At 66.6% G+C, this 55,395-nt stretch carries 50 protein-coding genes (1 of these 50 only partly in view); 13 read left to right on the top strand and 37 right to left on the bottom strand.

Annotated features, from left to right (window positions below; all coding sequences use genetic code 11):
• Window positions 1–1,356, bottom strand: the 5' portion of a protein-coding gene (locus AC1Q7Q_RS35300) for a DHA2 family efflux MFS transporter permease subunit (RefSeq protein WP_492373410.1). The gene continues 183 nt to the left of window position 1, outside the view; 1,356 of the gene's 1,539 nt are visible here — the first part of the coding sequence; it begins with the start codon at window positions 1,354–1,356; its stop codon lies off the left edge, out of view.
• 129 nt (window positions 1,357–1,485) lie between these two features.
• Here AC1Q7Q_RS35300 and AC1Q7Q_RS35295 point away from each other — a divergent pair, with 129 nt between their 5' ends.
• A complete protein-coding gene (locus AC1Q7Q_RS35295) occupies window positions 1,486–1,929 on the top strand; it encodes a MarR family winged helix-turn-helix transcriptional regulator (RefSeq protein WP_174425270.1) in 444 nt (147 codons plus the stop codon).
• Window positions 1,930–2,021: 92 nt separating this feature from the next.
• Here the strand turns inward: AC1Q7Q_RS35295 and AC1Q7Q_RS35290 are convergent, their stop codons facing one another.
• The 8 genes from AC1Q7Q_RS35290 to AC1Q7Q_RS35255 all read right to left on the bottom strand — a co-directional run bounded on the left by AC1Q7Q_RS35290 (window position 2,022) and on the right by AC1Q7Q_RS35255 (window position 10,044).
• The gene (locus AC1Q7Q_RS35290; protein WP_492373409.1) at window positions 2,022–3,545 is read right to left on the bottom strand and encodes a hypothetical protein; all 1,524 of its coding nucleotides are present in this window, start codon (window positions 3,543–3,545) and stop codon (window positions 2,022–2,024) included.
• A complete protein-coding gene (locus tag AC1Q7Q_RS35285) occupies window positions 3,542–4,612 on the bottom strand; it encodes a hypothetical protein (RefSeq protein WP_492373408.1) in 1,071 nt (356 codons plus the stop codon). Before AC1Q7Q_RS35285 ends, AC1Q7Q_RS35290 begins: the two co-directional genes overlap by 4 nt.
• Before the next feature lie 392 nt (window positions 4,613–5,004).
• A complete protein-coding gene (locus AC1Q7Q_RS35280) occupies window positions 5,005–5,379 on the bottom strand; it encodes a DUF1484 family protein (RefSeq protein WP_492373407.1) in 375 nt (124 codons plus the stop codon).
• Between the two features lie 149 nt (window positions 5,380–5,528).
• Entirely contained in the window at window positions 5,529–6,719 is a 1,191-nt protein-coding gene (locus tag AC1Q7Q_RS35275) for a glycerate kinase (protein WP_492373406.1), read from the bottom strand.
• Window positions 6,720–6,851: 132 nt separating this feature from the next.
• Entirely contained in the window at window positions 6,852–7,742 is an 891-nt protein-coding gene (gene glxR, locus AC1Q7Q_RS35270) for a 2-hydroxy-3-oxopropionate reductase (protein ID WP_492373405.1), read from the bottom strand.
• 144 nt (window positions 7,743–7,886) lie between these two features.
• A complete protein-coding gene (locus AC1Q7Q_RS35265) occupies window positions 7,887–8,678 on the bottom strand; it encodes an HpcH/HpaI aldolase family protein (RefSeq protein WP_492373404.1) in 792 nt (263 codons plus the stop codon).
• Window positions 8,679–8,891: 213 nt separating this feature from the next.
• On the bottom strand, window positions 8,892–9,587 hold the full coding sequence (locus tag AC1Q7Q_RS35260) for a fumarylacetoacetate hydrolase family protein (RefSeq protein WP_492373403.1): 696 nt from the start codon (window positions 9,585–9,587) through the stop codon (window positions 8,892–8,894).
• A gap of 34 nt (window positions 9,588–9,621) precedes the next feature.
• Entirely contained in the window at window positions 9,622–10,044 is a 423-nt protein-coding gene (locus tag AC1Q7Q_RS35255) for a VOC family protein (protein ID WP_150990449.1), read from the bottom strand.
• 174 nt (window positions 10,045–10,218) lie between these two features.
• Here AC1Q7Q_RS35255 and AC1Q7Q_RS35250 point away from each other — a divergent pair, with 174 nt between their 5' ends.
• On the top strand, window positions 10,219–11,094 hold the full coding sequence (locus AC1Q7Q_RS35250) for a LysR family transcriptional regulator (protein WP_492373402.1): 876 nt from the start codon (window positions 10,219–10,221) through the stop codon (window positions 11,092–11,094).
• Window positions 11,095–11,587: 493 nt separating this feature from the next.
• Here the strand turns inward: AC1Q7Q_RS35250 and AC1Q7Q_RS35245 are convergent, their stop codons facing one another.
• The 3 genes from AC1Q7Q_RS35245 to AC1Q7Q_RS35235 form a co-directional block, all read right to left on the bottom strand.
• The gene (locus tag AC1Q7Q_RS35245) at window positions 11,588–12,283 is read right to left on the bottom strand and encodes a glutathione S-transferase family protein (protein WP_492373401.1); all 696 of its coding nucleotides are present in this window, start codon (window positions 12,281–12,283) and stop codon (window positions 11,588–11,590) included.
• Window positions 12,284–12,311: 28 nt separating this feature from the next.
• Complete coding sequence (locus AC1Q7Q_RS35240; RefSeq protein WP_492373438.1) at window positions 12,312–13,481, bottom strand: MFS transporter; 1,170 nt, start codon at window positions 13,479–13,481, stop codon at window positions 12,312–12,314.
• Window positions 13,482–13,760: 279 nt separating this feature from the next.
• Window positions 13,761–13,913: a hypothetical protein gene (locus AC1Q7Q_RS35235; protein ID WP_492373400.1), complete on the bottom strand. Its 153-nt coding sequence runs from the start codon at window positions 13,911–13,913 to the stop codon at window positions 13,761–13,763.
• A 141-nt stretch (window positions 13,914–14,054) separates the two neighbouring features.
• On the opposite strand from AC1Q7Q_RS35235, the gene AC1Q7Q_RS35230 reads away from it, so the two are divergent.
• On the top strand, window positions 14,055–14,630 hold the full coding sequence (locus AC1Q7Q_RS35230) for a hypothetical protein (RefSeq protein WP_492373399.1): 576 nt from the start codon (window positions 14,055–14,057) through the stop codon (window positions 14,628–14,630).
• Here AC1Q7Q_RS35230 and AC1Q7Q_RS35225 read toward each other — a convergent pair.
• From AC1Q7Q_RS35225 to AC1Q7Q_RS35215, 3 genes are all read right to left on the bottom strand, one after another.
• Window positions 14,627–15,859, bottom strand: a complete 1,233-nt coding sequence (locus tag AC1Q7Q_RS35225) for a cytochrome-c peroxidase (RefSeq protein WP_492373437.1) — start codon at window positions 15,857–15,859, stop codon at window positions 14,627–14,629. The genes AC1Q7Q_RS35230 and AC1Q7Q_RS35225 overlap by 4 nt on opposite strands.
• A gap of 116 nt (window positions 15,860–15,975) precedes the next feature.
• Entirely contained in the window at window positions 15,976–17,529 is a 1,554-nt protein-coding gene (locus AC1Q7Q_RS35220) for a metallophosphoesterase family protein (RefSeq protein ID WP_492373398.1), read from the bottom strand.
• A 78-nt stretch (window positions 17,530–17,607) separates the two neighbouring features.
• Window positions 17,608–19,287, bottom strand: a complete 1,680-nt coding sequence (locus tag AC1Q7Q_RS35215) for a hypothetical protein (protein WP_492373397.1) — start codon at window positions 19,285–19,287, stop codon at window positions 17,608–17,610.
• Window positions 19,288–19,546: 259 nt separating this feature from the next.
• Between AC1Q7Q_RS35215 and blaOXA the strand changes: the two genes are divergently transcribed.
• Together blaOXA and bla are read left to right on the top strand one after the other, a co-directional pair.
• The gene (blaOXA, locus tag AC1Q7Q_RS35210) at window positions 19,547–20,347 is read left to right on the top strand and encodes a class D beta-lactamase (RefSeq protein WP_492373436.1); all 801 of its coding nucleotides are present in this window, start codon (window positions 19,547–19,549) and stop codon (window positions 20,345–20,347) included.
• Between the two features lie 29 nt (window positions 20,348–20,376).
• Window positions 20,377–21,264, top strand: a complete 888-nt coding sequence (bla, locus tag AC1Q7Q_RS35205; protein WP_492373396.1) for a class A beta-lactamase — start codon at window positions 20,377–20,379, stop codon at window positions 21,262–21,264.
• Here bla and rtcR read toward each other — a convergent pair.
• Window positions 21,261–22,865, bottom strand: coding sequence for an RNA repair transcriptional activator RtcR (gene rtcR / locus AC1Q7Q_RS35200; protein WP_492373395.1), 1,605 nt, complete (start codon window positions 22,863–22,865; stop codon window positions 21,261–21,263). The genes bla and rtcR overlap by 4 nt on opposite strands.
• A 206-nt stretch (window positions 22,866–23,071) precedes the next feature.
• On the opposite strand from rtcR, the gene AC1Q7Q_RS35195 reads away from it, so the two are divergent.
• From AC1Q7Q_RS35195 to rtcA, 3 genes are all read left to right on the top strand, one after another.
• Window positions 23,072–24,634, top strand: coding sequence for a vWA domain-containing protein (locus AC1Q7Q_RS35195; protein ID WP_492373394.1), 1,563 nt, complete (start codon window positions 23,072–23,074; stop codon window positions 24,632–24,634).
• A 373-nt stretch (window positions 24,635–25,007) separates the two neighbouring features.
• A complete protein-coding gene (locus AC1Q7Q_RS35190; RefSeq protein ID WP_492373393.1) occupies window positions 25,008–26,234 on the top strand; it encodes an RtcB family protein in 1,227 nt (408 codons plus the stop codon).
• Between the two features lie 77 nt (window positions 26,235–26,311).
• Window positions 26,312–27,331, top strand: coding sequence for an RNA 3'-terminal phosphate cyclase (rtcA, locus tag AC1Q7Q_RS35185; RefSeq protein WP_492373392.1), 1,020 nt, complete (start codon window positions 26,312–26,314; stop codon window positions 27,329–27,331).
• A 78-nt stretch (window positions 27,332–27,409) separates the two neighbouring features.
• On the opposite strand, the gene AC1Q7Q_RS35180 is transcribed toward rtcA, so the two are convergent.
• The 13 genes from AC1Q7Q_RS35180 to catA form a co-directional block, all read right to left on the bottom strand.
• A complete protein-coding gene (locus AC1Q7Q_RS35180; RefSeq protein ID WP_492373391.1) occupies window positions 27,410–28,357 on the bottom strand; it encodes a methionyl-tRNA formyltransferase in 948 nt (315 codons plus the stop codon).
• Window positions 28,358–28,546: 189 nt separating this feature from the next.
• Window positions 28,547–29,332 carry a flagellar biosynthetic protein FliR gene (gene fliR / locus AC1Q7Q_RS35175; protein ID WP_492373390.1) on the bottom strand — a complete coding sequence of 262 codons (786 nt, stop codon included), beginning with the start codon at window positions 29,330–29,332 and terminating at the stop codon, window positions 28,547–28,549.
• 117 nt (window positions 29,333–29,449) lie between these two features.
• Entirely contained in the window at window positions 29,450–29,719 is a 270-nt protein-coding gene (gene fliQ, locus AC1Q7Q_RS35170; protein WP_043353410.1) for a flagellar biosynthesis protein FliQ, read from the bottom strand.
• 34 nt (window positions 29,720–29,753) lie between these two features.
• Window positions 29,754–30,596: a flagellar type III secretion system pore protein FliP gene (fliP, locus tag AC1Q7Q_RS35165; protein ID WP_492373389.1), complete on the bottom strand. Its 843-nt coding sequence runs from the start codon at window positions 30,594–30,596 to the stop codon at window positions 29,754–29,756.
• Window positions 30,593–31,111, bottom strand: a complete 519-nt coding sequence (gene fliO / locus AC1Q7Q_RS35160; RefSeq protein ID WP_492373388.1) for a flagellar biosynthetic protein FliO — start codon at window positions 31,109–31,111, stop codon at window positions 30,593–30,595. Before fliO ends, fliP begins: the two co-directional genes overlap by 4 nt.
• Entirely contained in the window at window positions 31,108–31,566 is a 459-nt protein-coding gene (gene fliN / locus AC1Q7Q_RS35155) for a flagellar motor switch protein FliN (protein ID WP_492373387.1), read from the bottom strand. Before fliN ends, fliO begins: the two co-directional genes overlap by 4 nt.
• Window positions 31,559–32,566, bottom strand: a complete 1,008-nt coding sequence (gene fliM / locus AC1Q7Q_RS35150) for a flagellar motor switch protein FliM (RefSeq protein WP_150990478.1) — start codon at window positions 32,564–32,566, stop codon at window positions 31,559–31,561. Before fliM ends, fliN begins: the two co-directional genes overlap by 8 nt.
• Before the next feature lie 150 nt (window positions 32,567–32,716).
• Window positions 32,717–33,202 carry a flagellar basal body-associated protein FliL gene (gene fliL / locus AC1Q7Q_RS35145; RefSeq protein WP_150990480.1) on the bottom strand — a complete coding sequence of 162 codons (486 nt, stop codon included), beginning with the start codon at window positions 33,200–33,202 and terminating at the stop codon, window positions 32,717–32,719.
• A 684-nt stretch (window positions 33,203–33,886) separates the two neighbouring features.
• Complete coding sequence (locus AC1Q7Q_RS35140) at window positions 33,887–34,672, bottom strand: 1,6-dihydroxycyclohexa-2,4-diene-1-carboxylate dehydrogenase (RefSeq protein WP_492373386.1); 786 nt, start codon at window positions 34,670–34,672, stop codon at window positions 33,887–33,889.
• 28 nt (window positions 34,673–34,700) lie between these two features.
• A complete protein-coding gene (benC, locus tag AC1Q7Q_RS35135) occupies window positions 34,701–35,720 on the bottom strand; it encodes a benzoate 1,2-dioxygenase electron transfer component BenC (protein ID WP_492373385.1) in 1,020 nt (339 codons plus the stop codon).
• 25 nt (window positions 35,721–35,745) lie between these two features.
• A complete protein-coding gene (gene benB / locus AC1Q7Q_RS35130) occupies window positions 35,746–36,255 on the bottom strand; it encodes a benzoate 1,2-dioxygenase small subunit (RefSeq protein ID WP_492373384.1) in 510 nt (169 codons plus the stop codon).
• A complete protein-coding gene (gene benA, locus AC1Q7Q_RS35125) occupies window positions 36,252–37,640 on the bottom strand; it encodes a benzoate 1,2-dioxygenase large subunit (RefSeq protein ID WP_492373383.1) in 1,389 nt (462 codons plus the stop codon). Before benA ends, benB begins: the two co-directional genes overlap by 4 nt.
• 121 nt (window positions 37,641–37,761) lie before the next feature.
• Window positions 37,762–38,676 carry a catechol 1,2-dioxygenase gene (gene catA, locus AC1Q7Q_RS35120; protein WP_492373382.1) on the bottom strand — a complete coding sequence of 305 codons (915 nt, stop codon included), beginning with the start codon at window positions 38,674–38,676 and terminating at the stop codon, window positions 37,762–37,764.
• Between the two features lie 197 nt (window positions 38,677–38,873).
• Here catA and AC1Q7Q_RS35115 point away from each other — a divergent pair, with 197 nt between their 5' ends.
• From AC1Q7Q_RS35115 to AC1Q7Q_RS35105, 3 genes are all read left to right on the top strand, one after another.
• Complete coding sequence (locus AC1Q7Q_RS35115) at window positions 38,874–39,791, top strand: LysR family transcriptional regulator (protein WP_492373381.1); 918 nt, start codon at window positions 38,874–38,876, stop codon at window positions 39,789–39,791.
• A 174-nt stretch (window positions 39,792–39,965) separates the two neighbouring features.
• The gene (gene acnB / locus AC1Q7Q_RS35110; RefSeq protein ID WP_150990488.1) at window positions 39,966–42,551 is read left to right on the top strand and encodes a bifunctional aconitate hydratase 2/2-methylisocitrate dehydratase; all 2,586 of its coding nucleotides are present in this window, start codon (window positions 39,966–39,968) and stop codon (window positions 42,549–42,551) included.
• Between the two features lie 957 nt (window positions 42,552–43,508).
• Window positions 43,509–43,982, top strand: coding sequence for a thioesterase family protein (locus tag AC1Q7Q_RS35105; protein WP_174425241.1), 474 nt, complete (start codon window positions 43,509–43,511; stop codon window positions 43,980–43,982).
• Window positions 43,983–44,002: 20 nt separating this feature from the next.
• Here the strand turns inward: AC1Q7Q_RS35105 and AC1Q7Q_RS35100 are convergent, their stop codons facing one another.
• The gene (locus AC1Q7Q_RS35100) at window positions 44,003–45,124 is read right to left on the bottom strand and encodes a tetratricopeptide repeat-containing glycosyltransferase (RefSeq protein ID WP_492387270.1); all 1,122 of its coding nucleotides are present in this window, start codon (window positions 45,122–45,124) and stop codon (window positions 44,003–44,005) included.
• A gap of 223 nt (window positions 45,125–45,347) precedes the next feature.
• On the opposite strand from AC1Q7Q_RS35100, the gene AC1Q7Q_RS35095 reads away from it, so the two are divergent.
• Complete coding sequence (locus tag AC1Q7Q_RS35095) at window positions 45,348–46,499, top strand: DUF1444 domain-containing protein (protein WP_492376678.1); 1,152 nt, start codon at window positions 45,348–45,350, stop codon at window positions 46,497–46,499.
• Between the two features lie 119 nt (window positions 46,500–46,618).
• Here AC1Q7Q_RS35095 and alkB read toward each other — a convergent pair whose 3' ends face one another.
• From alkB to fliF, 7 genes are all read right to left on the bottom strand, one after another.
• Entirely contained in the window at window positions 46,619–47,272 is a 654-nt protein-coding gene (alkB, locus tag AC1Q7Q_RS35090) for a DNA oxidative demethylase AlkB (RefSeq protein ID WP_253928368.1), read from the bottom strand.
• Between the two features lie 134 nt (window positions 47,273–47,406).
• On the bottom strand, window positions 47,407–48,900 hold the full coding sequence (locus AC1Q7Q_RS35085; RefSeq protein ID WP_492376679.1) for a flagellar hook-length control protein FliK: 1,494 nt from the start codon (window positions 48,898–48,900) through the stop codon (window positions 47,407–47,409).
• Window positions 48,901–48,928: 28 nt separating this feature from the next.
• Window positions 48,929–49,384, bottom strand: a complete 456-nt coding sequence (fliJ, locus tag AC1Q7Q_RS35080) for a flagellar export protein FliJ (RefSeq protein WP_174425237.1) — start codon at window positions 49,382–49,384, stop codon at window positions 48,929–48,931.
• Window positions 49,377–50,876: a flagellar protein export ATPase FliI gene (gene fliI, locus AC1Q7Q_RS35075; protein WP_492376680.1), complete on the bottom strand. Its 1,500-nt coding sequence runs from the start codon at window positions 50,874–50,876 to the stop codon at window positions 49,377–49,379. The genes fliJ and fliI overlap by 8 nt, the downstream gene beginning before the upstream one ends.
• A complete protein-coding gene (gene fliH, locus AC1Q7Q_RS35070) occupies window positions 50,869–51,726 on the bottom strand; it encodes a flagellar assembly protein FliH (RefSeq protein ID WP_253928365.1) in 858 nt (285 codons plus the stop codon). The genes fliI and fliH overlap by 8 nt, the downstream gene beginning before the upstream one ends.
• Window positions 51,713–52,705 carry a flagellar motor switch protein FliG gene (gene fliG / locus AC1Q7Q_RS35065; protein WP_492376681.1) on the bottom strand — a complete coding sequence of 331 codons (993 nt, stop codon included), beginning with the start codon at window positions 52,703–52,705 and terminating at the stop codon, window positions 51,713–51,715. Before fliG ends, fliH begins: the two co-directional genes overlap by 14 nt.
• A complete protein-coding gene (gene fliF / locus AC1Q7Q_RS35060; protein ID WP_492376682.1) occupies window positions 52,695–54,404 on the bottom strand; it encodes a flagellar basal-body MS-ring/collar protein FliF in 1,710 nt (569 codons plus the stop codon). The genes fliG and fliF overlap by 11 nt, the downstream gene beginning before the upstream one ends.
• Window positions 54,405–54,915: 511 nt before the next feature.
• Between fliF and fliE the strand changes: the two genes are divergently transcribed.
• A complete protein-coding gene (fliE, locus tag AC1Q7Q_RS35055; RefSeq protein WP_043353483.1) occupies window positions 54,916–55,236 on the top strand; it encodes a flagellar hook-basal body complex protein FliE in 321 nt (106 codons plus the stop codon).
• Window positions 55,237–55,395 lie beyond the last annotated feature (159 nt).

The raw sequence follows: 55,395 nt of genomic DNA, 5'->3' as shown, positions 1-55,395 counted from the left end.
GCTTGCCAGCAAGGATTGCAGGGCCGGGTTGTACACGCTCACATTGGCCGCCAGGTCGGCGTGGGCCACCTGCGTGTTGCGCGTCATCAAGGTCTGGATCACGGAGATGCCGATGCTGCTGCCGATATTGCGCATCAGGCTGTAGGTGGCCGTGCCGTCCGCGCGCAGTTCCGGCGCGAGCGTGGAGAACGTCAGCGCGCTCAGCGGCACGAACACCAGTCCCAGGCCAAAGCCCTGGACGATGCCGGGCCACACGATATCGGATACCGACAGCACCACGGTGTACTGCATCATCTGCCACAGCGCGAAAGCGGAAATCAGGAAGCCCGCAAACAGCAGCACCCGCGCGTCGATGCGCTTGAGCAGGCGCCCGGCCAGCAGCATGGAGAGCATGGTGCCGGCGCCGCTTGGCGCGGTGACCAGCCCGGTGGTGGCCACCGGATAGCCCATCAGGTTTTGCAGCATCGGCGGCAGTAAGGCGCGGGTGGCGTACATGACCGCGCCGATCACGAAGATGAAGCAGGCACCGGTGGCAAAGTTGCGGTCCTTGAGCAACTGGTACCGGAAGAATGACCTGGGCCCGGCCGTGGCGGTGTGCGCCAGGAAATACAGAAAGCTGACCCCCGCCAGGATGGCCTCGATGCGGATCTCCAGCGAGCCGAACCAGTCGAGCTGTTCGCCGCGGTCGAGCATGGCCTGGAGCGCGCCGATGGCCAGGCCAAGCGTGATGAAGCCGAACGCATCGAACTTCAAGGCCCGTGCCGGCGCCCGGTTGGGCAGGAAGGACAGCACGCCGAACAACGCGAATGCGCCAATCGGCACATTGATGAAAAACACCCATCGCCAGTTGTAGCTATCGGTCAGCCAGCCGCCCAGCGTCGGGCCCAGGATGGGCCCCACCATCACGCCCATGCCCCACACCGCCATCGCCTGTCCCTGCTTCTCGCGGGGGTTGATATCCAGCAGGATGGATTGCGACAGCGGCACCAGCGACGCCCCGAATATGCCCTGCAGCAGCCGCGACGCCACGATCTGCGCCAGCGTGTCGGACATCCCGCAGAACGCCGAGGCAATGGTGAAGCCGGTGATCGAGATGGCCAGCAGACGCTTGACGCTGAGCCGGTCGGACAGCCAGCCGGTGAGCGGCGTGGCGATCGCGGCAGCGACGATGTACGAGGTCAGCACCCAGGTGATCTCGTCCTGCGATGCCGACAGGCTGCCTTGCATGTGGGGCAGCGCCACGTTGGCGATGGTGCTGTCGAGTGTCTGGATCAAGGTCGCGGCCATGATCGCGATGGTGATCATGGGCCGGTTGAGCGGCATTTCTACGCGCCCGGCTACCGCATCGGAGGACATGGTTTGAACAACCTGGAGGGGTGGGGTTGAATAATAAGCATGCTTATTATACGGTCGCGCCAAAGCATGGCAAGCCGCTTCTTGCTGGCGTGGCGGCGTGCCTGAGGGAGATCTTTGTACAATCGCGCCATGGAAACGAAACTGGAAAAGCGCTTTGGCTTCCTGGTCTCGGACGTTGGCCGCCTCAACGGCAAGCGGTTCGATGAGCTGGCCAAGTCGTCCCTCGATCTCACCCGGGCGCAATGCCGCGCACTCGCCTACCTGTCGCACTATGGTGAAGTCAACCAGGTGCGGCTCGCCGAGCTGCTGGAAGTCGCGCCGATTTCGGCGGGACGCCTGCTTGACCGGATGGAAGAGGGCGGCTGGATCGAGCGCGTGCCCAACCCGGAAGACCGCCGCGAGCGCGTGGTGCGCATGACGCCCAAGGCGGAAAGCGCACTGGACAAGGCCCGGCGGGTCGGCGACGAGGTTGCGGCGGAGGCGCTGGCCGGCCTCAGCGAGCCGGAGCGCGAGCAACTGATCGGCCTGCTCCAGCGCGTGCGGCAAAACCTGGGCACGATCGTCGATCGTTGACGGCGGGCAGCAAGCCCATCCAAATCCCTGAAGTGCTCTACCCCGGCGCCCCTTTGCTTCGCCGCCTTGCTTCGCCGCCTCACTTCGCCGCCTTACTTCGCCGCGCCCCCCGCGCGCCGCGCCATGGCCGGCTTGGGCTTTGGCGCCTCGGTGGCGCCGCCAAAAGCCGTTTGATAGATCTTGCCAGCCTCCTCATACAAGCGCGCGCGATTGTCCGCCTGCAGCCCGATCTGCTTGCCGCCGATCTCGATCTGGACCAGCCTGTCCTGCGCGGCCATCTCCGCGCCGAACTGCTCGTAGAACGCCGTGGTGGCCTGGCCCGATACGCTGTAGTACTGCATGGCGGCCTGCAGCGCCATGGTGTTGCCCATCTGGGCATTGAACGCGCCCGCGCCCGAGAACGCGCCGCTGGCCATGCCCGCCCCGGCCATGGCGAAGGCGCCGGCCATGGACATCATCTGTTGGCGTGCCCCCTGCTTTTCCTTGGCTAGCCGCATCGCGCGAAAGCTCTTGCCATAGGCGCCGTCGAGCAGCTTGGCCACCAGGGCGCGGTCCTGCGCGGCGACCCATTTGCGTTCGGCATCGGCAAGCTGCGAGATCAGCTTCAGCTTGGCCTCATCGCCGGGGGCCGGTGTGCGTGCCGCCAGGCGCTCGGCCAGCGGCTTGTCGTAGCGCGCGACATAGGCGTCGAATGCCACGCGGGTTGCCTGCGCTGCATCGATCCGCGTGAGTCCGTCGGCCACCACGCGCGCCAGGTTGTCCAGCGTTTCGTTGCGCAGCTTGCCGTCGGCATCGAAATCCGGTGCCGCGGAGGCTTCGTAGTACGCCTTGCTGAACGGCTCATAGGTCTGCGGGAACGCCACGGCTGCATCCGGCGCGAGTGGCACGCCCGCCTTGGTCGGGATGGGGGTACTGTAGTCCCAGGAGTCGCCCGCAAAGCCGTAGATCACATCTGGATGGGGCACGTCGCGGGCCTCCAGCGCGGGGCATGCTGCGGCATCGAAGGCCGGCATGATGTTCAGCGCCGGCTTGTAGGCCAGTACCCCGCAGGTCTTGGCCGACGCTAGCCCGGCCGTGGACACGCTGGCGATGACCTGGGCCGAGCCATGCGTGCTGCCCTTGTGGGTCAGCGGGACATCCCACAGGTCCACGACCATGCGCGCCGGGAAGCGATTGCGCACCAGCGGACGATAGACCAGCTTGCCGTTCTCGGCATCGAGTATCAGCGGCTCCAGTGCGATGTCGGCGGACGGGATGTAGCGGCCAAGCAGGCGGGTGAACTCCGCCGCGTAGTAGATCGAGCCGGCGGGGATGCCCCGGTAGGCGTCGTGGATGCCGTCGAAGCCCATGATGGACACCGGGTTGTTCCACACGAGATCGTTATAGCGGCTGACCCAGTTCGGCTTGAGGAGCGCCTGCGCGGACTCCGTGACGGCCTGCGGCCAGCGCACGACCACTAGCGCGCTGCCCGTCAGCGGCTGCACGGCGGCTACGGTGCCTTGCTGCTTGTACGCGGCATCCATGCTGGAGAAGTTTGTCGTGCTGCAAGCGCCCAGGCAAAGCGCGGCGGCTGCGACGGCGACGCCGCGCAGCAGGGTTCGGTTGGTTTGGCTCAAGGCAGTTTCCTCGTCGTGGCTGGGTTCGCCTCTGTGGCGGGCAATTTGGTGATGGGTGGGCAAGACGCCTGTGCCGCGCTGGCGGCTTGCGCGGCGCGCGCCCGGCAACCCGGGATGCCGGCGCCGGCCGCTTCGGCACGCACGCCGGCGGGCAGGTCGACCTGGCCCAGCAAGAAGCTGCGCATCGCCTCGCCGGACACCGGCGCGAGCGCATCGCCCTGGGGGGCCTCCCGCGCCATCTCGGCAACGCGCCCCTGCCCTGCCCCGGCGATCTGCGCGATGTCCGCGCCCATCGTCGCGGCCTGCTGGCTCATGGACCCGCTCATCGCCATGGCGGATTGCCCTAGCGCGGCGCGGCGCTGCTGCAGCTCCGCCGCCTTCTGGCGGGCGAGGCGTTCGCGCTCCTGGGCCTCCTGTTCCGCCCGGCGCTGCTGTTCGGTGCGGCGCTGCAGCTCGACCCGGCGCTGTTCCTCCAGCATCGCTTGGCGCTGCTGCGCGGCGACGCGCTCCTGTTGCTCGCGCTCGCGGGCCGCCTGCTGCGCATTGCCCCGGCTCAGGACCTGCGATGCCGCTTCGGCCTTGCGCTCTGCCTCCCGCTCGCGGGCTTGTTGCGCCTGCTGCTGTTGCAACTGTTGCTGCAACGCTGCCTGCTGCCGCAGCTCGGCTTGCCGTTGCGCCGCCAGGCGGCGTTCCTCTTCGAGCCGGCGTGCCCGCGCCTGGCGTTCCTGCTCTTGCGCCTGCTCCTGCGCGCGCCGCGTTCGCTCGATGTCGGACAGCTGGCAACGGGCGCCGATAGCCGGCGGGTCCGCGTCCTGCACCAACGGGCCAAGTGCCTCGTTCCAGCTATTGCCAGGGACGTTGTTGATGAAGACGGAGCCCTGGCGCGTAAAGCCTGCCGTGGTGCGGACCTGCCAGTCGAGCTGGCAGTCGACCGGATCGTTGGTCTGGGCGAGCACGCGCAGGATGTAGCGATCGCCGGAGATGCGATAGCTGGTGACGACGGCGTGCGCCGGCAGGACCAGTGCCAACGCGCTCACGCCGATGGCGGTGCGAAATAACTTGTGCATTCTTGATTGACTACCGACGCATCACACGTTAGCTTTTCCCGTGATGGCGATTGTATCGACCGGGAAATAAGGTGCCCACCTCCGAACGGGTGAGAGATGCCGTGACGTTGGCTCTTTGAATCCCCAAGGTGGCTTGCCGCTGCTGGCTAAGGGGGCTTGCGGCTCCACGGCGGGGAAGGATTTATCCCATGAATATGGGATGCGGCGCCAAAAGGCCTATGGGAAACTCCCGCCGGGAAAATACCATCTATCAGAATTCTTTAAAGAATTCTATTTGAATCAAATCCAATTCGCATGACACGCCGGCGTAGCGGCACGGTTTGCAATGTCTTCAACGTTGAGGCCGCGCCTTGTGTAACGGCCGTCGCGGCCGCAGCCCGGCCGCCGGCGTCTCAGACCAGCCGAGCCACGTCCTCCACAGCGTCATCCAGTTGCAGCTTCAGCAGCTTGAGCAAGCAGTACAAGCCGTAAGCCGCCTCCGTCTTCTCGCTCTGAAGCTCCGCCAGTTGCAGCAGGCTATCCATCCCGGCGCTAACGCTTTGCAACTCCGCGCAAGCGTTGGCGATGCGTTCGCGCAGGCCGCGATCCAGCGTTTCGATCCGGTCGATCAGTGCGGATACGAGGGGCTGTTCCTCGGCATTGGCGGGACGCGTCATGCCGATCAGCTCGGCGATGAGATCGCCTTGCCTGCTGATGGCGAGGAGCGGGTCGGAGGGACTGCCGCCGCGCGTGATCGAATTGGGGCCGGCTCGGGCGCTAGGATGCATGCAAGCTCCTTAAAGAGGGGGAGGCTATGGGGGCAAGACCAGGCCGCCTGCTTCAACGCGAGCGTGGCGGACTCGTAAAAGCATACTGCTTCCGCGGTCGCTCACCTTTAAGAAATTTCTGGATTTTCAGGCAGGGCGCGCCGTGGCGCTCAGTGCAAGGCCTCGCCCGCCTGGCGGGGGCACCCATGTTCGAGCGGATGAGTGCTGGTGAAACGCAGTCTTGCCATCTGTTCCGCCGCATCCGATAGCAAAGCGCTCGCGTTGGCCATGGCTTGCTCGACAGTGATCGGGCCGGGCGCCAGGGAAAAGCAGCCCGTGAAATGCGTCCCCAGGGCCGGCAGCGCGGCGGGGTCGATGGCGCCGCAAAGCAATGAGGCGGGCACTCCGCAGGCATGGGCGCGCTGGCAGGCGATCAACGGCGCCTTGCCGCTTAGCGTCTGCACATCGCTGCGTCCCTCGCCGGTGATCAGCCAGTCGGCGCCCGCGAGCGCGCCATCGAGGTCTACGCAGTCCGCCACGATGTCGGCGCCCGGGCGCATCTGCGCGCCAAGCATCAGCAAGGCGTAGCCCAGGCCACCGGCCGCGCCCGCACCCGCGGCGTCCACGGCGTGGCGCCCGAGCGCCGGCTCCAGCAAGCTCGCATAGCCGGCGAGCGCGGCATCGATGGCCTGCACATCCTGCGCTTGCACGCCCTTTTGCGGGCCGAACACGGCAGTGGCGCCTTGCGGCCCGGTCAGCGGGTTGGTGACATCGCACATCGCTACCAGCCTGGTGGAAGCCAGCCGCGGGTCGAGCTGGCTGGCATCGATTGCCGCCAGCTGGGGCAGCGCGGCGGGCGTTGGCGGGATGTCGCGGCCCTGCGCATCCAGCAAGCGCAGCCCCAGGCCATGCAGCAGGCCGGCGCCGCCATCGTTCGTGCTGCTGCCGCCAAGGCCGACGAAGATCTCGCGCATGCCCAGGTCGAGCAGGGCCTTGATGGCATCGCCGAGACCGGTCGTCGAGCGCTGCGCCACGGGGCATGCCATGCCTGCCGGATCGGTGATGCCGACGATTTCCGCGGATTCGATCACGGCGCGGTCGCCCGCGAGCAGCGCTACCGTGGCGATGCGCGCGGCGCCGTCCGCGCCGCGTACCTCGATGCCGGCGCGCTGGCCGCCTGCGGCCAGCATTGCGTCGATGGTGCCTTCGCCGCCGTCCGCCATCGGGCGTTGCCGGATCGTCGCCCCGGGCAGCGCGCGCTGGATCCCGGCGGCGATGGCGGCGGCGACCTGGTCGGCCGCAAGGGAGCCCTTGAATGAATCGGGGGCAATGACGATAAGGGGATCGGGAAGGCTAGGCATAGGGCGAGGCGGGGGTGAACGGCGCTCACCGCAGGGCAAACGCCATACCGAGGAAAGGGGAAAAGTGGGGAAAGGCCATCGGGCGGCAGCGGGTGCTGCCCGATGGCAAAGACTGCTGGCTAAGTCGTGCCCTCAATCCTTCTTGGCCGCGACTTCATGGTTGGCCATCAGCTCAAGCGCGCGGACCAGCGCGGAGTGATCCCAGTCCGAGCCGCCATGGCTTGCGCAGGCATTGAACAACTCCTGGCAGGTGGCCGTGTTCGGCAGCGACACGCCCATCTCGCGCGCGTTCGACAGCGCAAGGTTCAGGTCCTTCTGGTGCAGCCCGATGCGAAAGCCCGGGTCGAACGTCCGCTTGATCATGCGTTCGCCGTGCACTTCCAGCACCTTGGACGACGCAAAGCCGCCCATCAGCGCCTGGCGCACGCGCGCCGGATCCGCGCCGGCCTTGGAGGCGAACAGCAGGGCCTCGGCAACCGCCTCGATGTTCAGTGCCACGATGATCTGGTTGGCCACCTTGGCGGTCTGCCCCGCGCCGTTGTCCCCCACCAGCGTGATGTTCTTGCCCATTAGCTCGAACAGCGGGCGCACGGTCTCGAACGTCGCTTGCGAGCCGCCGACCATGATCGACAGCGTGGCGTTGCGCGCGCCGACCTCGCCGCCGGACACCGGCGCATCCAGGTACTGGCAGCCAAGCGCATTCACGCGCTCGGCGAAGCCCTTGGTGGCGATGGGCGAGATCGAGCTCATGTCGACCACGATCTTGCCGGCGCTCAGCCCGGCGGCAATGCCGCCGTCATTGAACAGCGCGGCCTCCACATGGGGCGTGTCCGGCACCATGAGGAAGATCACGTCCGCGCGTTCGGCCACTTCCTTGCCGGAGCTGCAAGCCACGCCACCGCTGTCCAGCAGGGATTGCGGCACGCCGCTGCGGCTGGACAGGCTCACTTCGTGCCCCCCGGCGATCAGGTTGGCGGCCATCGGGGTGCCCATGATGCCAAGGCCAATAAATCCAAGCTTCACTTTCGTTCTCCGTTAGTCGATCTCAATGGCATCGCTTGCCGCCGGACGCCTGCGCAGCGGGCACCGCGATGCCGGTGCCTCAAATCTCTTGTCTCGATCTTGTCTGAAATGCTTGTCCCGAAACGGGGCCGGCTCAGTACCGGCTCAGTATCCCGATGTTTCGCCGCCTGCCGCCTGCCCGTCGCGCATCTGCGTCACCACCTGCCGGGCACCGGCCGCCATCAGGCGCGCATCGGAGCCAACGGTGACGAACTGGAAGCCTTGCTCGATCCTGCGCAATGCCGCTTCCGGCGCACCGTTGTGGATGCCGGCGACCACGCCGCGCGCCTTGGCGCGGGCCACCACGTGCGCGATCGCCTCCGCGACGGGTGGGTCGACATCGTCGAATGTCGGGCGGCAGCCGAGCGCGAGCGACAAGTCGGACGGGCCGATATAAACCGCATCTAGCCCTTTGACCGACAGGATGTCGTCCAGGTTATCCAGCCCCTGCCTCGTCTCGATCATCGCGAAGACGACGATGGTTTCGTTGGCGCGCTCGGGATAGTCGGGGCCGCCATACAGCATGCCGCGGATCGGCCCGAAGCTGCGCGTGCCCATCGGCGGGTAGTGGGTGGCGGCGACTAGGCGCTCCGCGTCTTCGCGCGTGTTGATCATCGGGCAGATCACACCGTACGCGCCGGCGTCGAGCACCTTCATCAGGATGCCTGGCTCATTCCAGGGCACGCGCGCCACCGGCATGGTGTCGGTGGTGGAGATCGCCGTGAACAGGCTAAGGGCGTCGCGGTAGTCCAGCGCGCCGTGCTGCAGGTCCACCGTGAGCGAGTCCCAGCCCTGGTGGGCCATGGTCTCCGCGGCAAAGCTGCTGGGGATGGACAGCCAGCCATTGACGACGGCTTGCCCGTTCGCCCACATGTTCCGTATCCGGTTCTCGCGCATTGTGTCTCCTGTGGCTTGGCTTATAAGTTATCGTACAACATGGGGCAAGTATAACCCGCGCAGGCACGTCGTCAAGCGAAGCAGCAAGGTTAAGGCCGGTTTGAGGAAAGTTAGTGCGCTCGGCGTGGCCCGAGGCAGGCGGGAATCGTGCTGAGGCCATGACATGGCTCGCGGTGAGCCATGTCATCGTATGTCTTGCCAGTGCAATGCGTCTTAACGCTTGCCCACGCGGAAAGCGATCTCGCCGACACCAGCCACACCGGCGGTCACTTCGTCGCCGGGCTGCAGCGCGCCGACGCCGGCCGGCGTGCCCGTGAAGATCAGGTCGCCAGGTGCCAGGGTCACGCTTTGCGACACATAGGCAATGACGTCGGCCACGGGCCAGATCAGCTCGTTCAGGTCGCCTTCCTGGCGCGTCTCGCCATTGACCTTGAGCCACACGTGGCCTGCGCCGGGATGGCCGATGCTGGCCACGGGGTGCAGCGGGCCGCAAGGGCCGGAGGCGTCGAAGCCCTTGGACCAATCCCACGGACGGCTCATCTTTTTGGCGGTGTCCTGCAGGTCGCGGCGGGTCAGGTCCACGCCTACGGCATAGCCCCACACCAGGTCGAGTGCTTGTTCGGGCTTGATGTTCGCACCGCTCTTGCCGATCGCCACCACCAGTTCGACCTCGTGGTGCAGGTTTTCCGTGAGCGGCGGATATGGCACCGTGCCCTCGGCGGCCACCACGGCATCGGCCGGCTTGGTGAAGAAGAACGGCGGATCGCGGTCCGGGTCATTGCCCATCTCGCGGGCGTGCGCGGCGTAGTTGCGGCCCACGCAAAACACGCGGCGGATGGGAAAGCGGGCGCTGCTGCCGGCCACGGCGACGCTTGCCTGTTCGGCGGGCTGGATTACGAATTCGGTCATGTCTGGGTCCTTCTGTGACGAAAGCGTGGAGGGATTACTTTGCGAAGACCTGGCTGATGTCGCCAAAAGCCTTGAACTCCAGCGCGTTGCCCGACGGATCCAGGAAGAACATCGTCGCCTGCTCGCCGACCTGCCCCTTGAAGCGCACATGGGGCTCGATCACAAACTGCGTATTGGCAGCGCGCAGCTTCTCGGCCAGCGCTTCCCAGGCATCCATGGAGAGGATCGCGCCGAAGTGGCGCACCGGCACCTCGTCGCCGTCGACGGCGCTGGTGGCACGGTGGCCGCACTCTTCCGGCGCGAGGTGGGCGACGACCTGGTGGCCATAGAAATTGAAATCGATCCAGGCATTTGAGCTGCGGCCTTCGGGGCAGCCGAGGAGCTCGCCGTAGAAGCGGCGGGCTTCTTCCAGGTCGTTGACGGGGAAGGCCAGGTGGAACAACGGGGTTGCGCTCATCAAAGGGGCTCTTGTCTCTTGTGCGTGGGGGTTGTCGGTGTGTTGCCGTGTTTGATTGTAATCAGCAGAAGTCGTAATATGAAACGAATGATTTCTGTGCTCAGCATCGAAAATTTCAATATGAGTCACGCCATCCCGCCTGTGATTCGCACATGACCCCCACATGACCCCCACATGATCCGTTATTTCCGCACCTTCCTTGTTGCGGCGGAGACCTCGTCCTTTTCCGCCGCCGGCGCACGCCTTGCCCTCACCCAGTCAGCGGTGAGCACCCAGATACGCCGGCTGGAGGAAGACCTTGGCTGCACGTTGTTCGACCGGGCCGGCAAATCGGTCGCGCTGAGCCAGGAGGGCCGCAAGCTGCTGCCTGAAGCCATGCGCTTCGTCGAGCTATACGAGTCCATGAAGGGCCGCGCGCATTCCGCCTCCGACACCACGCCGCTGGATCTTGGCGCCGTCTCCACCGTGCAGGCCGCGCTGCTGCCCGGGGCCATGAAGCGCTTTCGCGCCGGATTTCCCAAGACACACGTCAACATCGTCCCCGGCACATCTACCCAATTGCTGACCCAGGTCGATGCCCGCGAGCTCGACGTGGCGGTGCTGATCAAGCCAAGGCTAGGCATTCCGCAGGAACTCAAATGGGTACCGCTGATGCGCGAGCGCTTTGTCGGCGTTGCGCCGGCGGGCTCGCCGCGCGACTTGAAGGCGGTGCTGGCGGCCATGGCCTTCATCCGCTACAACCGGCATTCCATGGGCGGGCAACTGGTGGACCGCTATCTGCGCCGGCACCGGCTGTGGGTCGAGGAGGGGATGGAGCTGGACGAGCCCGCCGTGATCCTGCGGATGGTCGATGAAGGACTGGGCTGCGCGATCATTCCGGCCGCGCTGGTGCCGCTGCGGGCCGCGCGTCACGTTGTGGAGATACCGTTGCCCGGCGAACCCATATCCCGCGAGATCGGCGTGCTGGTCAGGCAGTCGTCGCTCAAGCGCGCGTCCATGGCGGCGCTGATCGATGCGCTGGTCGCCGAGACCGCGCACGCGGCCGGTTGAAGTTCCTCCCCGGGCCGCGCGCCGCATTGCCGCGGCGCGCAAAAAAAAGCACCCCGCGCGGCGGGAGCACACGCGGGGCGACCAGGACGACTTGGCAACACCCGCATGGGCGCGGCCGGGCCAGCAAATCTTCAATTCCTCGGCGTTTCGGGTTCAGCCGCACCTCGTCGTGTTTCGTAAGGTGCGGCGGAATATTAAGCAGCGGGAAGGGGGATCAATGCGAAGAGGAGCAGGGCCATTGCGGCCTTATCCCGGCTTTAGGAACGAAGCGGGCCCGCCATGGGCGCAAGAACTGCCGCGTGCATCACCCGGCAGCGGGATGAAGTGTCAATTCGTGATACATCGCGCACATCGCCGTCATGCATTTTCAATGTGCAGTCATTCACTCTGCCAGGCCGGCCAGGAAGATCTGTCGCCGGGCAACCACGGGCACAACCCATTGGTCCGGCGTGTCGCCGTTGCCGGCGGCGACGGCCTGCATGATGTGAAGGGGTCAGGCAACCGGCGGCTGGTCCTGGAGAAAGCGCGCCGGGATGGCGTCCTTGATCGGGAACATGGAGAAGTAGGGGCGGGCCTCGGCCAGCACCTGCGCAACCGCGGGACGGGCCACCAGCCGTTCGAAATAGGCGGCCAGGCGCGGATGCGTCGGCGCGAAAGGCACTACCGCTGCCGCGTAAAACAGCGCCGGTTCCGCGGCGCAGTCCGCCAGCGTGAAGTGCTCGCCGACCATCCAGGTGCGGCTGGCCATGCGCTGCTCGATCATGTCGTAGGCGGTGCGCAGGGCGGCTTGCGCGTCCGCCACGCCGCGCGGGTCGCGCTCTGCCTCCGCCCGCAGCCGGTCGCCTACGATCTTCTGCATCGGCAGGTGCACGTAGAGATCGAAGATGCGATCCCACAGCCGCGCCTCGCGGCGCTCGTCATCATCGGTCGGCAGCAGCGCGCGCGCGCCGGGGTAGTGCTGGTTGAGGTAGTCGATGATGATCGTGGTTTCCGGGAGCGTCACGTCGCGGCTGTCGTCGCGCAGCACCGGCATCTTGCCGATGGGCCAGAGCGCCAGGAACGCGGCGCGCGAGTCCTTTTCGCCAAGGTTCACCACAACGCCGGAAAATGGCGTCTGGTTTTCGTAGAGCGCGATCAGCACCTTGTGGCAGAACGAAGACAGCGGATGGTAGTGGAGAGTCAGTGCCATGATGGTTGCTCCTTGCCGTAGCGCCCGCCTACGTGGTCATCAGCTGCGGCGGCCGCGGGCGCGTGGCCACCGCAAAGGCAATCTGCGCCAGCCCGGCGGCCAGCCCAAGTGTCACTCCGGTCTGCCACGCCAGGGTGTAGGAACCCAGCGCATCGTAGACCAGGCCACCCCCAAACGCGCCGACGAAGCTGCCGATCTGGTGGCTGAAGAACGCCACGCCGCCCAGCATGGCCTGCCAGCGCAGGCCGAAGGTCTGCGCGATCCAGCCCGCCACCAGCGGCGCCACGCCCAGCCACAGGAAGCCCATTATGGCGGCAAACACCAGCGTGCTGCCCGGCGTGGGCGCCGATGAGAAGTACCAGGCCAGCGCGAGCGAGCGCACGCTGTAGATGATGCCGAGCAGCACGAGCTTGTTGACCCGCCCGCCGGCCCAGCCGAAGAACAGGCTGCCCAGCACATTGAAGCCGCCGATCACGCCGAGTGCCTTGGCGCTGAGCATCGGGTCCATGCCGCAGATGTCGAGATACGAAGGCAGGTGCGTAGTGAGGAAGACCAGTTGCATGCCGCACACGAAATACGCGGCGCCCATCACCAGGAACGCCTTGTTCCGCAGCGCCGCGCCAAGCGCCTCGCGCGCATTCTGCTGCACGGCGCCGGGCAACGTGGGCAGCGGCAGGCGATCCACCTTGCCCGCGTACCACGCGGCGGGCAGCATGACCAGCGCAAGCAGGATAAAGGCCGCCAGCCCCACGCGCCAGCCGAACGACTGCGCCACCACCTGCCCGATCGGCGCCGCCACCAGAGCCCCGAGCGAGCCGGCGCCGGACACAATGCCAAGCACCGCGCTGCGCAACGCCGCCGGCACCGGCCGCGCGGCCACCGCCATGGCAATGGCGCTGCCCGTGCAAGCCATCGATGCGCCGATCGCCACGCCCGCGCCGAGCGTCACGCCTGCGATGCCGTGCGCCGTGGCCAGCAGCGCCAGCCCCAGCACATAGAGCAGCGAGCCGCTCATCATCAACGGCCGGAACCCCACCCGCGTGGCCCAGGCGCCGGCCATGGGCTGGAGCAGTCCCCAGGCCAGGTTCTGCACCGCAATCGCAATCGTGAAATCCGACACCGAGATGCCGATGTCCCTGGTCAGCGGGGGCATGAAGATGCCAAGGCTCTGGCGCAGGCCCATGGCCAGGCTCAGCATGACGGAAGCGCCAATCAGGATCGGCAGGACGGGGCGGAGGTCGGACAGGCGAGGGGGCACGGTGGAACGGTCTCTGTCTTTGTATTGTTGTTATTGTTTTCTTCTTTGTCGTGACCTGATTGTCACACTACGGGCAGCCGTGAAGTCACGCAGCCGTGAAGTGATATCGATAGGGATATCGGTATGCGGGCCGATCGGATAACCCGGCCGAGGGTAAGTCCGAGCGCAAGCGCTGTCAATCTGGATATGGCAAAGGCTGGGTTTCGCTGGCGGGCGAGGTCAGGGCTTGCGCGCGGTCTCCCACAGCCCCTCCATCATGACCGGGTAGGCCACTGGCCTGAAGGCAGAGAACTGGATATCCCGCACGTGGGTGAAGCTCGACCACAACAGCCGCGTCCCCTTGAGCCAGCGAGACCCCTTAACCCTGGCCATGCCGTCGGCGCCGACGGTGGCAAGGGTCCGCTACGCGCTCGCGGCCGTTGTGCCATGAGCCATACCGTCGGCCGTTTGGGGGAACCCGTCATGAAATCAAAGCGGGTATGCTTTGCCGGTGGCCAACTTTCCTGCATCCCCATGTCGAAAGTCCGCAAGTCCGCCATCCCGCCCGGTGCGCTCTGCGTCCTGGCGCTTGCCCTGTCCGGCTGCATATCCCACTATCGGGTCGAGACCGGCACGCCCGCCGCCCGCATCCGGCTGGTGACCAATACGGACGACAACACGACCTTCAGCGTGGTGGACGCCACCCGGTGCCCGAAGCCACCCAAGCCGCTCCTGCTGGGCGGCACGGGCAAGCAGCTGCCCGCGATGGGCACGGAGCGTGACCTGGCCATGGTGGGGATATCACCGGAGCCGCCCGGCCACACGCGCGAGCGGTGGCTGGCGGCTGGCCAGCGCATCTACCTGACGGCAGCTGCGGTTGCCGCTGGCGAGCAGCCCTATCGGTGCTCGGTGGGGGTTTCCTTTGTGCCGCTGCCGGGCTGGCAGTACGAGTTGCGCTACCAGCGCAACGCGGCGGCGAAGAGCTGCACCGGGCAAGTGCTGCGGCTGGCCGGCAAGGACGGCCGCGAGATTGAGCCGCAGCCGGATCCCACGCAGCTGGTCTTTCGCGGGTTCGAGGCCGATGCCGTCTGTGCGGCGCGGGGTCCTTAGGGCTTGGCGGCCTGCGCAGCCGGCATGATGCCCACATAGGGCGCATCGGTCAGCGTGCGCAGGAACGCCACGAGATCGTCGATTTCCGCTTCGGTCATGGCCGGCTTGGTGCCCGCGCGCCGGTTCATCGGCGTCGAGTTGATATTGATATTGCCCCGATACGCCGCCGGCACGTCATCGAAGGTCTTGCCGCCGCGATACCACTTGCCCGGGTCGGTCGAGCGCGTGTTGTAGAAGGCCACGGCATCGCGCAGCGTGGTGAACACGCCGTTGTGCATGAAGCTCTGGCGCACCGCGACATTGCGCAGGCCGGGCGTGCGGATATACCCGCACCATTGCTCCGGCTCGGGCCAGCGCAGGCGGCGGGCGGTGTCGCACAGGCCATTGTCGAAGCGCTTGGGATCACGGTTGGCGGCCAGCGCCCGGTTGCGGGGCACGGCAATCGCGTCATAGCCGAAATCCGTGAACAGCGAGCGCTCTGGGCGGCTGGCGGTATCCGAGAGCGTGTGGCAGGTCATGCAGTTGCCCTTGTCCGGGTTCTTGAACAAGGCCAGGCCGCGGGCTTGTGCCGGCGCCAGCGGCGTGCGATGGCGCAGGTAGTCGTCAAAGCGGGAGCTGAACGGCGCCATCTCATCGCTCTGCAGGTAGGCCTCCAGCGCCTTGCCGAGCGCCAGCAGCATTTGCTCGGGATCGGTCTGCACGGCGGGGCCGAAGCGCGCCGCCAGCACGGGCGCCAGCTCTGTCGCCTTGACCTTGCGCAGCAGGCTGGCCGGCGTGCCGTTGTTCATCTCGTTGGGGTCGAGCAAGGGGCCGCGCGCCTGTTCGGCAAGCGTATCGGCGCGGCCGTCGGCGAACAGGCCGCCGAAGGGCGAGGCGTAAGGCGCGTCGTCGTCCTGGTAGAAATGCCGGCGCGGGATGTAGCGCACGTACAGCAGCGAGGGCGCGTTGCGCAGGCTGAAGCGGCCGGGCCGGCTGCCTTGGGGCACGTGCGGGCCTGCCAGCGACGCGGGCGATAGTGTCGGCGCGAAGGCGCGCGCGGGGTCGTGGCAGCCGGCGCAGGACGTGCCGCGCGGCTCGGACAGGCGCGCATCGAAGAAGATGCGCTTGCCCAACGCGGCCAGTGCCGGATCGGGACGGAACACGGCGGCGGTGGGGTCGACCTTGGCGGCGACCTTGGGCGTGCCCTTGCCGATGGTGTCCACCACGCTGGCGGGCGGGGCGCCGGGCATCAGCACCACGCCCGGCGCGGGCGCGGCAAGCGCCGCGCCGCCAGCGCCAGCGCCAGCCGCGAGACAGACGGCGGCGCTGGCGGCAATGGTGGCGCTGGCGGCGCGCAGGGCCCCGATCACGGCGCCAGGAAGCCGGTCTTGTCGCAAGCCAGCGTATTGGAGGTTTGCACGCAGGTCGCCATCAGCTTGCCGGCCACGCTATACGCCTTGAAGGTCCAGCCGGTGGCGGGCGACGCATTGCGCTCCATCATCACGAAGCCAAAGCTTGCGCTGTGCGTGATCTTGTCGATCACGGTGCCGGGCGCGGGAATCGTGCCGGGCGGCAGCGGATCGGGCAGCGCTACGTCCAGGTTGTCGCCGCCGTTGCCCGACACGATGGTAGCCGGGTGGCTGGAGGCAAAGTTGATGGCCTGGAAGTCATGCACGTGGCCGTGCAGCGCCACTTGCACGCCGGGCGGGTAGTAGGCCCGGGCGTTGGCATTGCTCATGACCGATTGCAGGGCCAGGTTGCCCGGCGCCGGGTTGCTGCCCGCCACCGGCGCAAAGGCCAGGATGGGATGGTGGTTGGTGAACATGGTGGTGGTCATGCCCGGCTTGGCGGCCAGCCAGCCTACCGTCTGGAACTGCTTCTGGTAGGCGACGAACTGCGGGTCGGTGGTCGGCAGCGCGGCCTTGCCGGCCTTGGCCGAGTCGAACACGATGACCTGCGAGCCGGTGCCCAGCGCAACCGCATAGGGCTCCGAGTAGTTGGCGTTGCTGTCGTTGGCGGGGTCGTTGCAGGAGCGCGCGTCCGAATATGGGCGCGGATCGAGGAAGCGGAACCAGCCCTGGCCGGCACGGGCGCATTCCTCATGGTTGCCGCGCACGACCACCCACGGTGCCTTGGCCATGAGTGCCGCGGCGGGCTTGAAGAGATCGGCCTGCCAGGTATCCCAGCCATAGCCCCACGGCGTGCCCTGGCAGCCGGCGATGTCGGGCGGGCAGAGGTTTTCGCGGTAGTGGTAGTCGCCAATATGCAGCACCAGGTCCGGGTTCATGCCGGCGGCGGTGGTGGCCAGCGCGGCAAACGGCCAGGCGGTGCCATCGCTGCAAGGCTGGTAGGCGTTATCCGCCTTCTTCAGGCGGCAGCCGGTGTCGGCCAGCACCAGCACGCGTTGCGGCTGGGCCTTGGGCAGCGGCAGCGTCTGGCCCGCCACGCTGGCGGCGGCGGCGCCGGCTGGCAGCGTGGCCTCGCATACGGAGACCGGGAAATCCGACGGTTTGGAGTCAGCCGCGGCGCTGGCCGTGGTGCGCTGCGCCATCGTGCCGGCGCCGGCCCGCAGCGCCATGCGTTGCTGCACGCCGTCCACCGTCAGCAGCGGGCAAAGGGCGTTCGAAGGCAACGCGCTGCCTGCGGCGGCGGTTGGCGCCGCATAGTTGGTGATGACGCGGGCGATGGCCTGGTTGCTGTCGCCGATCTCGACCCACGCGGCCTGGATGTTGGCGCTGGCGCTGGGTGCATCGCCGGACGGCGTGACCGGCGTGACCGGCGCGGCGGCGGCTGGCGCCGCGTCCGTGCTGTCGCTGCCGCAGCCGTGCAGCACGGCGGCCGCAGCCAGCATGGCGAGGATGGCACCGGCGCCCAGGCGCATGGCGGGACCGGCTTGCCGGTTGGTGTTGTGGTTACCCATTCTTATATCTCCCTGTTATCCCTGATTGCGAGGCGGAAATATACGGATGGGATGTTTCTGCACGATGAACGTTATGTGTCAGCCTGACCGGCGTGGCGTTGCTTTGGTCTTGCGGGCGGGGCGCGGTGCGGCCCGGATGGCTTCGGCGGCGGCCAGTTGCAGCTCGCGTGGCAGCGCGGTGATGGCTGAGACGAAGAAGCGGCGCTCCGCCGGGCGCAGCTTGCCGAGCAGCTCGGCCAGGCGCTCCACCGTGGCAAACGCGGCAGGCGTGGCGCCGTGCTCGAAGGCGTGGAACCAGCTGGCTTCCAGCAGCAGGTTGGCGAGCGGCAGGGCGCCGTAGTGCACGTGGCCGGTGTCGTGCTCGTCGAGCGCGAAGCTGGCCAGCGACGACCAGCTGATAAAGCCCTTGGCCCGCGCAAAGGGCGCATGGAAGGGGCGCAGCGCGTCCACCGCTTCATCCAGCAGCAGCGGCCGCTGCGCGCGAAACGCCTGGAGCGCCCCGCCGCCGTCCTGCGCGCAGTTGCCGCGCGCAATGCGCAGCAGGAAGATGATGTTCCACGCCGAGCCGCCGCCCACGCCAAAGCGGTCGCAGATCCATTCTGACAAGCCCAGCCAGCGCACGGCCTGGCGCTGCACCTGGCCCGCGGGCCATGCGCGCCGGGGATCGATCAGCGCGTGGTTCCAGAACAGCCACAGGCAAAGGCCAAGGTTGGCCGCCACGTGCTGCGCGGCATCCACCGAGTCTGCCTCATAGGCTGCCTGCAGGGCGCCGGAGAAGCCTGCCACGGCCGCTTCGGCCGCTTGCCGCGCCGCCTCTGGCTGCGTTGCCATGTCGCGGATCGCCACCGTCTTGTAGATCAGCGCACCGAGGTTGAGGGTCTCGAAACGCACGCGCGGGTTGTAGCGCACCACGGGCTGCAGCGCCGGATCGGCGGCAAGGCCTTCCAGTTCCGCCTGCGCCGCCTCCATCTGGTTGCCTGCATAGCGCTCCCAGGCCCGCACCACGCGCGCCATGGCGGCGAAGGTGGGCACCGCCGTGTCCACGGTGCCGGTGCCCACAATGCGGTCAAAGCGCTGGAGCGCCGCGCGGCTGCGCGCAAGATCGTCGCCGCGCCGCCAGGCCAGGCTCTCCTTGAGCAGCGCGAAGGCGTGCTGGAAATCGTCGGTGGCGCAGCGCTGCGCGGCGCGCAGGGCATCCGCTACCCCGTTGCTGGCGCCACCACCCGCAACGCCGGCAACGCCCACACCGTCCTGCATGCCGCGCATGGCTTGCGTGAGATGGCTCCAGTAGCTGATGTCGCGCATCACGTAGTCGACCGCGGGGTGGGCCTCGTCTGCCTGGCGGGCGGCATGCTTCGCGGCGGCAGTGCCCAGCCCCACGAAGCGCGCCAATGCCGCGTCGCCAGCGCTGCGGCCATCCACGGTGAAGCGCACGCGCTTGCCGTGCTCCGGCTCGATCCAGAACGGCCCGCGGCTGCGGCGCGCCGGGTTGAGGCCCGCGATGCCCTGGCCCCGGTCCGGTCCCCAGCCCACCGGCACGCCCCAGCGTGCGAAGTCGGCAAAGGCGCGCGAGACCATCATGCGGATATTGGCGGCATCGGGGAAGCGGGTTTGCAAATGCACCGCCGGCAGGCTGGCCCCGCGGTTGCGCGCGGCCGCGCAGACGGCGGCGAGCAGCCACAGGCTCTGGTAGCGCGCGGGCTCGCCGTTGACGAGATAGGGGGCGGATAGCTCGATGGCAAGGGCGGGCTGGCGCATGCGGGACGGTTGTGTGTGGGGCGTTGATGCAGGACGTTGATGCAGGACGTTGAAACGGGCCTTTGCGGCGGCACTTTCTAGCGGTAATTTGCAGCGGGACGTGTGGGAATTGTGCCATCAGCGCGTGTGCCGAGGGTGCTATGTTACGCAGGTTACAGCCAGCGGGCTTGGCGTCATGCCGCCGCGCTCCTATGCTCCGTTTCGTGCGCCGGCCTGGCCGGCCAGATCGATCGCGCTCATAAAAATCACGGAGATCATCTTGAAGCCAATCGCCATCTTTGCCGCGCTCTGCGCGGCGCTGTCCCTATCAACCGCCCGTGCCGAGCTGACGTGCACGGTCCTTGCGGATGCCAGTAGCGGCAAGTTGCTTAAACAAGAGGGCACCTGCGACCAGCGCGTGACCGCGGCATCGACATTCAAGGTCCCGCTCAGCCTGATGGGCTTCGACGCGGGGCTACTGGCGGATGAACACGCGCCAGCCATGCCGTATCGTGAGGCGTATCGTGAGAGCAACCCGTCCAAGCGCGTCACCACGGACCCCCAGCGCTGGATGAAGACCTCGGTTGTGTGGTACTCGCAGCAGTTGACGCAACAGCTTGGCCAGGCGCGCTTCGGGCGGTACGTCAGTGCGTTCCAGTACGGCAACGGCGATATCTCTGGCGACCCCGGCAAGCACAACGGGCTGACGCGCTCATGGCTCAGCTCGTCGCTGAAGATCTCGCCGCTGGAGCAGGTTGCGTTTTTGCAAAAGGTGGTCAATCGCAAATTGCCCGTGACCGCGCATGCCTATGACATGACAAGCCGGATCATGGCGCTCGGCGCGTTGCCAAACGGATGGGCCGTTTACGGCAAGACGGGCACCGGCGCCCCGCGCCTGGCCAATGGCACCGAGGACTGGAGCCACGGCTACGGATGGTTTGTCGGCTGGGCGGCGAAGGACGGCCGGAACGTCGTCTTTGCGCGCCTGATCCAGGATGAGAAGAAGGAGCCTGTCAGCGCAGGATTGCGCGCGCGCGATGCGTTCATGCAGGCGTTGCCGGGACTGTTGGGATCACTCTGATGCAACCGCTTAATCACAGGAAAGGACCGATGACACATTGCCCCGTTCGCCGCACGCTGCTGCTCGCCGCCGCGACGGCCCCCTTTACCGCCGCCTGTACGCCGTGGGCCGGCAGGACCGAAGGGAGCGATGCGGCGCAAGACCGCCTGGCCGCGCTCGAGTCCGCAGCAGGCGGGCGCCTTGGCATCGCTGCGCTGAACACCGCCAATGGCGCGTGGCTCAATCACCGTGCAAACGAACGCTTTGCGCTGTGCAGCACATTCAAGGTGATCGCCGCATCCGCCGTCCTGCAGCGCAGCGCAACGCAGGCCGGGCTGCTGCAACGGCGCATTGCCTACAAGAAGGACGAACTGGTTGCCTATTCCCCGATCACCGAGAAACACGTCGGCGACGGCCTGACGGTAGCCGAACTGTGCGCGGCCGCCCTTCAGTACAGCGACAACACGGCCGCCAACCTGCTGGTGAAGCTGCTCGGCGGCCCCGCCGCCGTGACCGCGTTTGCCCGTGCGATCGGCGACGACCAGTTCCGGCTCGACCGCTGGGAGACCGAGCTCAACACCGCGTTGCCTGGCGACCCGCGCGATACGTCGACCCCGGCGGCCATGGCAGCTAGCCTGCAACGGCTCACGTTGGGCGATGCGCTGGGCGGGGCAGAGCGCGAACAGCTGGTGGCATGGATGCGCGGCAATACCACTGGCGCCACGCGGATCCGCGCCGGCATGCCGGCGGACTGGCAGGTGGCGGACAAGACGGGCTCCGGCGACTACGGCACGGCCAACGACATTGGTGTGGCATGGCCGCCCGGAAAGCCGCCCATCGTGCTGGCGATCTATTTCACGCAACCCGGCAAGGACGCCGCCTATCGCAACGACGTGCTGGCCTCTGCGGCGCGGATCGCGGCCGAGGCGCTAAGCTAGGGCTGGCTCGCGGCCGCGAAGGTCAGGCCGAATTTGCCGAGGTACTTGGCCAACCGGTCGCTGTCGTTGCTGCTGCTCTTGCCCAGCCGCGACACGGCAAACAGCGTACGCCCGGCCTCGGCCTGGCTCTTGCTCCGGCGACACACGCTCAGCACATAGTCGAGCTGCACCAGGTCGAACGGGTCCGTGGCGGCTCGCACGGCGGGATCCAGGATGGCCAGCGCCTGGCCCTGGGCTACCGCCTGCTGAGCGCCGTCCTGCCACGAGTCGTTCAGCCGCGCGATTTCCGCGTCCACGACACTGGCATCGATGCGGCCGCTGTCGGCCAGCGTCATCATGCGCGTCACCGACGCGGCGAGGTCGCGGAAGTTGCCGCGCCAGCAGGCCTGCGGCGATACCGCAAAATCCAGCCACGCCTGGCGTGCTTCCTTGTTGAAGCGCACCTGGCTGCCGAGCTCGCGCGCCTGGCGCACGAGCTCGTAGTCCAGGTTGGGCTCCACGTCCTCCGGGCGCTCGGCCAGTCCCGGCAGCCGGTAGGTCCACAAGTTGATGCGGGCAAACAGGTCCTCGCGAAAACGTCCGGCGCGCACCTCGGCGCGCAGGTCTCGGTTGGTGCCGGCGATCAGCTGGAAATCGCTCTGCACTTCCTTGTCGCCGCCTACCGGAAAGAAGCGCTTTTCCTCGATGGCTTTCAACAGCATCGCCTGCTCGTCCAGCCCCAGCTCGCCGATCTCATCCAGGAACAGCAAGCCCTGATGGGCCGAGCGCAGCCAACCCGTGCGCTCGCCCTGCGCGCCGGTGAAGGCACCCTTGACGTGGCCAAACAGCGCCGACATGGCGCCGTCGCCGCGGATGGTGGCGCAGTTCACTTCCACAAAGCCGCCGCTGAGCTGGTGGCGGCCTTTCTTCAGCTCGAACACGCGCCGCGCCAGGAACGACTTGCCGGCGCCGGTCGGGCCGGTCAGCAGCACCGGCGCGCGCGAGCGCAGCACTACGCGCTCGATCTCGTCGATCATCTGGTTGAAGGCGGCGTTGCGGGTGGCAATGCCGGATTTGAGCAACGACACCGCATCCTGCTGCTCGCGCGAGAAGCGCGCGGCCAGCTGGTCGTAACGGGACAGGTCGAGATCGATGGCGGCGTAGTGGCCCGGCTGGCCGCTGGCCTGCCGCAAGGGCGGCGAGGTCTGCAACAGGCAGGCCGGCAGGTAGCGCGCCTCGGTCAGCAGGAACAGGCAGATCTGTGCCACGTGGGTGCCGGTGGTGATGTGCACCCAGTACTGCTCGCGCTCCGTATCGAAGCGGTAGCCGCGCGTGAACTCATGCAGCGAAGCATAGACCTCGCTGAAATCCCAGGGATCCTCCAGCGCCAGCAGGTTCAGCCTGACCTCCGTCTGCGGCGAGACCTTGGCGATGTCGGCCGCGACCTGCTCGGCCAGCGCCCGGTGGCGGCCGGTATAGAGCAGCTCGAAGCGATCCGGCAACAGGTCTTCGTGCTGGCACAGGGCTACGCTGGGCCGCCATTTTTCCCAGCGCGCGGAGCCTTTGCCCCGGTCGAGTTGTGTGCCGATGAAGCCGATGACGACCTTTTTCATGTTCTTCATATTTATAGATAGCTATACAAATATATAGATATTAGGTGTGGCAAACAAGCAGGAAATTGGTGTGTTTCTTGAGGGGGTCCGATAGAAGTCGTTATAAATCATTGGGTTATGTGTTTGTTGCTGCTTGCCTGCGGCTCCCTGGCACGCCGTTTGCAAAATAGAGACCATCGAATACGACGCAACCTTGTCTCCTGGGGAGAATGCAAATGGCAAATACCAATCTGTTCCAAAGCCTGCGTGGCCGCTTCCTGCCGCCGGCGGACGCGATCAACGAGGCGGGCGGCACTGCCTATGCCCTGGGACGCGAACATCGCCTGGCGCAGTACGCGGCAACGGGTTGCCTGAACGGCACCTTCTACGCCAGCGCCGAAGCGCAGCTCGACGCCGTGATGGCGCTGTGCGAGGACGTCGATCCGGCCTTTATCGCCAAGACCGCCGTGTATTGCCGCGAGCGCGGCTATATGAAGGACATGCCGGCCCTGCTGTTGGCCGCATTGACCGTGCGGGGCTCGCAGCACCTGCCGGCGGTGTTCGGCCGCGTGATCGACAACGGCAAGATGCTGCGCACCTTTGTGCAGATCCTGCGCAGCGGCGCGGTGGGCCGCAAGTCGCTGGGCACGCGGCCGAAGAAGCTGGTGCAGCAATGGCTCAACACGGCCGATGAGCGTGCGTTGCTGTCGGCATCGGTGGGCACCAGCCCGTCGCTGGCCGATGTGGTGAAGATGGTGCACCCGAAGCCGGCGCAAGCCTGGCGCGCCGCCTTCTTTGCCCGGCTGATCGGCAAGCCGTATGACGTGTCTGCGCTGCCACCGGTGACGCAGGCCCTGGAGGCCTACAAGCTGGCGCGGGCCGAAGGGCGGCAGGCGCCGGTGCCGGCGGTGCCGTTCCAGATGCTGGCATCGCTGGACCTGGATGCCCAGGCCTGGGCCGAGGTGGCACGCCATGGCGGCTGGCAGATGGTGCGCATGAACCTGAACACCTTTGCGCGCCACGGCGTGTTTGCCCTGCCGGGCATGGCGGACGAGATCGCGGCAAAGCTGCGGCAGCCTGAAGCCATCGCGCGGGCCCGGGTGTTTCCGTACCAGTTGCTGGCCGCGTACCACGCCGCCGGGGAAGACATGCCGGCGGGCGTGCGCGAGGCCTTGCAGGATGCGCTGGAACTGGCGCTGGCCAATGTGCCGCTGGTGGAGGGCCGCATGGTGGTTTGCCCCGACGTGTCGGGCTCCATGCACTCGCCGGTGACGGGCTACCGTGCGGGGTCGAGCAGCGCGGTGCGCTGCGTGGACGCCGCGGCGCTGGTCGCCGCAACCTTCCTGCGCAAGCAGCCGGACACGATGGTGCTGCCCTTCAAGGAGGAAGTGGTGAAGCTGACGCTGAACCCGCGCGACACGGTGATGACCAACGCGCAGAAGATGGCGGCGATCGGCGCGGGCGGCACCAACTGCAGCGCGCCGCTGGCGTGGCTGAACCATCGCCGCGTGAGCGCCGACGTGGTCATGCTGGTGTCGGACAACCAGTCGTGGATGGATGCACGCCATGGCGAAACGGCCACGCTGCGGGAGTGGGAGCGTTTCAGGCAGCGCAATCCCAAGGCGCGGCTGGTGTGCCTGGATATGCAGCCCTACGCGTCCAGCCAGGCGCCGGAGCGCGACGACATCCTGAACATCGGGGGCTTCTCCGACTCGGTGTTCCAAGTCGTCGCAGCCTTCGCTGCAGGGCAGTTGCAGGCCGGCCACTGGGTGGGCGAGATATCGGCCACGACGCTGTGAAGGTTTGAAGTTCTGAAGTTGTGAGGTTCGGCGGTGACTGGCGAATGCCGGGCAGACTACATCCAAGGCTTGTCTGTCCTATCCCTTGTCGCTGGTTACCGCCCCCGAGCCGGCATACCCCAGCCGCCGCGCATGGCGCCTGCGGTATGCGGACTCGCCACGAATGCTGGCCAGGATTACATCTGGTGATTGCCGGTTCAATTCCGGCCGCTGCGGCATACGCAGCGTAAATCCTGCCGATCCTTGTCGTGGCGAGGCCGCATTGCCCTACGATTAGAGCGCCGGTTCCACAACCACTAGTCGCCCACCTTATTTGGTATCTTGCTGGCCAACGCCAGCGTAGTCCCGCCGCAAGGCAAAGAGAGAAGAAGACATGAGCAAGGAGAATTACGACGTATTCCAGTCTGGCACCGGCCGCCCGGTCAAGATGTGGACCCATGGCGTGCCCGTCGATGACGGCGCGCGCGCGCAGCTCGCCAACACCGCACAGATGCCGTTCATCTTCAAGCACCTGGCCGTGATGCCGGACGTACACCTGGGCAAGGGTTCCACCATCGGCTCGGTGATCCCCACACGCGGCGCCATCATCCCGGCGGCGGTGGGCGTGGATATCGGTTGCGGCATGATCGCCGTCAAGACCACGCTAACCGCCAGCGACCTGCCCGATAGCCTCGGCCCGCTGCGCAGCGCCATCGAGAAAGCGGTGCCGCACGGCCGCTCCAACAACCGCAGCGGGCGCGACAAGGGTGCCTGGGGCGAGGTGCCGGATGCGGTGGATGCGAGCTGGGCCGCGCTGGCAGGTGGCTTCGAGCGCATCACGCAGAAGCACCCGAAGCTGGCGCGCACCAACAACCGCAACCACCTGGGCACGCTGGGTACTGGCAACCACTTTATCGAGGTCTGCCTGGATGAGAGCCAGTCGGTCTGGTTCATGCTGCACTCGGGCTCGCGCGGGGTGGGCAATGCCATCGGCAACACCTTTATCGAGCTGGCGCAAGCGGATATGCGCCGACACTTCATCAACCTGCCCGACCGCGACCTGGCCTACCTGGTGGAAGGCAGCGAGCACTATGAAGACTACGTGTTCGCGGTGGAGTGGGCGCAGCAGTACGCGCGCCGCAACCGCGAGACGATGATGGCCAACGTGCTGGACGCCGCGCGCGCCGTGATCGGCAAGCCCTTTGCCACGGAGATGGAGGCTGTGAACTGCCACCATAACTACGTGCAGAAGGAGCGCCACTTCGGCGAAGACGTGCTGGTCACCCGCAAGGGTGCGGTCAGCGCCAAGGCCGGCGAGCTTGGCATCATTCCGGGCTCGATGGGCGCGCGCTCCTACATCGTGCGTGGCAAGGGCAACGCGGAATCGTTTTGCTCCTGCAGCCACGGTGCGGGCCGCACCATGAGCCGCTCCGAAGCCAAGCGCCAATTCTCGGTGGAAGACCAGCGACTGGCCACGCAAGGCGTCGAGTGCCGCAAGGATGCCGAAGTCATCGACGAGATCCCGATGGCCTACAAGGACATCGACGCGGTGATGGCGGCGCAGTCCGACCTGGTCGAGATCGTCCACACGCTCAAGCAGGTGGTGTGCGTGAAGGGCTGAGGGCAGCAACCGCCGCCGGGGACGAACCTGTCCCTGGCGGCGCTGGCATAACAACAAGAACAGAAGAGTATTCCGTGATGATTGAAATCGACGGTGCCTACGGCGAGGGCGGGGGCCAGATCCTGCGCACCGCGCTGTCGCTTGCCATGGTGACCGGCACGCCCGTGCATATCGCCAACGTGCGCGCCCGGCGCAGCAAGCCCGGGCTGATGCGCCAGCACCTGAGCGCCGTGGTGGCGGCGCAGGCGATCAGCGGCGCGCGCACCGAAGGCGCAGCGATCGGCTCGACGGCGCTGACGTTCGAGCCGGGGCCCGTGCGCGCCGGCAACTACGACTTTGCCATTGGCTCCGCCGGCAGTTGCACGCTGGTGCTGCAGACCTTGCTGCCGGCGCTGTGGTCCGTCGCGGGGGACGACGGCTTTACGCTCACCCTGTCCGGTGGCACCCACAACCCCATGGCGCCTTCAGCCACCTTCCTGCGCGACGCCTGGCTGCCGCTGATGGCCCGCATGGGCGCGCCTGCCGAGCTCGCGCTGCGCCGCCACGGCTTCTATCCCGCCGGCGGCGGCGAACTGACAGTGAGCGGACGCTCCGGCGCGGCCTGGCGCCCGCTGGCGCTGGACACGCGCGGCGCATCCGGCAGGCCCGATGCACGCGTGCTGATCGCCGGCGTCCCGTTCCACGTAGCTCGCCGCGAGCTCGACCTCGTCGGCGAGCACATGGGATGGGACGCCAGCCAGTTGCACGTGGGTGGCTTGCGCCATGAGGAAGGCCCCGGCAACGCCGTGCTGCTGACGCTGCCGCACGAGCACGTGACCGAGGTCTTCTGCGAGTTCGGCGAGAAGGGCCGCCCCGCGCAAAGCGTAGCCGCCGCCGCCTGCCGCCAGGCTAGCGCCTATCTGGCTGGCAAGGGTGCGGTGGGCCCACACCTGGCTGACCAGCTCCTGCTGCCAATGGCCCTGGCGGGCGGCGGCAGCTTCACCGTGGACGAAGTGACCAATCACGTGCGCAGCAATGCCGAGGTGATTGCCAAGTTCCTGCCGGTGGATATCGGGTTTGAGGCGCAGGAGGGGTGTACGCGGGTGGTGGTTGCGTGAGGGGGGCTGGGCCGAGGGGCCGAAGGGCTGAGGGGCAACGCTGCAATTCGCCCGTGGTGTCTCGCGCGCCGTGCGCGCTCAGCGCGGCGCCGTGCCCCGCATCTGCCCGGGCGGCAACAGGTTCCACTCGAGAATGGCGATGAATCCGCCCGTGCAGGAGACGACGAAGCGCTCGCCATCGACATGGTCTACCACGCCCGGTGGCAGGTTATGCGGTTCGTGCCAGGCGTGGGCGTCGATGACGTGGACCACATTGCCGTTGATGCGCGCCAGGCATTCATGGCGCCCGAAGGCGCGCAGCATCGCGTTAATGCGCTCGGGCGTCAGGGAAAAGTCGATCGTACGGTCGGCGTCGGTCCAGAAGGGGATGTAGGAGCCCGCACCCTGCGGCACGGCGTTCTTCCACAGGGCATCGAGATTGAAGGCCACTTCGCGGGCCAGGCGCGAGGTGGCGCGCTGCGTTTTCAGATCGAGGCTTTCATGCGTTTCGTCGAGGGCAATGTCGAACTGGCGCTGGGCCAGGATGTCGCCCTGATCGAAGTCCCTGCTGATCTTGTGGCAGCTCACGCCCCAGGTGGCGAGGCCGTCCAGGATGGCCCGTGGCAGCGGATAGGGGCCGCGGCCCACCGGCAATGGCGAGGGGTGGAAATTGATGGCCATCGGAATCCGCGAGGCCCAGTCTCCGATGCGCCACGCGTAGCTCGCCACCACCAGCAAGTCACACCCGAGATCGCGCAAGCCGTCGAGTGAGCGGTCATTCATGGGCGAGAGCTGGATGTCGATCTTGCGGGCTTCCGCGCGGCCGAGGATGGCGTCGGTGCGATGCATGCGACCGTCGACGCGGGCGGTGAACAGCTTCACCGGTTCCCATCCGTGCTGGACGAAGGCGTCGAAGACGCCAACATAACGGTCGGACGCGGTGATGGCGAAGCGTTTTGGCGTGGCGGGTACCGCCGCGGGGTGCACGGCGGCGGGGCCGAAGCCGGTGTTTGCACCGGTGTCGAGGGAGGCAGAGAGGGTGCTCAACGATCGATTCCTGAATCGTCGGGCGGCCCTGCTTGTAACCTATGGATGCCGCTTCAGCAGGGAGCAAAAGGACCCTGGCTGGAACCGCGGCCGCCGACACGTCACTGTACGGCACCGCCGCGCGGCGCTGCCAGAATCAATTTGAAACGGATTCTTAAAGCTCCGGGCGGGTCTGCCGAGACCTGACCCTCACCGCCCAAACTGCCCCAACACCGTCGCCACCGTACTCAACCCGCCCTCGATCAGCCGCGCCATGAAGGTGCTCATCTGCGGCATGATCAGCATCATCATCAGGATGCCGCCGCCCAGCGTGACCGGGAAGCCGACCGCGAAGATCGACAGTTGGGGAGATGCGCGGTTCAGGATGCCCATGGCAAGGTTGAGCGTGAGCAGCGCGGCGATCAGCGGCAGGGCCAGCAGCAGTCCCGAGGAGAACACGGTGGCGCCGGAGGCGGCCACCGCTGCCCAGCCGGCGCCGGTGAGGGGCTGGGCGGCGATGGGCAGGCTGGCGAAGCTATCGGCGATGGTGGCCAGCAGCATCAGGTGGCCGTCCATGGCCAGGAACATCAGCATGGCGACCACGTTGAGAAAGCGCGCCAGCACCATGGTCTGGCCGCCGGAGGAGCGGTCGTAGAAGGAGGCGAACGACAGGCCCATCTGCAGGCCGATGGTTTCGCCGGCGAATTGCACGGCGGAGAACACCAGCCGCATGCTGAAGCCCATTGCCAGCCCGATGCCTACCTCGTTGAGGATGATCAGGAAGCCTTCCAGCGAGTACACCGGCACCAGCGGCAGGTGGTCGATGGTGGGCGAGATGATCACCGCCATCAGGGCCGCCAGGCCAACCTTGGCGCGTCTCGGGATGGTCGACTCGCCAAACAGCGGGGCGGTGCCGATCAGGGCCAGCAGGCGGAACAAGGGCCAGAGGAAGGCGGCGATCCAGGCGTAGAGCTGGGCGGAGGTGACGGAGAGCACGGCGGCTGTTGCGGCGGATACGGCTGTTGCAGCTATTACGGCTATTGCGGCGTTAGATGTTGCCCAGCGCGGCCAGGTGCGACGCCAGGCTTATCCGACGCATCGGACGCATCGGACTCAATGCACCAGGGCGGGAATGCCCTGGAACACTTCGCGCATGTAGTCGACAAAGGTGTTGATCATCCACGGGCCGGCCAGCACCATGGTGGCGAACAGAGCCAGCAGCTTGGGGATGAAGGACAGCGTCATTTCATTGATCTGCGTGGCGGCCTGGAACAGGCTCACCACCAGGCCGGCCACCAGCGCCACCAGCAGCAGCGGCGCGGACAGCATCAGGGTCATTTTCATCGCCTGGGTGGCGATGCTCATTACGGTTTCCGGCGTCATGGCGAAGGCCTTGGATGGGGCTAGCGCCCCGTGATCAGTTCAGGAAGCTCTGCGCCAGCGAGCCCAGCAGCAATTGCCAACCGTCCACCAGCACGAACAGCATCAGCTTGAATGGCAGCGCGATGGTGGCCGGCGGCACCATCATCATGCCCATCGCCATCAGCACGCTGGCTACCACCAGGTCGATGATCAGGAAGGGGATAAAGACGGTAAAGCCGATCTGGAACGCGGTCTTGAGCTCGCTGGTGACAAAGGCGGGCACCAGGATGTGCATCTGCACGTCTTCGGGGCCCTGCATCTCGGGCACCTTGGCCATCTGGGCAAACAGCGCCAGGTCCTTCTCTCGGGTCTGCTTGAGCATGAAGGTCTTGAGCGGCGCGGCGGCCTTGGCGGCGGCGTCTTCCAGGCTGAGCTTGTTCTCGGACAGCGGCTTGTAGGCGTCGGTGTAGATGCGGTCGAACACCGGCGACATGACAAAGAAGGTCAGGAACAGCGACAGCCCCACCAGCACCTGGTTGGGCGGGGAACTGGCCGTGCCCAGCGCATTGCGCAGCAGCCCCAGCACGATGATGATGCGGGTGAAGCCCGTCATCATCAGCATGGCCGCGGGCAGGAACGACAGCGAGGTAAGCAGGACCAGCGTCTGCACCGACAGCGACCAGGTCTGGCTGCCGCCCGGGCCGGCTTTGCTGGTCAGGCCGGGCAACGCCTGCGCGTGGGCCATGGCAGGCAACAGCACCAGCGCAAGGCAGGCGCTCACCAGCAATGCCGCGAGCGCAAGCCGGCAGGGTTGGCTGGCGCATTCGCGCACGGACCGGAGATGGCGTTGCAGGTGGTGTTGCAAAGTGCGCCGGGAGGCGTCAGGCAGGAAATTCATGACTTCAGGTTGTCTTGCATGGCGCGCAGCAGCTTTTGTCCAAAGCTGCCGGCCGAGCCCGGGGTTGCCGCGCTGCCGCTGGGGTGGTCTGGCTTGTGCGCGGCTTGCGCGGGCAAAGTGTGGAGCGTGCGAATCTCGCCGGCGCTCACGCCCAGCACCAGGCAGGTGTCGCCCACTTCCACCATCACCAGGCGCTGGCGGGGGCCGAGCATGGTGCTGCCTACCACCTTCATCTGGCCGCCCTGGCCGTGCCGGACCAGGCCGGCGCGGCGCGCCAGCCAGGCCAGCAGCAGGATCAGGGCGATGACGGCGAACAGGCCGAGGCCGGCTTGCGCCAGCCCCGTCGCGCTGCTGACCGGGACATGGCTGCCGGCCCCGGCGTTGCCGGCGATCGTGCCGGTACCGGCAGGGCTGGCCGCCGCGGCACTGGCTTGCGCGTACGCGCCCGCCGCATGCGCCAGGCCCACGCCGGCGGCAAGCGCAGCGTTGGCGGTCCGGCGCAGGCCGGCTTTCATCGGTTGAGCTTCCGGATGCGTTCGGACGGCGTGATGATGTCGGTCAGGCGGATGCCGAACTTATCGTTCACCACGACGACTTCGCCCTGGGCGATCAGGTAGCCGTTGACCAGCACATCCATCGGCTCGCCGGCCAGGCCGTCGAGCTCCACCACGGAGCCCTGGGCCAGCTGCAGCAGCGTCTTGATCGGCACCTTGGTGCGACCAAGCTCTACCGTGAGCTGGACCGGGATATCGAGAATCATCTCGATATCGTTGTGGAAGCCGCTCGGCGTTTCCTTCTCCAGCGGCTGGAAGACCTTGGAGGCGGCTGGTGTGGCTGTGGCAGGCGTGGCGGCGACAGCCTGGGCAGGCGCGGCGGCAGCGGCGATTTCCTCGGCGCTGGTCTGCTCCGCCAGGGCGCTGGCCCAGTCGTCCATCGGGTCGGCCGGCTTGTCGTCTTTGCCGTCAGTCATGGTCGGTTTCCTTGTTGGAATCGATTTCTTGGTGATTGATCATCCGTTCTACCCGCAACGCATATTGGCCGTTCATGGTGCCAAAGCCGGCCTGCAGCACGGGTACGCCATCGACCTTGCCGAAGACCTGCTCGGGCAGCTCGATGGGGAGTACGTCGCCGACGCGCAGCGCCAGCACTTCGGCTACGGTGCTTTCCACGTGGGCAAATTCGGCCACCAGATCCACCTCCGCCGAGCGAATCTGCTGCGACAGCTGGGAGATCCAGCGCTTGTCTACTTCAACCTCGTCCTGCAGCGGGTTCATCAGCAGGTCGCGCACCGGCTCGATCATCGAGTACGGGAAGCAGACGTGCAGCTGGCCACCCACCGCGCCAAGCTCGATATGGAAGGCGGTGGTCACCACCACCTCGCTGAGCATGGCGATGTTGGCAAACTTCGTGTGCATTTCCGAGCGGACATATTCCAGCTCGATCGGATGCACGGCATTCCAGGCCTGGCCGTAGCTGTTGAGCGCAAGGTCCAGCAGGCGCCGGATGATGCGCTGCTCGGTCTGGGTAAAGTCGCGGCCTTCCACGCGGGTGTGGAAGCGCCCGTCGCCACCGAACAGGTTGTCGACCACCAGGAACACCAGGTTGGGGTCGAACACGAACAGCGACGTGCCGCGCAGCGGCTTCATGTGCACCAGGTTCAGGTTGGTCGGCACCGGCAGGTTGCGCACGAAGTCGCCGTACTTCTCGATCCGCACCGAGCCAACCGAGATGTCGGCGCCGCGGCGGATGAAGTTGAACAGCTGGGTCCGAAGCTGGCGGGCAAAGCGCTCGTTGATGATTTCGAGCGTGTGCAGCCGGCCGCGCACGATGCGCTCTTGCGTGGCCAGGTTGTACGGGCGCACGCCATCCTCGGAGACCGGCGCGGCGACCTCGGGCGTATCGGTCTCGCCTGACACGCCTTTCAGTAATTCGTCTACCTCGTCCTGCGAGAGAAACTTGTCGTAGGCCATCTAGTGTCCTGCCCCTTGAGTGCCGTGATGAATGAAAGCGACCATGTACCGATCAGCCCGCGCGCTGGCGTTGGCGCGCGCGCTGTGAGACAGGCAAGGAAAACAAGGACGAATTCATATCGGAGTTGCTGGTGGGGCAGGGCAAAGCGCTTACTGCACCACGAAGGAAGTAAATAGGACGTCCAGGATCTGCTGCTTGGGCAGGTTGGGCGCGAACGGCTGGCTGATGACACTCTGGATTTCCTGGGCCAGCTTGCGCTTGCCGTCCACCGTCGCCAGATCCGGCGGTTGCTTGGCCGACAGCAGTAGCAAGATGCGGCTGCGGACTTCCGGCAGGTACTCGGTGATGCGCGCCTGGTCCTTCGCGTCGGCCACCTTGAGCGACAAACCGGTGTGCAGGAAGCGGTCACCGTCATCGCTTTTCAGATTGACGGTAAATGCTTCCAAGGGCACAAAAATCGGCGGCGGTACAACAGGAGCGGCAGGCGCGGCCGGTTGGCGGTTGCTCAGGATGTTGCCCAGAAAAAAGCCCCCGGCACCCAGCGCCGCGACGAGCACGACGCCGAGCACCAGCAGCAGTCGCCCGCGCTTGCTCGTGTTGCCGTCAGCCTGGGAAGAAGTGAGCGTATTCGCCATGAGATGCCTGTATCGGAATGCCTTGCCATTCTTGAGGGAATGACCGGCAAGCAAAGGGCCGAAAAAAAGGGTGAAACCCGCTCAGCTTGGCCCTTTGAGCCGAACAGGTCTTGTCATCCGAGCTACGCGGATGGTCTTACAGGGGTTAACGAATGACGGGCACGGAACTTGAGTGGATGTTTGACTAAAAGCCGCGCGGGGTACCGGATAGCGGGTGACGGACCAGGAAACCGCCATGATTTGCCGGGTTGGCGAGAGGGCGGCAAGCAGGCGCAGGTGGCCGCCAAGGGCATGGAATTGGCGTTGACGATGGCGCCGCCGCTTGTCGCGCCGATTTGCTAAGTCATTGATTGGATTGCGGATTAAATCCAATGGTGGCACGGCGCGGAGAACCGCGTGCCGCGGGCGCCAGGCGCCACGCCGCGCCTGGCGGGCCGTGCGAGCCGGCTGCGGACCGAGAAATCCGCATACCCGGGCCCACCCATGCGCGAGTGGTGTTACCTGTCCGAGGCGGCACAGAAATATGCGCTTAAAGGCATATTTTTTGAGGTGGCGAATACGTTGTGCGCCTCGCCATTCAGGGCATCGCCCCGAAAACGCAGCTCCCAGCTGCTTCGTGCAGAAAAAACACGAAAATGTGAAGCGTCAGTCTGCCGGGAGGGCGCGAGCCGGCGTCGTCGCAGCTCAGCCGAGGTCGCCGCCGCCTACGGGCAGGACGGTGCCGGTGATGTAAGAGGCCTCATCGGACGCCAAAAACAGAATCGCGCGCACCTGTTCGTCGATGGTGCCGTAGCGGTGCATCAGGCTGGATGCCATGGTCTGGTCGACGATGCTCTGGTACCACGCGGCTTCCTGCGGGGTCTGCTCCGCCGTGTTGCGGGGCACTTTGCGCGGCGGCGCTTCGGTGCCCCCGGTGGCGATCGCATTGACGCGGATGCCGTCCTGCGCGTGCTCGAAGGCGAGGCTAGCGGTCAGGGCATTGACGCCGCCCTTGGCGGCCGCGTAGGGCACGCGGTAGATGCTGCGCGTGGCGATGGACGAGACATTGACGATCACGCCCTGCTTGCGCTCGATCATGCCGGGCAGCACGGCGCGGCAGCACCACAGGGTGGGAAACAGGGAGCGGCGGATCTCGGCTTCGACCTGCGCTTCCTCGTATTCCTGGTAGGGCTTGGCCCAGATGGTGCCGCCCACGTTATTGACGAGGACATCGATGCGGCCATGGGCCTGCAGCGCCGCGCTGGTCATCAGGCGGGCGCCGGCATAGGTTTCCAGGTCGGCCTCCACCGCCAGTGCCTGACCGCCGTTGGCGAGGATTTGCGCGGCGGCCTCGTGCACCAGGGCCGAGCGGTCGACCAGCACCAGGCTGGCGCCCTCGGCCGCGGCGGCGAGCGCCACGCCGCGTCCAATCCCCTGCGCCGCGCCGGTTACCACGGCGATTTTCCCGCTAAAGCGCGCGTTGTTGTTCATGGCGTGTCTGTGATCCGTGGAAGGTGGGTCAGGCAGCGTTGCTGGCCGAGAATTTTTCGTAGTGGAAGCTGGCCGGCGTCACCCCGGCGTCCTGCAGCCAGGCGCGCACCGCATCCACCATGGCAACGGGGCCGCACAGGTAGATGTCGACATCGCCGCCGTTGAGCCAGTCCTGCTCCACGTGCTGCGTGACATAGCCCTTGCGGGTTTCGCCGCTGACCGGATCGAGCACGCAGGTGCGGTACTCGAAGCCGGCGAGCTTGTCCTTTGCGCCGTCGAGTTGTGCCAATGCCACCAGGTCGATCTCATGCGTCACGCCGTACACCAGGCGGATGGGGTGCGGGCTGCCGTTCGCGGCCAGCACGTCCAGCATGGACAGGAAGGGCGCGATGCCGGTGCCGCCCGCCAGGAACAGTACCGGGCGGGTCACTTCGCGCAGGTAGAAGCTGCCATAGGGGCCGGCGAAGGAAATGGGCTGGCCGGGCAGTGCCTCCTTGCTCAGGAACTCGCTCATGCGGCCGTTGGGCACGTTGCGCACCACGAACGAGGTGCGGGCGGCGCCGGGGGCGGAGGAAAACGAGTACGAGCGGGTCAGGCCGGTACCCGGAATTTCCACGTTCACATATTGCCCCGCCAGGAAGGTCGGGGCGGCGGTCGCGCCAAGCTCGATCGAGAACCCGATGGTGGAGTCCGACAGCTTGTCCACCGCCGCCAGCTTGCCCTGGTAGCGGGTCACGCCGGTCTTGCAGGCGGCCGACGAGGCCGGCACCTTGATCACGCAATCGGAGCGCGGGCGGGTCTGGCAGGCCAGCACGTAGCCCTTGGCGGCCTCCTCGGGCGTCAGCGCGTCCTCGATATAGCTCGACGCCGGCAGGTCGTACTCGCCGGATTCGCACAAGCCGCGGCAGGTGCCGCAGGCGCCGTCGCGGCAGTCCAGCGGGATATTGATCTGCTGGCGGTAGGCGGCGTCGGACAGGGTTTCGTTGGCGGCGCAGGTGATGAAGCGGGTAACGCCGTCTTCAAACTGCAGAGCGATGTTGTATTCCATGGCGTGGTTCCTCCGGCGCGTCCGCTCAGATGTGATAGATGTCGATGACCTGGTGGATGTAGTCGTTCTTCAGCACGACGTACTTGTCCAGGATCTGCGCTTGCTCGCCGGCGAAGTCGATGACGTAGCGCGACATGCCGAAGTAGCTGTAGTTGGTCTTGTAGCGGTGGCTCAGCGTGTGCCAGTTGAAGCGCACCGTGCAGGCGCTGCCTTCCTGGCGCTCCAGTTCGACGTTGCTGATGTTGTGGCTGGTGCGCGTGTCCGGCATGGTGGCGCTCGAGCGCTCGGTCTTGATGCGGAACACGCGGTCTTCCAGGCCTTGGCGGTTCGGGTAGTAGATCAGCGAGATCTCGCGCTGCGGATCGGTCACCAGGGTGTCGTCGTCGTCCCAGGACGGCATCCAGAAAGCGGCATCCGGGTGATAGCAGGCCAGCCATTCATCCCATTGTTCGTCGTCAAGCAAGCGGCTTTCCCGGTAGAGGAAGGCCTGGATTTCGGCAAGGCCGATGGGTGCGGTCGTTGGGGTCGTGCTCATGCTTCGCTCCCGGCGCTGCTGATCTTGCTGGCTTCGGCTCCCGTGGCCTTCTTCATCACGTCCAGCCAGTAGCGGTGCTGCACCGTGTACAGGCCTTCGTCCTCGGTCTTGACGCCGCTCATCAACGGCTTGAGGCCAATCTTGCGGGCGGCCTCGTCGGCGCCTTCCACCCAGTGCGTGGCGCCGCGGCACATGTCGTTCCATGCCACCGCGCTGCCGGCATAGCCTTGCTGGCAGGCGCGGAATTCTTCCAGGTCGTCGGGCGTGGCCATGCCGCTGACGTTGAAGAAATCCTCGTACTGGCGGATGCGGCGTGCGCGCGCGTCGTCGGCTTCGCCCTTGGGCGCGATGCAGTAGATGGTGACTTCGGTCTTGCCAACCGACAGCGGGCGCAGCACGCGGATCTGCGAGCCGAACTGGTCCATCAGGTAGACGTTGGGGTACAGGCACAGGTTGCGCGAGTTCTGGATCATCCAGTCCGCCGTCTCGGCACCGCAGCGCTCGGCGAATTCCTCGCGCCGGTTGAAGTTCGGCCGGTCCTCCGGGTTGGCCCAGCGCGACCACAACAGCATGTGGCCGTGATCAAACGCGTAGAAGCCGCCGCCTTGCCGGCCCCAGTTGCCAGCGTCCATCGCGCGGATCTTGTCCTCGCGGGCGTTTTCCTGCTTGCGGTGGTTGGTGGTGGCGGCGTAGTTCCAGTGCACGGCGGAGACGTGGTAGCCGTCGGCGCCGTTCTCGGTTTGCAGCTTCCAGTTGCCTTCGAAGGTATAGGTGGACGCGCCGCGCAGCACTTCGAGCCCGTCGGCGGACTGGTCCACGATCATGTCGATGATCTTGGCGGCCTCGCCCAGGAAGTCCTTGAGCGGCGCCACATCCGGGTTCAGGCTGCCGAACAGGAAGCCGCGATAGTTCTCGAAGCGCGCCACCTTCTTCAGGTCGTGCGAGGCTTCCTTGTTGAAGCAATCGGGGTAGCCGGCGCCCTCCGGATCCTTGACCTTGAGCAGCTTGCCGCTGTTATTGAAGGTCCAGCCATGGAACGGGCAGGTGTAGGTCGCCTTGTTGCCGCGCTTGTGGCGGCACAGCATGGCGCCGCGATGGGTGCAGGCGTTGATCAGCGCGTTGAGTTCGCCCTGGCGGTTGCGTGCGATCACGATCGGCTGGCGGCCCATGTAGGTGGTGTAGTAATCGTTGTTGCCGGGGATCTGGCTTTCGTGCGCCAGGTAGATCCAGTTGCCCTCGAAGATGTGCTTCATCTCGAGTTCGAACAGGGCCTCGTCGGTGAAGGCGCTGCGATGCAGGCGGTGGTCGCCGGTCTCGCGGTTTTCCACCAGGTAGTCGTCCAGGCGCGCGAGGGCCGGGCTGTGGTCCGGGTAAATGGGGATCATGCGGTGTCTCCTGCATCCGTGGCGGATGCGCCGGGCCGTGAGGGATCCTCAGGTCGGCCCTGATGTTGCTGCGTCGTTGCTGATGCGGTGCGGGCGCCTGAGATGCCTCGGGCGCCGGGGCTTACGCGGCGGCGCGCGTGCGCTCCACTTCCGGTGCCGGCGCTGCCGCGCAATCTGCGTACAGGCGGAAATCGAAATCGATGGCGGCAAACGGCTTGTCCAGGCCGTGCTCGGCCAGTGCCCGCGGGGACTCGACGTGCCTGAGCGCTGGCACCAGGCCCTCGCGGCTGGCAAAGGCAAAGTCGTCCCACAGGTATTCGTCGCCGTCGATGTTGATCTGGGTGGTCAGCTTGCGATGGCCGGGCGCGGACACGAAGAAGTGGATGTGCGCGGGACGCCGGCCATGGCGGCCCAGCAGGTCCAGCAGGCGCTGCGTGGTGCCTTGCGGCGGGCAGCCATAGCCCATCGGCACGATGCTGCGGAACTGGTAGCGGCCCTCGCTATCGGTCGTGATGGTGCGGCGCAGGTTGAAGTCGGACTGCGTCTTGTCGAAGAACGAGTAGTTGCCGAGCAAGTTGGCATGCCAGACCTCCACCGCGGCGCCGGGCAGCGGCTTGCCGTTGGTGTCGAACACAGTGCCCTGCATGAACAGGACTTCGCCCTGGCCGTCTTCGCTGCCGTCGTCCAGCCGCGCGAAGCCTTCGCTCGCGGGCGCGCCGGCCACGTACAGCGGGCCTTCGATGGTGCGCGGCGTGCCGCCGGCGAGACCGGCCTTTGCCTCGGCTTCATCCGCGCGGATGTCCAGGAAGCGCTCCAGGCCCAGGCCGGCGGCCAGCAGGCCAAGTTCCGGCCCGGCCTCGGCGAAGTACTCGATGCCCTTCCAGACTTCGCTGGCGCTCAGGTCCAGGTCTTCGATCGCCTTGAAGAGGTCGGTGGTCAGGCGGACCACTACGCTTTGCACGCGCGCATCGGCCTTGCCGTTGGCGGTGTCGAGGATGAACGCTTTCACCAGCGCTTCGATTTCCGGATGCGTCATTTGTCTGCTCCTTGTCTCGGGTTTTCTATGTGGGGGTCCGTCTTTGCAGTGGCATTCCGCCAGGGCCGCGTGATTCGAACTAAAATGCCATAAAGGTATAAAAAGTCGTTGTCACAGCCTGATGCGAAGGATAGGAGTGCAGAAATTGGCGGTCCAACACTGTTTTAGTATTGGCTGAATACTCAAAAGGTATAGTCGTGGACTTGCGTCACTTACGTTACTTTGTCGCCGTCGCGGAGGAGCTCAACTTCACCCGGGCGGCCGAACGGCTGCATATCGCCCAGCCGCCGCTGAGCCGGCAGATCCAGCAACTGGAAGAGGGCCTGGGGGTGCAGCTCTTCGAGCGCAACGCGCGCCCGCTCAAGCTGACCGAGGCCGGGCGCTTTTTCTACGCGCACGCCCAGCAGTTGCTGGCGCAAGCCGCGGAACTGGAGTCGATGACACGGCGGGTGGGGCAGATCGAGCGGAAGATGTCGCTCGGCTTTGTCGGCTCGACCCTGTACGGCATGCTGCCCAAGATCATCCGGCGCTTTCGCGCCGAGCACCCGCAGATCGAGCTGAGCCTGGTTGAGATGACCACCATGGACCAGATCGCGGCGCTCAAGCAGGGCACCATCGACGTGGGGTTTGGCCGCATCCGGCACGAGGACCCGAACGTGCGCCGGGTCGTGCTGCGCGAGGAGCGGATGATCGTGGCGCTGCCGGTCGGGCACCCGCTCTCGCTGGCCAAGCCCGTGCTGGCCCTGCATGACCTGCTGGGCGAGAACCTGATCATCTTTCCCAAGGCGCCCCGCCCAAGTTACGCCGACCAGGTGCTGGCAGCGTTTCACGACCGGGCCTTGCAGCCCGGGCGTATCCATGAAGCGCGCGAGCTGCAGATCGCGCTGGGGCTGGTGGCGGCCGGGGAGGGTATCTCGATCGTCCCGAGCAGCGTGCACGGCCTCAAGCGGGACGACATCAGCTACCGGGAGCTGGACGATCCCAACCTGGTCTCGCCCATCATCATGAGCATGCGCAGGCTCGACGAGACCGAGGAGATCAGCGCCATGCTGGACATGATCTACCGGCTGTATGAGGAGGAGAAGCTGGTTTTCCTGCCGCCGAGCCAGGAATGATGGCGGGTGGCCTGATGGTGCCGGGGGAACTCTTGCATGCGGCCTGGCCTTGATTTTATTGGGTTTTCTGTTTCTAACTCTTATATAAGATATAAGACGTTTGACCCAAGGGTGCACTTTATTTTACAATCGCGGCACAACCGGTTTTTGCAACCCTATCACCCGCAGGTTCCCATGCTTGAAAACTATCGCGCCCATGTAGCCGAACGCGCCGCGCTCGGCATCCCCCCTCTGCCGCTGACCGCCAAGCAGACTGCGGAGTTGATCGAATTGCTGAAGTCCCCGCCGGCTGGCGAGGAACAAGTCCTGGTCGACCTGATCACGCATCGCGTGCCGGCGGGCGTGGACGACGCCGCCAAGGTCAAGGCCTCGTACCTGGCCGCCGTGGCGCTGGGCAAGGAAGCCTGCACGCTGATCTCGCGTGCCAAGGCTGCCGAGCTGCTGGGCACCATGCTGGGCGGCTACAACATCGCCCCGCTGATCGAACTGCTGGACGACGCCGAGATTGGTCCCGTTGCGGCTGAAGCGCTCAAGAAGACGCTGCTGATGTTCGACGCCTTCCACGACGTCAAGGAAAAGGCCGACAAGGGCAACGCCATCGCCAAGTCCGTGCTGCAAAGCTGGGCTGACGCCGAGTGGTTCACCAGCCGCCCGGAAGTGCCGCAAAGCCTGACCGTGACCGTGTTCAAGGTCACCGGCGAAACCAACACCGACGACCTCTCGCCGGCGCCGGACGCCACCACCCGCCCCGACATCCCGCTGCACGCGCTGGCCATGCTGAAGAACGCGCGCCCGGGCATTACCCCGGAAGAAGACGGCAAGCGCGGCCCGGTCAAGTTCATCGAATCGCTGAAGGAAAAGGGCAACCTGGTCGCCTACGTGGGCGATGTGGTCGGTACCGGTTCCTCGCGCAAGTCCGCCACCAACTCGGTGCTGTGGTTCACCGGCGAAGACATCCCCTTCGTGCCGAACAAGCGTTTCGGCGGCGTGTGCCTGGGCAGCAAGATTGCCCCGATCTTCTACAACACCATGGAAGACGCCGGCGCACTGCCGATCGAGCTGGACGTGTCGCAGATGGAAATGGGCGACGTGGTCGAGCTGCGTCCCTATGATGGCAAGGCCCTGAAGAACGGCCAGGTCATCGCCGAGTTCACCGTCAAGTCCGATGTGCTGTTCGACGAAGTGCGCGCCGGCGGCCGTATTCCCCTGATCGTTGGCCGTGGCCTGACCGCCAAGGCCCGCGAGGCGCTCGGCCTGGCCCCGTCCACGCTGTTCCGCCTGCCGCACAACCCGGCCGACACTGGCCGCGGTTTCACGCTGGCCCAGAAGATGGTTGGCCGCGCCTGCGGCCTGCCGGAAGGCAAGGGCATCCGCCCGGGCACCTACTGCGAACCGAAGATGACCTCGGTGGGCTCGCAAGACACCACCGGCCCGATGACCCGCGACGAGCTGAAGGACCTGGCTTGCCTGGGCTTCTCGGCCGACCTGGTGATGCAGTCGTTCTGCCACACCGCCGCTTATCCGAAGCCGGTCGACGTCAAGACCCATCACACGCTGCCGCAGTTCATCAGCACCCGTGGCGGCATCTCGCTGCGCCCGGGCGATGGCGTGATCCACTCGTGGCTGAACCGCATGCTGCTGCCCGACACCGTTGGCACCGGCGGCGACTCGCACACCCGCTTCCCGATCGGCATCAGTTTCCCGGCGGGTTCGGGCCTGGTGGCGTTCGCGGCTGCCACCGGCGTGATGCCGCTGGACATGCCGGAATCCGTGCTGGTGCGCTTCAAGGGCAAGATGCAGCCCGGCGTCACCCTGCGTGACCTGGTCAACGCCATTCCGCTGTACGCCATCAAGTCGGGTCTGCTGACCGTGGCCAAGCAAGGCAAGAAGAACATCTTCTCGGGCCGCGTCCTGGAAATCGAAGGCCTGCCCGACCTGAAGGTCGAGCAAGCGTTCGAGCTGTCCGACGCTTCCGCCGAGCGTTCGGCCGCCGGTTGCTCGGTGCGTCTGAACAAGGAACCGATCATCGAATACATCAACAGCAACATCACGCTGCTGAAGTGGATGATCGCCGAAGGCTACCAAGACCCGCGCAGCCTGTCGCGCCGTATCCAGGCCATGGAAGCCTGGCTGGCCGACCCCAAGCTGCTGGAGCCGGATGCGGACGCCGAGTACGCCGCCGTGATCGAGATCGACCTGGCCGACGTGCATGAGCCCATCGTGGCCTGCCCGAACGACCCGGACGACGTCAAGACCCTGTCGGAAGTGGCTGGCGCCAAGATCGACGAAGTCTTCATCGGTTCGTGCATGACCAACATCGGCCACTTCCGCGCAGCCTCCAAGCTGCTCGAAGGCAAGCGCGACATCCCCGTCAAGCTGTGGGTTGCCCCGCCGACCAAGATGGACGCCAAGCAACTGACCGAAGAAGGCCACTACGGCGTGTTCGGCACGGCCGGCGCCCGCACCGAAATGCCGGGCTGCTCGCTGTGCATGGGTAACCAGGCACAAGTGCGCGAAGGCGCCACGGTGATGTCGACCAGCACCCGTAACTTCCCGAACCGTCTGGGCAAGAACACCAACGTGTACCTGGGTTCGGCCGAGCTGGCCGCGATCTGCTCGCGTCTGGGTCGTATTCCGACCAAGGAAGAGTACATGTCGGACATGGGCGTGCTGGCCACCAACGGTGATCAGATCTACAAGTACCTGAACTTCGACAAGATTGAAGACTTCAAGGGCGTGGCGGATACGGTGACGGTTTAAGCTGTCCTGGTTTTCCAGCCGTACGTTTGAAAGGCCCCTTGCGGGGCTTTTCTTTTATGGTTTGCTGGCGGTATTGGCATCTTGGACTCGCGGGCCGTACGACATTGGTCTTTGGGGTTGGTCGCTGTTTCTTTTTGCGGCGTTGGCCTTTGCACCCAAGAGCCATACGACATCCCCCTGCGGGGGCTGCCGGTCACTCTTCTTTGCGTCGGCAAAGAAGACTAACGAGAAGAAAGCCGACCCTGCCGGGGGCAGAGCAATCGGGCTTGTGGGCGTCGGTGGTTGCGTCGTACGGCCCGGAGTGTTGGCTGGCCTTTGCCATACCGGCTTGTAGGGCATCTAAAATGCATGACCCAATGGTCACGTGGTGGTGCCCCTGATCGCTTTGCTCTGTGAGCATTCGACCATCTGCCGTTACCGGCACGGACCATCACGACACATCGCCCATCAGTGGTTTCGTGGTGGGGCGGGCGCGGTGGTGAAGGCCTCGGGCATATCAACCCGGTGCCACCGCGCCCACGACGGAACCGATGCGCCTGCAACTTCGTGGCCGGCCGCTCCGCGAGCGACAGACGGCGTGAAGCAAGTGATGTCTACTACCGGGGGCCTCACCACGAATCCCGGAGGCTGGCAGGGTCGTGGTCAGTCAATCCGGTACCGGCAGATGCACACCGGCACCCCGGGCCGTACGACGAAACCACCGATATTCGCGAGTCTGATTGTTCTGCTCCCGGCAGGGTCGGCTTTCTTCTCGTTAGTCTTCTTTGCCGACGCAAAGAAGAGTGACCGGCAGCCCCCGCAGGGGGATGTCGTATGGCTTTTGGGTGCAAGCGCCATCGCCGCTCAAAGAAACAGCGACCAACCCCAAAGACCGACGTCGTACGGCCCGCAGGTCCAAAAACCAACGCCGCAAAAAGAAACAGCAACAATCACTCACTTAGTTTTCCCCTTCGCATCATGGCCCGCCTAAATCTCGAATTCCCCGAAGACCAATTCTGCTACTCCACCCACCTGACGGTGCGCGTGACCGATATCAACTCCGCCAACCACCTCGGCAACGACTCGATGATCTCGATGATTTCCGAGGCGCGGGCGCGCTTTCTGTTCGACCTGCGCACGGCAGACGAGCCGGATGCACAGACCGACCAGGTGGGCATCATCGTGACCGACCTGGCCACCACGTACCGCACCGAGGCCCATGCCCGCGACCAGTTGCTGTTCGAGGTGGGGGTGATGGACTTCAACCGCTATGGCGGCGATATCACCTTCCGCATCACGCGCCCGGCAGACCAGGCGCTGGTGGCCATGGCCAAGTCCGGCTTTGTCTTTTTCAGCTACGAGCGCAAGCAGGTCGTGCCGATGCCGGAGGCGTTCGCGCGCAAGTTCCCCAAGGTCAACTGGGTGGACCGTGGGGCGGCCAAGGCAGGCTAAGGCAGGCCCGGGATGAAAAGCTACAGCCCGTAGTAAGGCCGGTTCGACTGGATGCGCGTGCTTTCGGTGGGCGGGAAACGCTCCTCGGTCAGCAGCTTTTGCAAGGCGGCCTTGCCTTGCGCCAGCGCGCCGATGTAGTACGCGCTGACCGTGAGTTCGTCGAGCGCGCGCCAGGCATAGACCGACGCATCGACAAACAGGGTATCGGCCGGGCAGGGCATGGCCGCGGCCTGCTGGGCGTAGAGGTGCGCCTGCGCGAACTCGCCGCGCAGCCGGTGGTAGCGGGCCAGTTCGCACAGCGGCTCGGCACGCGCGGGGCGCGCCTGGTAGGCAGCGAGGTAGGCATCGCGTACGGCACCGGGGGCGTAGGCTGGGTTTGCCGCATGCGCGGCGTCGGCGCCAAGGCGCTCGGTCAGCACCGCGATCTGGAACAGCGCGAACCAGCGCTCCTCCTCCCAGCCGCCCATGGCCACGCGCACCTGGTATTGCTTCAGGCTGGCTTCCAGCTTGCCGGCGTCGCGGTAGCTCTGCGCCAGGTAGAAGCAGTAGCGCGCGTTGGCCGGATCCTTGCACAGGGCGCGCTCCAGCACTTCGATGTCACGCAGGTAGGTCTGCGGATCCCGGGCGCGGGCGCCATCGCGCGAGACCACGATGGCGGGGCCGGGCAGGTGCTGCCAGGCGTGCGCCGGATCCTGCGTCAGGTATTCGTGCAGCACGCCTTCCCAGCGCCAGGGCTGGCCCGCCTTGACCAGGGCGTTGCGCTGGTATTGCCAGCCGCCCAGCTCGCACTGGAAGCGGTAGCCGTCGTCGGCCAGCCGGGGCCAGCGGAATCCTTCGGGCATGCGCAGGGTTTCATCGGCATCGATGAACAGCACGTAGTCTTCGGCACCGGCCGCGCCCTCCATGCCGGCGCGCGCCAGCGCCAGGGCCTCGTTGCGGTTGTGCGCGAAATCGATCCAGGGCCGTTCATGGAGCGCGCCGGGCAGGTCCCCCATGATCTTGCGCACCAGCGCCTGGGTGCCGTCGGTGGACCCGGTGTCGACGATCGCCCAGCGGTCGATCCATGGCTTGACGGACGCGAGGCAGCGGGCGATCACCGGGGCCTCGTTCTTCACGATCATGTTCAGGCAGATGCGCGTCAATTCGGGTTTCCTGTGATCCTGGGGGGGGTGGGGCCACGGGCGGGATGGTCGGCCCGGCGCCGCGGCGAGCCCAAGAATAGCGGAAAACATGGCAGCGCAACACCGCGCGGCAGGGCGCATGGCGGAGCACGGCGAGGATGCCGAAACGCCGGGACATGGGGTAAGGTGTAAGCACTGTCATCCAGGCCAACCTCCCAGTCAACATCCGGGCCACGCCATCGCCATGGGTTTCTTCGATTCGTTTTTCCTGCGCAAGCCGCCGCCGGATCGTTTCGCGGCGTTGTTCATTGCCGCTGCCCGGCGCCAGGGCTTTGAGGGGCGCCTCGATGTCAACGCGGACGAGTTCCGGCTGGAGCACGGGCGCAACGCTTTCTTCAACCTCCATAACGCCTACCGGGCGTACTGCGAGGCGCCTGGCGCGCAGCGCGACAAGGTGCTGCATGGCTTCGTGGCCACCTTGTGTTCCAGCGGGCAAGCCACGCCGGCCTTGCTGTCCGAGGCCCGGCCCATGCTGCGCCCGCTGATCCGAAGCCGCTCGCTGATCGACGAGATCCGGCTGCACCACTTGCGCACGGAAGGCGATCCTTCGACCTTTGATGTCGCCTACCTGCCCTTCGGCGAGGATTGCGTGATCCTGCTGGCGGTGGACTATCCGGAAACCACGTCGACGCTGCTCAATGGCCCCTCCGCCTCCTGGCAGGTGACACTTGGCCAGGCGCTGCAGATGGCGGGCGATAACCTGCGCGACCACACCGGCGAAGCCTTCGTCCCGGTCGCGCAAGGCGTCTACCAGGGCGCCTGGAGCGACGGCTACGAGGCCAGCCGCGCGCTGCTGCCGGATGTGCTGGAGCGGGTACCGGTACGCGGTCGTCCGGTGTTCATGATGCCAACCCGCGAGGTGCTGCTGGTGACGGGCGACCAGGATGATGCCGGGCAGCTGCGCATGGTCGAGCTCAGCCTGCAGGCATCCCGCCAGGGCCGCGCGATCTCGCCGGCCATGTTCCGCTACCAGCCCGGGGGCGTGGCGCACGCTGTGCCCACGGGGACCGAGGTGTTGCATTTCGTCCCGTCCGGCGAGGAGGCTGCACGGCACCTTGCCCATCTGGCGCGGCTGTACCGCAAGGAAGAATACGACACGCAAAAGGCCGCCCTGGACCGCCTGAACGAGCGCGACGGCGCCGGTGTTTTCCTGGCCAATTACCTGCTTTATGGGCGGCAGGACGATCCGCTCACTTCGTTCTCGATTACCACCTGGACGTGCGGCGTGGAGACTTCGCTGCCGCGCGCGGATCGGTACGGCCCGACGCGGCTGATGGCATGGGGCAGACGCGCGTGGTGGGCTGGCAGCAGGCGCTGGCCATGCTGGGTGACCTGATGGAGCCGGAGGCGCAGTATCCCGCCAGGTATCGCGTCAAGGCGTTTCCCGACGATAGCCGGCTGGCGTTGCTCGATGAGATCGGCTGACGCTCGCCCGCCAATGCGCCCGGCACGCCGTTAGCGCGTCTTGCGGAAAGTCAGGTTGATCCGCTCGCGGCCCACCAGCGCGTGATCGCCGTCGGCCAGCGGCGCAATGCCGTGGAACGCCAGCCTGGCCGGGCCACCCCATACCACCACATCGCCATGCGCCAGCCGCACACGCAGCGGGCGCTCGGCGCGGGCAAGGCCGCCGAACAGGAACACGGCCGGCAGGCCAAGCGACACCGAGACGATGGGCGCGCGCAGGTCGAGCTCATCGCGGTCCTGGTGCAGGGAGAGCCGGGTGCCCGGCGCATAGCGGTTGAGCAGGCACGCGTCCGGCCGGAAATCGGCAAAGCCGGCCGTGGCGGCCGCATCGCGCGCCAGCGCCAGGAAGGCATCCGGCATGCCGGGCCAGGGCTGGCCGCTGAGGGGATCGGCCGCTTCGTAGCGGTAGCCGGTGACATCCGAAACCCAGCCAAACTGGCCGCAGTTGGTCATGGCCACCGACATGCGCAGGCCGCCCGGCGTGATGAGGTGCCGCCACGGCGCTTGCGTGGCAATGGCGCGCACGTTATCCAGCAGGGTTAATTCATGCTCCCGTGCGAAGCCGCGCAGCACCACTGCGCCGGGCACGATGGGCTCGGCGCGGGGGGCGTCCTGGGGGAGGGAATCGAACAGGTCGAAGGTCATGGCGTCCTGGCGGGCGGGGCGCGCCAGCCTTGGTGGCTGCGGCCCTGCTCTAAAACGACATGGTAAGCGCGAATGCGCTGGGCTGCGTGGCATGCCCGGGCGTGTGCGCCCGAGCCTCCATCCCGCCCGGGCGGTCAGGCGAAGGTGTCGACTTCGCCGCGTGCGAGGGTGCGCGCCACCGGGGCCACGGGGCCGGCATTGACCGGGGCTGCCGGGATACCGGCCAACGTGCCAAAGCCGTTCTGCGCGTTGCCCGGCTGGCGTTGCTGCTGTTGGCCGTTGCCGGCCTGGCCGGCAAAGCCGTCGGCGCCCACCGAAGTCTGGCCCAGCTGGATCCCGTTGTCGGCCAGCGCGGTGCGCAGTTGCGGCAGCGCGGCTTCGACCGCGGCGCGCACGGCGGCATGCGGCGAGACGAACTGGGCCTGGGCCTGGTCGTTGACGACGTTGAGCACGACCTTGAGCGGGCCGAGGTCGGGCGGATTGAGCTGCAGCTCGGCGGTGTGGTTGCCTTGGGTCGACAGGCGCACCATCTGCTGGCCCAGCGCTTGCGGCCACTGGCCGTCACCCACGGGCGGCGCGATCGGCAGCGAGGTGGTCGGCGACAGGCCGCCGGAAGTCGGCGCCTGGCTCGCGGCCAGGCTGCCGGCCGCCATCAGCGGCGTGACGGCGGCGGGCGTGGCTTCGGTGCTGGCCGGCTCGGCGGCGCGCATGGCTGCCGCCAGTTGCATCGGGTTGGCCGGCGCGGCGGCGGTGGCTGCCGCAGGCGCGTTGTTCTTGCCGGCATCGCCAAGCTGCAGCGGGGCCTTGTACGGCTGGCCGAGCGAGGCGTCCTGCTGCCCGGAGGAGGCCTGGCCATTGCCGCCTTGCTGGCCGGCCATGGCGGCCTTGAGGCTCGCGGCCAGGTCCGGGGCGGTCTTGGTGGCGTCGGTGCCGGGTGTTGCGGCGGGCTTGTCCGCGGTTGCCGCCTGGGTGCTGGCCGCGGTTTGCGGCACGGCCTGCAGCGCGGCGCGCTGGGACGCGATGGTGGCCAGCGTATCGGCGGCGGCCGAGGTCGCCGGTGCGGCCGCATTGGGCGTAGCGGCGGCGGCGCTGGCGAGCGCCGGGTCCTTCATGTCCTTCAAGCCGGCTTGTGCGCCCAGGGCAGCAGTGCCGGGCAGTCCAGCCGAGCCCGGCAGCGCGCCGTTGGCTGCCAGCGCGGCAGGCTGTGCTGGCTGGGCCGGTTGCGGTGCGAGCAGGGCGGCCAGCGCGGCGGCGGCGGACTGTGCGGCGGGATCCGCGGCCTGGTTCTCGGACGTCTCGTCGTCCTTGTCCTGGCGGCGTGACGGCTTGGTGGCTACCGTGCTGGACTGCGTGCCTTGATTGGCGGCGTTGGCGTTCTGGCCGCCGGCGTCGTTACGTGTGGACGCGTTGTTGGTGTTGTTGCTGCTGGCGTTGCTTGCGCTGCCATTGCCGGCGTTGCTGCTATTGGTGCTATTGGTGCTGGTGCGGTCGTCGTTGCGGGCGCGCGCCAGCGCATCGCCGAACCCTTGCTGCTGCGCGTCGGCACTGCTGGTGTTGCTGGTACTGCGCGAAGAGGCGGCTGTGGCGGCCGCGGCGGCATTGCTGACAATCTGGCTGATGTCGATCATGTGTTCGGGCTCGGTTTGTCTGGGCGGCTTAGCGGTGGCGGCCTGCAACTTGCAGGCGGGCGGCGCGGGCTGCATATTCGTCGGTGTCGCGTTGCTCGCGGCGCGTGCTGGCAATCTGCTCGCGCGTATCCGCGCGGGTAATGAGCGTGTCGAAGGAACTCTGGCGGCGCTTTTGCTGCTGCCAGTTGGCGCGGCCAGCGAGCAACTGGGCTTCGGCCCGGGCCAGCGCTTCGGTCTGCTGGCGGATGGCGGTATCGAGCGAGGCCAGGAACTGTGCAAAGTCCTGCCAGCGGGTGGAAGTCATGCCGTCCTGCGCGATGGCTTGCATGCGCTCGCGGTATTCCTGACGGTACTGCGTGAGCGCGGCCAGTTGCTGCTCCGCCTGGTTGCGCAGGCCTTGCAGCCGGCCCAGCTCGCGCGCGGCTGCATCCGTATCGTTCTGGGCCAGGTCGGCCAAGGTATTCAATGCAGATGGCTTAGCCATGTTCACTCCGTTGGAAGAGACTATGCAACTGGCCGATCGAGGCGTCGTAGCCGGCGCGCTCATGGATGTCTTGCTGCAGGAAGGCCTCCATCTGTGGATGCAGGTGGATGGCCAGATCCAGCTCCGGATCGTTACCCGGCACGTACGCGCCCACGCTGATCAGGTCACGGTTGCGCTGGTAGCGCGACATCAATTGCTTGAAGCGCCGCACTGAGGCGAACTGCGGCGGCTCGATCAGCGCCGTCATGGCCCGGCTGATCGAAGCTTCCACGTCGATGGCGGGGTAGTGGCCGGATTCCGCCAGGCTGCGCGAGAGCACGATGTGGCCGTCCAGGATGGCGCGCGCGGAATCTGCGATCGGGTCCTGCTGGTCGTCGCCTTCGGTCAGCACGGTGTAGAAGGCCGTGATCGAGCCGCCGCCTTCGGCGCCGTTGCCGGTACGCTCCACCAGTGTGGGGAGCTTGGCGAACACCGAGGGCGGATAGCCCTTGGTGGCGGGCGGCTCGCCGATGGCCAGGGCGATCTCGCGCTGGGCCATGGCGTAACGCGTGAGCGAGTCCATGATCAGCAGCACGTGGCGGCCCTGGTCGCGGAAGTACTCGGCCAGGCGCGTGGCATAGGAGGCGCCCTGCATGCGCAGCAGCGGCGAGGTGTCGGCAGGTGCCGCCACCACCACGGAGCGCGCGCGCCCTTCGGGGCCCAGGATGTTCTCGATGAAGTCCTTCACTTCGCGGCCGCGCTCGCCGATCAGGCCGACCACGATCACTTCCGCGCTGGTGTAGCGCGCCATCATGCCCAGCAACACGCTCTTGCCCACGCCGGAGCCGGCGAACAGTCCCATGCGCTGGCCGCGGCCCACGGTGAGCATGCCGTTGATGGCACGCACGCCCACGTCGAGCACGGTCTCGATAGGCGCGCGCGACAGCGGGTTGATCTGCGTGCCGCCGAGCGTGACTTCCGTGGCAGCGGTGATGGGGCCCAGGCCGTCCAGCGGACGCCCGGCAGCATCGAGCACGCGCCCGAGCAGGCCTTCACCCACCGGCAGGCGCTTGGAGCCCGGCTCACGCGGGGTGGTGTCGCCGCTGGGCAGCGGCGTGGGCTCGAGCGGATAGACGCGCGCGCCGGGCACCAGGCCTACCACGTCGGATTGCGGCATCAGGTAGAGCCGGTCGGCGCCGAAGCCAACGACTTCTGCCTCGGCCAGGCGCGGGCCGGTGTTCTTGCCGTGCAACTGGCCACCCGGCAGCTCGATCAGGCAATCGCTGCCGACCGGCAGGCGCAGGCCCACGGCTTCCAGCACCAGGCCGGCGGCGCGGGTCAGGCGGCCGCAGCTGCGCTTGCTGTCGATCTCGGCAATGCCGGCCGAGGCCGCGGTGAGCGCATCGCGCCAGCGCTGGCCATGCAGGCCGGCGGTGAAATCCGTATTCACCGAAGTATTGGCCGAAGTATTGGCCGAAGTATTGGCCGAAGTGTTGGCCGAGGTATCAGGCATGCGGCGGCTCCCACGGGTCGTCACGGCCGAGCGCCTTGACTACGCGGCTCCAGCGCGTGGACAGCGTGGCATCGAGCTCGCCGCTGGCGGCACTCGCCACGCAGCCGCCGCGCGCGATGGCCGGGTCGGCGCGCACGCTCCAGCCGGCGGCCTGAAGCTCGCCCGTCAGGTGGGTTTCCACCAGCGTGACATCTTCGGGATTGAGCAGCAGGCAGGGCGAGCCGGACAGCGCCGGCTCGGCCGCGAGCAGTTCGCGCACCGCTGGAAGCAGCACGGCGGGATCGGCCTGCACGGCCTGCTGCACGAGCTGGCGCGCCACATCCAGCGCCAGTGAAATCAGGGTCTGGGCCACTTCTTCGTCAACGCGGCCAAGCGCGTGGCTGAAGGTGGCGGCCAGTTGCTGCAGGTGGGCGGCTTCGGTGCGTGCGCCTTCCAGGCCGCGCGCATAGCCTTCGCGGTGGCCGTCGCCGTAGCCCTGGGTCTGGCCCTGGGTATAGCCCTGGGCGTAGCCTTCCTTGCGCGCGCCTTCACGCATGGCGTCGAGCGCGGCAAAGTCGATGGGGGGCGGTGCGGGCTCCAGCGGCATGAACTCTGCCGGAGCGGGCGCGGCCTTGCGCGGATCCAGCGAGACCATCTGCCAGCGCTGCCAGCCGTTTTTCTGCGGGGCGCGGCCCGCCGGCGCGGCAAAGCTCTCGAAGCCAGCCTGGCGTGGCGCGCCGCGGTTGCCCGCTGCGCGGCCATCGCCGGCATCGCTGGCATGATCGCCGCGAAGCTCGCTGCGACCATCGACAAAATCGCTGTCCGAGGCAAGGCCCCGGAACTGGCGCAGGGCACGTTCAGACGTAGGCATCGTCGCCACCACCGATTACAACTTCGCCGGCTTCGGCCAGGCGTCGTACCACCTGGAGGATGTTCTTCTGCTCGGCCTCGACTTGCGAGACCCGCACCGGGCCCAGCGCTTCGAGGTCTTCGCGCAGCATTTCGCCAGCGCGGGTCGACATGTTGCGGATGAACTTGTCGCGCAACTCCACCGGCGCGCCCTTGAGCGCGACGATGAGCGATTCGGTGGCCACTTCCTTGAGCACGCGCTGGATGCCGCGATCGTCGACTTCCATCAGGTTCTCGAACAGGAACATCTCGTCGATGATCTTCTGCGCGAGGTCGCCGTCGTGCAGGCGCACGCCTTCGATCACCGCTTCTTCGTGGGCCGTGCTCATCAGGTTGATGATCTCGGCCGCCGTACGCACACCGCCCATGCGGCTGCGCTTGAGGCTCTGGCCCGCCAGCAGCTTGGTCAGCACGTCGGTCAGTTCCTGCAGGGCGCCAGGCTGCACGCCGCCGAAGGTGGCGATCCGCAGGATCACGTCCTGGCGCAGGCGCTCGGTGAACATGGCGATGATCTCGGACGACTTCTGCCGGTCCAGGTGGATCAGGATGGTGGCAATGATCTGCGGGTGTTCGTCGCGGATCAGTTCTGCCACCGAAGTGGAATCCATCCAGTTCAGCGAGTCGATGCCGGCGCCCGGGTCGCGGGACTCGAGGATGTCCTCGATCACCGATACCGCGCGCTCCTCGCCCAGCGCCTTGTTCAGCACGCTGCGGATAAAGGCGCTCGAGTCCACATTCAGCGCGAGATACTGCTCGGTCTCCTGGCGGAACTCGGCCAGTACGGCGGACATCTGCTCGCGCGTCACCGAGTTGAGCGTGGCCATGGCCGAGCCCAGGCTCTGCACCTCGCGGGGGCCAAGGTGCTTGAATACTTCAGCTGCGGCGTCTTCACCGAGCGACATCATCAGGATGGCGCTCTTCTGCAATCCTTCATCGGTCATCGCTAGCCATCCAGTTTTTGATCACACTAGCAACCAGGCGCGGGTCGCGCTGCGCGGCGTCACGCACCAGGGCGAGATCGCTTTCATATTTAGCGGCAAGCCGCAGGACTTCCGGATTTGCCGGCTCTTCAGGCGGCAACAAAATGGCTTCGTTGTCGGCCGACTTTTCCTGTGGCGGCGGCAGGGGCGGCGCGGTGTACTTGCGCAGCACCGGACGCGCTACCTTGAACCACACGAACAGCGCCAGCAGTGCCAGCAGCAGGTAGCCGGCGGCGGTCTTGGCCAGGGCGATCATTTCCGGCTGCTTCCACAGCGGCAGTTCCGGCTTGATGTCGTTGTCCACGGTGAACGGGCTGTTGACCACATTGAGCGAGTCGCCCCGGTCGGCCGAGAAGCCCATGGCTTCCTTGGTCAGGTTCTCGATCTGGGCGAGCTGCGCGGCGGGCAGGGCTTCAGACACCATCTTGCCGTTGGCGCCCGCCTTTTGACGGTAGTTGACCACCACGGCCACCGACAGGCGCTTCACGCCGCCTGGTGCCTGCTGCACATGGCGCACGGTACGGTCGAGCTCGTAGTTGGTGGTGGAGTCGTGGCGGTTGCTGCTCGGGCCGGTCTGGGCCGTGGCGGTGGCGCCGCCCTGGGCCTGGCCCGCGGCCTGGCCTTGCTGGCCGGGCTGCTGCCCCGGCTGGTTCGGCTGGCCCGGGCGCGGCGGCTGGGCCGTGGCGATCGGGGCCGTGGCCGGTGCCGGCGGCTGGTTGGACAGCGCGCCAGGCACGCCGCCGACCGGCGCCGCGCCTTGCTGGCTCGACTCGCTCGATTGCTGGCTGCGAATGGCGGCGCGGGTCGGGTCCTGGTTCGGCTTGTAGGATTCGTCCGTGTGCTCGACGATGGAGAAGTCCACGTCGGCGGTCACCTGCGCTTTCACGTTGTCCTGGCCGAGGATCGGGGCCAGGATGGCCTCCACGCGCTGCGCGTAGTTGCGCTCCAGCGCCTGCACGTACTTGATCTGGCCGGCGTCGAGCATACGCTCGTTGGTGCCGCTGCCGGACAGCAGGTTGCCGTGCTGGTCGACGATGGAGATGGCCTTGGGCGTGAGCTCCGGCACGCTGGACGAAACCAGGTGGCCGATCGCGGCGACCTGGCCGTCATCGATGGCGCGGCCCGGGTAGAGTTGCAGCACGATCGAGGCGGTCGGCTTCTGGCGTTCGCGCACGAACAGCGTCGGCTTGGGAATGGCCAGGTGCACGCGCGCCGACTGCACCGCCGCAATCGATTCGATCGAGCGGGCCAGCTCGCCTTCGAGGCCGCGCTGGTAGTTGACCTGTTCGGCAAACTGGCTGATGCCGAATTTCTGCGTGTCCATCAGTTCCATGCCCGTGGTGCCGCTCTTGGGCAAGCCCTGCGAAGCCAGGCGCAGCCGCGTTTCGTGGACTTTTTCGGAGGGCACCATTACCGCACCGCCGCCTTCGGCGAACTTGTACGGCACGTTCATCTGCTGCAGGGAGGCGATGACGGCACCGCCGTCGCGCTCGGACAGATTGCTGTAGAGCACCTTGTAGTCCGGCGCACGCGACCAAAGCACACCCACCGCGATGGCTGCGGCGAGGGCCGCGCCGCCCAGCATCAGGGGCAGGCGCGGATTGGTCTTGAGTCGCTCGAACAGCTCGGACTTGTTCGACAGGGCTGCCACGGCGTTCATGCGCGCGCCCCCGTCACGGCCGGGCCGGCATGGGTCAGGATCGGCTGGGCCGGATGGCGGGCGCCGCTCTGGCTGCCCTGTCCACCCCGGCTGGCCTGGCTAACCCTGGCTTCGGCATGGCTAAGATCACGCTGCTGACAAAACACGCGTACTCCCCGCGATAGTTGATGAGATTCGGGTCCGGACCGGGCGCGCAAAGGTAAGCGGCATCCCAGATTCGGCACGGTATCGATGATCATCCAAGGCGGGTGCAGACAATCCGGCGAATAGGCCTCGTTTTCCACCCGAATTCCCGCAATGGCCCAGGTGACGCCGCGAGTACGCTTCGGGGGCTGGCACAGGCGGCGCGCGCGGATGCGGTATTTGTGGCATAGGCGGCGCATTGCGCCAGGTTTGCCGGCAGCGGCCCGGGCGGGTGCCCGGCGCAACCCTCAATGACTCATTTTCGAACCGGTTTCCCCCGGGGCGGGCTTCGGCTGGCCAGGGCGGGGCGGGTTCCAAGCGGATCGCCATGACTACCATCTCTTCCATCGACGGCATGTTGCAGCAACTGCGCGGGCTGGCCCAGAGCGCCACCGGGCAGGAAAGCCAGGCTTCCGCCGTTTCTTCCGGCGGTTTTGCCGGCGAGCTCCAGCGTTCGCTGGCGCGCATCAGCAACGTGCAGGAGAAGGCTTATGGGCAGGCCGAGGCTTTTGAGCTTGGCAAGCCGGGTGTATCGCTCAACGATGTGATGATCGATATGCAGAAGGCTAATGTTTCGTTTCAGACCGGGGTACAGGTTCGGAATCGGTTGACGGCGGCTTATCAGGAAATGATGAATATGACGGTTTGAGGGGAGTGGGTTTTGCTTGTGGCTGCTTTGGGGCAAGGGCAGCTGCAACTGCTTACCGTCAAAGGCAACTGCAGTTTCACCGCCCCTGCGGGGCGGCGACCTACTTTCTTGTCTTGCCAAGAAAGTAGGCAAAGAAGGCGCGCCGGATGGGGCGACTAC

This window comes from Cupriavidus sp. GW823-FHT07A04 (assembly GCF_058794615.1).
Note: the sequence above shows the minus strand (reverse complement) of the source record. Positions and strands in the feature narration are given on the sequence as shown.

What these genes read in the sequence shown, in the direction of transcription:
- bla (WP_492373396.1), top strand. Translation starts at nt 20,377, where the DNA reads ATGACACATTGCCCCGTTCGCCGCACGCTGCTGCTCGCCGCCGCGACG.
- AC1Q7Q_RS35260 (WP_492373403.1), bottom strand. Translation starts at nt 9,587, where the DNA reads ATGACCGAATTCGTAATCCAGCCCGCCGAACAGGCAAGCGTCGCCGTG.
- AC1Q7Q_RS35085 (WP_492376679.1), bottom strand. Translation starts at nt 48,900, where the DNA reads ATGATCGACATCAGCCAGATTGTCAGCAATGCCGCCGCGGCCGCCACA.
- AC1Q7Q_RS35195 (WP_492373394.1), top strand. Translation starts at nt 23,072, where the DNA reads ATGGCAAATACCAATCTGTTCCAAAGCCTGCGTGGCCGCTTCCTGCCG.
- alkB (WP_253928368.1), bottom strand. Translation starts at nt 47,272, where the DNA reads ATGACCTTCGACCTGTTCGATTCCCTCCCCCAGGACGCCCCCCGCGCC.
- fliG (WP_492376681.1), bottom strand. Translation starts at nt 52,705, where the DNA reads ATGACCGATGAAGGATTGCAGAAGAGCGCCATCCTGATGATGTCGCTC.
- benB (WP_492373384.1), bottom strand. Translation starts at nt 36,255, where the DNA reads ATGAGCACGACCCCAACGACCGCACCCATCGGCCTTGCCGAAATCCAG.
- AC1Q7Q_RS35280 (WP_492373407.1), bottom strand. Translation starts at nt 5,379, where the DNA reads ATGCATCCTAGCGCCCGAGCCGGCCCCAATTCGATCACGCGCGGCGGC.
- AC1Q7Q_RS35095 (WP_492376678.1), top strand. Translation starts at nt 45,348, where the DNA reads ATGGGTTTCTTCGATTCGTTTTTCCTGCGCAAGCCGCCGCCGGATCGT.
- AC1Q7Q_RS35230 (WP_492373399.1), top strand. Translation starts at nt 14,055, where the DNA reads ATGTCGAAAGTCCGCAAGTCCGCCATCCCGCCCGGTGCGCTCTGCGTC.
- fliJ (WP_174425237.1), bottom strand. Translation starts at nt 49,384, where the DNA reads ATGGCTAAGCCATCTGCATTGAATACCTTGGCCGACCTGGCCCAGAAC.
- fliO (WP_492373388.1), bottom strand. Translation starts at nt 31,111, where the DNA reads ATGAAAGCCGGCCTGCGCCGGACCGCCAACGCTGCGCTTGCCGCCGGC.
- AC1Q7Q_RS35245 (WP_492373401.1), bottom strand. Translation starts at nt 12,283, where the DNA reads ATGGCACTGACTCTCCACTACCATCCGCTGTCTTCGTTCTGCCACAAG.
- AC1Q7Q_RS35215 (WP_492373397.1), bottom strand. Translation starts at nt 19,287, where the DNA reads ATGCGCCAGCCCGCCCTTGCCATCGAGCTATCCGCCCCCTATCTCGTC.
- AC1Q7Q_RS35220 (WP_492373398.1), bottom strand. Translation starts at nt 17,529, where the DNA reads ATGGGTAACCACAACACCAACCGGCAAGCCGGTCCCGCCATGCGCCTG.
- rtcA (WP_492373392.1), top strand. Translation starts at nt 26,312, where the DNA reads ATGATTGAAATCGACGGTGCCTACGGCGAGGGCGGGGGCCAGATCCTG.
- fliQ (WP_043353410.1), bottom strand. Translation starts at nt 29,719, where the DNA reads ATGACGCCGGAAACCGTAATGAGCATCGCCACCCAGGCGATGAAAATG.
- fliH (WP_253928365.1), bottom strand. Translation starts at nt 51,726, where the DNA reads ATGCCTACGTCTGAACGTGCCCTGCGCCAGTTCCGGGGCCTTGCCTCG.
- fliI (WP_492376680.1), bottom strand. Translation starts at nt 50,876, where the DNA reads ATGCCTGATACCTCGGCCAACACTTCGGCCAATACTTCGGCCAATACT.
- AC1Q7Q_RS35265 (WP_492373404.1), bottom strand. Translation starts at nt 8,678, where the DNA reads ATGCGCGAGAACCGGATACGGAACATGTGGGCGAACGGGCAAGCCGTC.
- AC1Q7Q_RS35225 (WP_492373437.1), bottom strand. Translation starts at nt 15,859, where the DNA reads ATGCCCGGCGCCCCGCCCGCCAGCGTGGTGGACACCATCGGCAAGGGC.
- benC (WP_492373385.1), bottom strand. Translation starts at nt 35,720, where the DNA reads ATGGAATACAACATCGCTCTGCAGTTTGAAGACGGCGTTACCCGCTTC.
- AC1Q7Q_RS35250 (WP_492373402.1), top strand. Translation starts at nt 10,219, where the DNA reads ATGATCCGTTATTTCCGCACCTTCCTTGTTGCGGCGGAGACCTCGTCC.
- AC1Q7Q_RS35105 (WP_174425241.1), top strand. Translation starts at nt 43,509, where the DNA reads ATGGCCCGCCTAAATCTCGAATTCCCCGAAGACCAATTCTGCTACTCC.
- AC1Q7Q_RS35240 (WP_492373438.1), bottom strand. Translation starts at nt 13,481, where the DNA reads ATGCTGAGCCTGGCCATGGGCCTGCGCCAGAGCCTTGGCATCTTCATG.
- catA (WP_492373382.1), bottom strand. Translation starts at nt 38,676, where the DNA reads ATGACGCATCCGGAAATCGAAGCGCTGGTGAAAGCGTTCATCCTCGAC.
- AC1Q7Q_RS35235 (WP_492373400.1), bottom strand. Translation starts at nt 13,913, where the DNA reads ATGGCCAGGGTTAAGGGGTCTCGCTGGCTCAAGGGGACGCGGCTGTTG.
- AC1Q7Q_RS35255 (WP_150990449.1), bottom strand. Translation starts at nt 10,044, where the DNA reads ATGAGCGCAACCCCGTTGTTCCACCTGGCCTTCCCCGTCAACGACCTG.
- AC1Q7Q_RS35275 (WP_492373406.1), bottom strand. Translation starts at nt 6,719, where the DNA reads ATGCCTAGCCTTCCCGATCCCCTTATCGTCATTGCCCCCGATTCATTC.
- fliE (WP_043353483.1), top strand. Translation starts at nt 54,916, where the DNA reads ATGACTACCATCTCTTCCATCGACGGCATGTTGCAGCAACTGCGCGGG.
- fliP (WP_492373389.1), bottom strand. Translation starts at nt 30,596, where the DNA reads ATGAATTTCCTGCCTGACGCCTCCCGGCGCACTTTGCAACACCACCTG.
- rtcR (WP_492373395.1), bottom strand. Translation starts at nt 22,865, where the DNA reads ATGAAGAACATGAAAAAGGTCGTCATCGGCTTCATCGGCACACAACTC.
- AC1Q7Q_RS35285 (WP_492373408.1), bottom strand. Translation starts at nt 4,612, where the DNA reads ATGCACAAGTTATTTCGCACCGCCATCGGCGTGAGCGCGTTGGCACTG.
- fliF (WP_492376682.1), bottom strand. Translation starts at nt 54,404, where the DNA reads ATGAACGCCGTGGCAGCCCTGTCGAACAAGTCCGAGCTGTTCGAGCGA.
- fliL (WP_150990480.1), bottom strand. Translation starts at nt 33,202, where the DNA reads ATGGCGAATACGCTCACTTCTTCCCAGGCTGACGGCAACACGAGCAAG.
- acnB (WP_150990488.1), top strand. Translation starts at nt 39,966, where the DNA reads ATGCTTGAAAACTATCGCGCCCATGTAGCCGAACGCGCCGCGCTCGGC.
- fliM (WP_150990478.1), bottom strand. Translation starts at nt 32,566, where the DNA reads ATGGCCTACGACAAGTTTCTCTCGCAGGACGAGGTAGACGAATTACTG.
- AC1Q7Q_RS35295 (WP_174425270.1), top strand. Translation starts at nt 1,486, where the DNA reads ATGGAAACGAAACTGGAAAAGCGCTTTGGCTTCCTGGTCTCGGACGTT.
- fliN (WP_492373387.1), bottom strand. Translation starts at nt 31,566, where the DNA reads ATGACTGACGGCAAAGACGACAAGCCGGCCGACCCGATGGACGACTGG.
- AC1Q7Q_RS35140 (WP_492373386.1), bottom strand. Translation starts at nt 34,672, where the DNA reads ATGAACAACAACGCGCGCTTTAGCGGGAAAATCGCCGTGGTAACCGGC.
- AC1Q7Q_RS35190 (WP_492373393.1), top strand. Translation starts at nt 25,008, where the DNA reads ATGAGCAAGGAGAATTACGACGTATTCCAGTCTGGCACCGGCCGCCCG.
- benA (WP_492373383.1), bottom strand. Translation starts at nt 37,640, where the DNA reads ATGATCCCCATTTACCCGGACCACAGCCCGGCCCTCGCGCGCCTGGAC.